This window comes from Xylanibacter brevis ATCC 19188 (assembly GCF_000621725.1).
GTDB lineage: Bacteria > Bacteroidota > Bacteroidia > Bacteroidales > Bacteroidaceae > Prevotella > Prevotella brevis.
In genome coordinates, this window is sequence record NZ_KK211334.1 from 81,884 (window position 1) to 127,261 (window position 45,378).

Genomic DNA, 45,378 nt, shown 5'->3' on the forward strand with positions numbered 1-45,378 from the left:
GCAAGACACACTAGGGGCGGTTGCGGGTGTTTGTGGTGCTTTGGTTTCTTCTTGCGGGGAAATGGCAAGACATGCTAGGGGGCGTATTGGTTGTTTTTTATGGGGTATCTGCATTTTTTTTGATGATGATGGGCGGTGGTTTGCAGGAAAACAGGTAACTTTGCGGCTCTAAACTAAACTTGATAATATATAAAAAGGTGTATGGAAAAGGGGCATAATATGAAACGGCGATGTGAGTTTCATGACTATAGACGGACGGGCATCTACCATATTACTCTTGTACTAAACGATAGAAGAACGCAGGTTTTGGGACGTATCGTGGGTGATCTGAATAGGGATGATGATGATCCGAATGGTCCTCATGTGGCTTTGTCGGCTATTGGCTTGATGGTGCAACGAGAATTGCTGAATAGTATCTCTAAGTACTACTCGATGGTTGAGATTCAGGATTATGTGATTATGCCAGATCATGTGCATTTTATTGCTGTGGTACATAGGGATGTGGTTAGCAGAAATGGTCATGTGACGCATCTGGGACATGTGATTGCTGGTTTTAAGAAGGGGTGTAATAGGCTCTTTTGGGAAATGACTGGGATGGAAAGGCTGACGGATGGCTATGTGGAAGGTGAAAAGGTGCCATCGAAGGCGTGTAGTGACAGACCTCCTCTTTTTGACTCGGGCTATGTGGACGTGATGCCTCTGCAAAGCGAACAGTTGGAGCAGCAGCGGCAATATATCAGGAAGAACCCAAGAATGCGCTTGATTCGTATGTCAAGCAGTGGGGGACTGAGGATTCAGAAGGGTGGTGTTGATACTGCGTTGACATTTCCTGCTCTGCATGGCTATCTGGAACGGGAGTGCGATGCCTCGCAAATGGATAACGGGACTTGGCTGATGCTGAAGGAACGGTTGCTGGATGAAGGTGGAAAGGTGGGTTGTAACACTTATGGTCACAGGAGCTTGTTGCAGAAACGGCTGTTGCCAGTGGTGTGTCATCGTAAGGACAAGTCCCTCTTTGAACGACAGAAGCAGCGGTGTCTGCAGGCGGCCAGGGATGGGGCTGTGTTGGTGTCTGCCCGCATAGCCAAAGGCGAGCAGGATATTATGGCGGCAGTGATGGCGCAAGGCTCTGCTGTGATTATTGTGCTAGATAATGGTTTTGCGGAGATGTATCATCCTTCGGAAGAGAAGATGCAGGCCTGCCTTGAGGGTCGGCTACTGTTTGCGACGCCTTGGCATTATCGCTACCATCGCAGGGATGAGAAGATATCAGTGGCAGAGTGCAAATCGATGAACTGTATAGTGCAGGCATTATGCCGCCGACGTGACGACTGGTGGCAATATGATGAATAGTGTAATGCCGTGGTTCCCCCACGGTATTTTTTTTCTACCATTATCTCTACCATACAAGGACTTGATTTGGCTGGCGAAATGTTGTACCTTTGCAACGTCGAAAGGAATAAGAGACATCCCGACAAGGATTGACCAACCTTTAATACCTTAATAATTATAATAGAAAAAACCATGAGAACACAAACACAACTGACGGAGCATTTCACGCTCCAAGAAATGATGGCCTCGGGTACGGCCATCCGACTGGGACTGAAAAACGAACCTGGCGAGAAAGAGGTGGAAGCGCTGAGGCATCTGTGCGAGGAGGTGCTGGAGCCACTGAGACAACGATTCGGACGCATCATCATAGCGAGCGGTTATCGCTGTGAGGCGCTGAACAAAGCGGTGGGCGGCGTCAAGAACTCACAACACATGCGGGGCGAGGCGGCCGACATTCACTGCGGCTCGCAACAGACAGCACAGCGCTACTACCTCTTTATCAGCAAACACCTGGTGTTCGACCAGCTGCTGCTGGAACGACGACTGAGCAATGGCTGTTGCTGGATACACGTGAGCTACATCTTCCAGCCGGGGCGGAGGGCCAACCGACAGATGGTCAAGGAGCTGAATGTATAAAAAAAAGAAAAGACCGTGTGCAGAGGCACACAACATTGATAACACAACAAATTTTTTATTAACCATTTAAAACACACAAAAAATTATGAAGCTGTTTTTTAAGAAGTATGTTAACGAAGTGAAGAATTCTAAGATGTTCGGTAAGTGGTATGCCCGCGTGGCCATCACCGAGACCGTGGGTATCGAGGAGATTGCCTTGAAGATGCAGGATAACTGTACGGTGAAGCGTGCCGACATCCTGGCGGTGCTGAGCGAGCTGGGTCCCACCGTGCGTGACCTGCTGCAGGACTCTAAGCGCGTGAAGCTGCCCTATCTGGGTGCGTTTAAGTTGTCTATCAGTACCACCGGTGCAGACAGCGCCGAGGAGTTTACTGCCAACAACGTGAAGAGCGTGAGGGTGACTTTCCAGCCCGAGACCCGCATCTCGTCTGACAAGCACCGCGTGAAGGAGCTGACCAGCGGTTGTCGACTGATGGAGATGCCCATGTATGGCTTCTCGAAGAAGGAGGAGACCGAGAACGAGGATTGATCAGCGAGTATGAACGAAACAATGTATAGATGATGAAGAAGATAGACATTTGGAAGTTTGTGCTTCAGACCGCCATTGCCGTGCTGACGGCTATTGCCACCTCGCTGGGCGTGATATCGTGTGTGGCTGCATAGCGGCGCGCCACCAACCTGCCAACCTGGATCATGATGATGGTCCAGGTTTTTTGTGCTTTGGGGCGTCCCGGAGGTGTTTTGGGTGCATGATAGGTGGCTTGGAAATTTGACATAAATCAATAATAATTCAAGTTTAATGGCCGATAATTCTAAAAATTTACTTACCTTTGTGCCCGATTATATATTTATTGCGAGCTGTCCTTAGTTTCATTACAGTCATTATCATGCTTGATGGTAATCTATAGACACATAGCTCAATTCAATTCAAACCTAATTAACAAAAAAAATGAGATCAATCAACATCCTTGGAACAACTTTCAAGAAAAGAGTAATTTTTATGGCTATGATGACTCTTATGGGGGCTTTTGCTGTGAAAGCCAGCACACCACGAGCAGAGTATCCGCGTCCGCAATTTGAGCGCAGTCAGTGGTTGAACCTGAACGGCACATGGACCTATACCTTCGACTTCGGAAAGTCGGGCGACGCACGCGACTTCCGCAACAGTAAGGGTTTCGACGACAAGATCCTGGTTCCCTTCTGTCCTGAGAGTAAGCTCAGCGGCGTAGAGCACACGGACTTCATCAACTGCATGTGGTATCAGCGCACCATCAGCGTGCCTGCAGCATGGGCTGGCAAGAAGATTCTGCTGCACTTTGGTGCCGTGGACTATGAGGCCACGATATATATTAATGGTAAAGAGGTGATGCAGCACTTCGGCACAGGAAGCAGTTTCGAGATGGACATCACGAAATATGTGCCTGCCGGCCAGAGCGCTAACTTGGTTGTGCGCGTTGTGGACAACCTGCGCAGCGGTATGCAGCCTGGCGGCAAACAGTGCTGGAACTACTACTCTGGCGGTTGCGACTACACCCGCACAACGGGTATCTGGCAGACCGTATGGTTGGAGCCCGTGAGTGCGCAGGGACTGAAGAATGTGTTTGCCATTCCCGATATCGACCAGCAGCAGCTGGTGGTACGTCCGGAGTTCTATGGCGAGGCTAACGGCAACACGCTGACCGTACAGGTGCTGGACGGCAAGAAGGTGGTTGCCACCAAGACAGCCAATGCCGTGAACGGCAGCAACCTGGTGCTGAGCATTAAGAAGCCCAAGCTGTGGAGCCCTGAGAGTCCTTTCCTCTACGACGTGAAGTACATCGTGAAGGATGCTGCCGGCAAGGTGATTGATGAGGTCAGCTCGTATGCCGGTATGCGTAAGATCCACTGTGCCGATGGCTACTTCTATCTGAACAACAAGCCTTACTTCCAGCGTCTGGTGCTGGATCAGGGCTACTATCCCGACGGCATCTGGACAGCTCCTACTGATGAGGCTCTCAAGCACGACATCGAGATGAGTAAGGCCGTTGGCTTCAACGGTGCCCGTCTGCACCAGAAAGCCTTCGAGGAGCGCTACTACTACTGGGCCGACAAGCTGGGTTACATCTGCTGGGGTGAACAGGCTTCGTGGGGCACCAACGTCAACAACCAGGAGGCAACAGGAAACTTCCTGCGTGAGTGGACCGACCTCGTGGTGCGCGACCGCAACCATCCATGTATCGTGACCTGGACACCCCTTAACGAGACCTGGGGAGCACAGGCCGGCACCTATGTTCGTTTTGTGCAGGACCTGTATAACCAGACAAAGGCCATCGACCCCACACGCCCTGTGAATGACGCCAGTGGCGACGGTCATGTGAAGACCGACATCTGGAGCGTTCATGACTACACACGCGAATACGACAAGCTGGTGGAGAACCACACCTTCAGAAATGGCGCTCCCCACTATCGCAACATGGCTGGCAAGGACTATTTGGCAGAATGGGAAGGTCAGCCTTATATGATCGACGAGTTTGGCGGACTGGGCTGGATTCCCAAGGCTGAGCGCAGCAACTCATGGGGCTACGGCGCTCAGATTGAGACCGAGGACGAGTTCTTCGAGATTCTGGAGAAGGAGATTGATGCCATCAAGGCTTGTAAGAACGTGGTTGGATTCTGCTATACGCAAATCACCGACGTGGAGCAGGAGAAGAACGGTGTTTACTACTACGACCGTCGTCCTAAGTTTGATGCAGCCAAGTGGAAGGCTATCTTCGAGAAGATTCCCAGCATCATAGAGAAGTAATAAGACAGATTTCTGGTAAAAACAAAAAGCTTTCCGCCGTACTTGTGGGCGGGAAGCTTTTTGTTTTTACAGATGAATGACGAACGGTCCCGTTGAATGTTAAAAATCAATAAGAATACGGGACGATAGTAGGGGTTGTCTGTGGTTTAAGCTACTTTTGTATGAAAAGTAAGTGATAACTATATATTGCTGATGAGACTGAAAATCATTCGCCTATTATATCTGTTGCTGTGCCTGCTTGGTGGCGTGGCAACTGCTGCAGAATATCAGTTCAGACATTACGACACCAACAACGGGCTGTCGCAGAACTCGGTGATGTCTATTGTTCAGGACAACATGGGTTTTATGTGGTTTGGCACCAACGACGGCATGAACCGTTTTGATGGGCGTTCGTTTAAGGTTTATCATAAAGGCAACGGTGCCAACCAGTTGGGCAGCGACCGTATCTGTGTGATGTACGAGGCACCTAACCACGAGTTGTGGGTGGGTACGGATCATGGGGTTTATATCTATTCGCCAACGACCGACTCTTTCCGTCGCTTCTCGACCAAGACGGCGGCGGGCGAAAGCATAGAGCGCCAGGTCAACGTGATCACGGGCGATGCACAACGGGTGCTGATAGGGTGTAACAACGAAGGTATTTATATCTACGACCTGCAGAAAGGCAAGTTGCAACACCATAAGCTTGAGGGCTATCCGGCGGTGTCGAGTCTGTATATGGACAGTGACCATACCATCTGGATAGGTTTCTACGAGAGCGGCCTGTCGTTCACACGAAACCTGTTTAAGACGATTGTCAGCTTCACGGGTGTTAACGGCAGGAACATCCTGGAGCACCAGACCATCATGGGGATGACATCGACGGAGCAAGGACGCTTCTTTATCTGCTCGTCGGCATCGGGACTGTCGGAACTGAACATACCCGAGAAGCGGCTGATACCCCTGATCTCTTCTGTTGACGGCAAGGAGCTCTATGCTAGAGACCTAATCAAAAACGATGACCAGCTGCTCATGGCTACGGAGAGCGGACTGTTTGCCTACAACATGAGCAGCAACAGCTATACACACTATAAGTATGAAGCCACCAACCCCTTCTCGCTGTCGGACAACTCGCTGCAGAAGGTGTTCCGCGACAAGGATGGCGGCATCTGGGTGGGCTCTTATTTCGGTGGCGTGTGCTATGCACCCCGCATGGCCTATGCCTTCAACAACTATATGCCGCGCGTGGATGTGGAAGGCTCGTTGCATGGAAGGCGTGTGGGAAAGCTGGTGGAGTCGCCCGATGGCAGCATCTGGGTGGCCACGGAGGATGGTGGACTGAACCGACTGGACCCCGCGACAGGACGCTTTGAACACCTGGCAGCCAGTGTGGCCTTCCCCAATGTGCAGAGCCTGTGTCTGGTGGGCAACGAGGTGTGGGCAGGCACACTGAACAACGGTTTGAAGGTGATGGACGTCAACACCGGGCGCTTGTTGCGCAGCTATGAGTCGAGCAGTGAAGACGGACAGTTGCACGACAACTTCATCCTGACGCTAGAAAAAGCCAGGCAGAGCAACAATGTCTATGTGGGAACGCTGGGCGGCGTGTATTGCTACGACCCGGCACAGGACAGATTCAACCACCTCAAGGAGTTGCCGCAGCAGATTGTGAAAGACATTATGGAAGACAGACGTCACAACCTGTGGGTGGCTATCTATGACTGTGGCGTGTTTCTGCGCAAAGCAGGCAGCAAGCAGTGGCAACATTTCCGTGAGGCAGATGGCACGCTGGCCAGCAATAATGTGGTGGGCCTCTGCGAGACATCGCATGGCGATATATGGGTTTATACCGACTGTAACGGTGCCAGCCTGTATGACAAGAAGAAACGCCGCTTTGAGCACGTGCCCATACCCAGCTTCTGTTCGCAGCGCATGGTGCAGAGCATGGTGGAAGACAGGATGGGACAGCTATGGCTGACCACCAACGAAGGACTGATGTGCTACAACCCCGACGACCGTTCTACGCGTATTTATTCCACAGTCAACGGACTGCTGGACAACAACTTCAGCGGCAACTCGTCGCTGTGCAGCTCGAAGGGACAAATCTATCTGGGCTGTCAGTCGGGACTGGTGGCCTTCTCGCCCGAGAGTTTCCTGGGTGTATCCTCAGCCCCGGTGATTATTGCCACCGAGCTGATGCTACAAGGCAGCGTGGTGGACAACTTCACACCCGAGTCGCCCCTCACCGAGAGCATCACGGTGACGCGCGAGCTGACCCTGAACCACGATCAGAATGCGTTCTCGCTGAAGATATCGGTGCTGTCGTACCGCGATGCGCAGATGCGACAGATAGCCTATTACCTGGAGGGCTTCGACCATGAATGGCAAAACCTGTATAGCGACAACTATATCAGATATACCAACCTGCCGCCAGGCAATTATGTGCTGCACGTGCAAGACATGTCGAACATCGGTAAGACGGCCGAGCCCTATACGTTGCGCATCACCGTGTTGCGCCCCTGGTATCAGCGCTGGTGGGCATGGCTGCTCTACCTGTTGCTGATGACGGGTGTAGGACTGCTGGTCTATCGCTATATGAAAGAGCGCTCGCGCATGAACAGGCAATTGGCTATGGAGAAGTTCGAGCACGAGAAGCAGCAGGAGCTGTACCAAAGCAAGATCAGCTTCTTTACCAACGTGGCTCACGAGATACGCACGCCGCTGACACTGATAAAGGGTCCGCTGACGGACATCCTGCAGAAGGACATCGATGATGATGATGAACGCGAGAACCTGCACATCATGGACCAGAACGTGACACGACTGCTGGACCTGACAAACCAGTTGCTGGACTTCAGAAAGATAGAACGCGACGGACTGCGACTGAACTTCCAGCACTGTAACATCGGACAGGTGGTGAAGGATGTCTATAAGCGCTTCAGACCACTGATGCAGCAGCGTGGCATAGCCGACAATATCATACTGCCGGAAACACCGCTGATGGCTTGGGTGGACCGCGAGGCACTGACAAAGATTGTGAGCAACCTGTTGACCAACGCCACGAAGTACTGCGAACAGCAGGTCTGCGTGGAGGTGACGGCCCGCGAAGAACAGGTGGAGATTACCACCCGCAACGACGGACGACTGATCGATGCACAGATGCGACAGCAGATTTTCAAGCCTTTCTTCCGCGCCGACAATGCCGAGGCGAAGACGGGCACCGGCATCGGTCTGGCACTGGCGCGTTCGCTGGCAGAGCTGCACGGCGGCAAGCTGGAGATCATAGACGATGACACACTCAACGTGTTCCGACTGACGCTGCCCATCGAACAGCAAGACTATGTGATGAGGCTGGACGAAGAGACCGTCATCGCCGACACGACAACAGCAGAGGCCGACGAACAGACAGGTCAGGAGCAGTTGCCAACGGTGCTGATAGTAGAGGATAACGCTGCCCTGCTGGCTCATGAGAAGAACCACCTGCAGCGACATTACCGTGTGCTGACGGCCACCGATGGCGAACAGGCCCTGAAGGTGCTGACCGACCATGATGTGGACATCATCGTATCTGACGTGATGATGGAGCCGATGGACGGTTTTGAGTTGTGTCAGCACGTGAAGGGCGACGTGAACTTCAGTCATGTGCCCGTGATACTGCTGACGGCCCTGACGCTGGACTCGGCCAAGATACAAGGCATGGAGAGCGGTGCCGACAGCTACATCGAAAAGCCGTTCTCGATGGACTACCTGCTCAGCGTGATTCAGAATCTGCTGCGTTCGCGACAGAGCATCAAGCAGGCGTATGCCACCTCGCCATTCCTGCAACAGGACACGGTGTCGATTTCGAAGGCCGACGAGGCATTTATGCAGCGACTGGAAAAGGTGATGACCGACCATGTCAAGGACAGTGACTTCGACATCAATGCGCTGGCCAGCGAGATGTGTATGAGCAGAACGAACCTGAACAGAAAGATGCGTGGTTTGTTTAACCTTACACCGAATAATTATATTAAGGTGGAACGACTGAAACGGGCGGCACAGTTGCTGAAGCAGGGCGAGACAAAGATCAACGAGGTGTGCTACATGGTGGGATTCAATTCGCCCAGCTACTTCACACAGTGCTTCCAAAAACAGTTTGGAATGTTGCCTAAGGAGTTCGTCAATCAGAAAAATGTGTAGGAATAGTGCTTTTGGTTCGTTTTTAATGCTTTTGTGTTCTTTTTTGATAGCCCAAAATAGGAATAGTAAGTACTTTTGCAACGTGTTTTTACCAAAATTATTAATTAACTCAAAACTTAAAACATTATGCAAAAGATTTACTTTTCAAAGGTACGCAGAATGGTGGCTGCAATGGCTCTCTGCGTGGTGGCAATTAGTGCACAGGCTACTCCCTACAAAAACATTCATGTGCAATTGGTGGCCAACGAGACCGGACGTGGTGTTGTCTATATGAAGACTGAAGACCCGTCTAACCAGCAAACTCGTAAGGGTGAGACAGCTACTTTGAAAGCAACAATTGGTGAGAATGGTAACGACCTGACTCGTGAGGAAGGTGATCCGCTGCGCGGCTTTTACATGGTGGGCCTTTTCGGTGAGGCTGAAGAGGGCTATGAACTGGCTGGCTTCAGTCTGGTGAAGAAAGCCGACAACGAGTACACCAAGGCCGACCTGCTGGTGGCCCCAACAACCGACAGCAACGGATGGACCGACCCTTATGTTGCAGACGGCGGACTGGTGTTCAATGCTAACTGCTCTCGTGATGTTGATGCCCAAACAGATGAAAATAAAGGATATACTTCTGACATGGCGCGTGAGGATGCCCGTGCCAAGAACAACTGGAACGAGGAGCCCGACCATCTGATCTATGCTGTGTTTGTACCCGAGGGTACTGTATTGCCTGATGGCGAAGAAACTGACGGCATTGCAAGTGTACAGCGTCAGACTTCTAAGGCGCAGGTCTTCACACTCAGCGGACAGAAGGTGACCTCTATGCGCAAGGGTATCTATATTATAAATGGTAAGAAAGTCATCAAGTAAATGATATTAAGGAAGGTTTTTATTCGGCTCATCGTCGTGGCAACAGTCTTGTGGCTGTTGCCGGCGATGAGCTTTTCACAAACCGACGACGACGGGCTGGCCACAGATATCAAGGTGTCGCTGCTCAGCGTGGCACCGGGCTATACCATCTATACGGCACATGGTCATTGTGCGTTGCGACTGCAATGTCCGTCGGCAGGATTAGACCTTTCTTTCACTTATGGACTTGACGACACGGCAGCCAACCGCCTGGCTTTCTTTACTGGCGAGGCCAGGGGAGAGTATGCCGTTGCGCACAGCCGTGATTATCTGCAGGACTATATCGACGAAGGACGACAGGTGGTGGAGTATGAGCTGAACCTCAGTCTGCAACAGAAAAGACGGCTGTGGGAACTGCTCGACAATGAACTGGCACGCGGGGCCTACCGTCGATATAACTACCTGACAACCAACTGCGCCAGCATGTGTGCCAGTGCTGTGAACAGCGCACTGCAGGACGATACAAAGCTGGTGTATGATTCTATATCGCCCATTCTGAATGGCACCTACCGCCACTTTGTACACCACATCTCGAAGGACCGTCCGTGGGTGGACTTCTTCTGGAACACACTATTGGGTGCCGAGGGCGACGAGGTGGGGCAGAAGGGACTGAAATACTCGCCATCGCTGTTGGTGGAGACATGGCAGCATGCGTCTGTGATGGACACGATAGGCAGCCGACGCCCGTTGCTGTTGGAGAAAAACGGCCATGTGCTGATAGCCGGCGATGACGGTAGCGGCACTTCGTGGCTGACCCCAACGGTCTGTTTTGCCATCGTGCTGCTGCTGGTGGTGGTGCTCACCGCCGTAGAACAACGAGGCAGGCTGCGCCGGTTGGCTGCCGGCGTCGATGCGTTGCTGCTACTGACGCAGACCGTGATAGCGCTGGCACTGTGCTACACCACGTTCTGTTCTTCGCTGGAAGGCACATCGGGCAACTGGTATGTGGTGGTGTTCAACCCGCTGCCACTGCTGCTATGGCTGTGGCTGCGCCGGTGGAAGGGCTACCGCCGACTGGTATTTTGCTATTTCTTATTATTGATTGTATTCATACTGCTCACTCCTTTTGTGTCGCAGATTGACATCGCTCACAGTCTGGTCGTGGCGATACTGGCCGTAAGATGTCTGCGGAATGCGAAGGGACTGAAGGCAGCAAATGGATGAAGACCGATGATGACACGACGACTGAGACTCTTTTTATGCGCGATGCTGGTGGTGACCGCCCAGGCACAAACCAGCAACTTCTTCGTAGATGGCTTCCATGGAGGACTCTACGGACATTATCCGCTGGACACCTACACACAGTTTATGGTGGATCAGCTGGAACGCTATCCCGACTGGCGCATAGGTCTGGAGATAGAACCCGAGACATGGGACACGGTGGCGGTGCGCACCCCTGAGGCCTACCGCCTGTTTAAGCAGAAAATGATGAGTTCGCAGGTGGAGGTGACCAACCCTACCTATGCGCAACCTTATTTATATAATATTAATGGCGAGAGCATCATCCGCCAGTTTCAGTATGGCATGCAGAAGCTGCGCAGCCATTTCCCTGGCATCAGCTTTAATACCTACAGCAGCGAGGAACCGTGTTATACGAGCCAGTTGCCACAGTTGCTGAGGCTGCTGGGCTTTAAGTATGTGGCACTGAAGTGTCCTGACACCTGTTGGGGCGGTTATACCGAGGCGCACGGCGGACAGCTGGTGAACCTGGTGGGACCTGACGGCAGCAAGATGATTGCGGTGCCACGCTATGCCTGCGAGAAACTGCAGGAGGGGTCGGTGTGGCAGACCATTGGCTGGACCAACTCTGAGGAATATATCAGGGCTTGTGAGAAGGCTGGCATCGAGAACCCTGTGGGCATGTGCTATCAGGATGCTGGTTGGACCTACGGTCCCTGGTTGCGTGACCGTAAGGGACAGACGCAGTATGTGAGATGGACGGACTATATAGACCGCTATACGCAAAAGAAGAACGTGGAGGAATGGCGCTGGTCGCAGGAGGACATACACCCAGGACTGATGTGGGGCTCGCAGGTGATGCAGCGCATTGGCCGACAGGTGCGACAGGCCGAGAACCTGTTGGTGCAGGCCGAGAAACTCGGTGTGCTGACGGGGCATCGTATGGACCAGTGGCAGATGGACGAGGCATGGCGCACGCTGATGTTGGCGCAGCATCACGACTCGTGGATTGTGCCTTACAACAACTTGAAGGACTACGGCACGTGGGCAGATGCTATCCGCATGTGGACCGACAGCAGTGTGGCGACGGCACGCAAGATGATGAGCGACGCCATTGCCGTCGGGAAGCAAGGTGGCCCGTATGTGACGTTCTATAACACCACGGCGCACCGCCGACAGGAGGTGGCCACGACGGCCGACGGCCGACTGCTGTGGGTCGATGTGCCGGCCTTCGGACAAACAACGTGTCGCGTGGATACTGCTGTGGCAGCGCAGGCTCGTGAGGACAGATGGCAGGGCGAGACAACGGCAGTCCTGGAAAACGACCAGTATCGGTTGACGTTCGATTTGAAACGAGGCGGCATCGTCAGTAGCTGGATAGACAAACAGCAGGGTGGCAGGGAACTGGTTGACCAACGGAGCACATCGCATTTTGGCGAGTTGAAAGGCTATTTCAATCAGCACGGCGGTATGCGCTCATCAACAGAGAGTGTAGCCACGGCCACCTGTTTGGCAGACCATCCGCTGAAACAGCAGATACGCATAGACGGCCATGTGGCAGGGGTGCCTTTCTCGCATACCATCACACTGACACAGGGACAGCGGCGCGTGGACTGTCAGTTGACTATAAACTGGACGGAAGATACCTCTGTGGGTGATCCCTTCCGCTATCGCAGTAATGCCAACCGCACGCCTTACTATGACACGCGCTACATGTTACGAATGCTCTTCCCTGTGGCGCTGCAACAGCCTCGGTTGAGCAAGGATGCACCTTTCGACGTCTGCGAGAGTCGGCTTGATGACACGTTCTACAACCGTTGGGACAGTATCAAGCACAACGTGGTGCTGAACTGGGTGGACCTCAGTGAAGGACGGAAAGGACAGGGTTTTGCATTGTTGTCGGACCATACCACCAGCTACTCTTATGGTGCCGACGAACCGCTGGCACTGACTGTGCAGTATGCAGGCGACGGACTATGGTGGCGCCGCTATCCAATCAATGGTGCTACGGAGATGAACTATGCCTTGGTTCCGCATCAGGGACGATGGGACCAGGCACAGCTGCAGGATATGGTGGACGATTGGCACAACCCGCTGGTGGCCTCGGGCTGTCATGCACAGCAGTACCCCACACGCCAGTTGCTCGCAGCCACCTGTCAGCTGAGCGCTGCCATGATGCAAGACGATGGTGCCATGATACTGCGACTTTTCAATGCCGACGGCAAGGGTGGACGTGAACAGCTGAGGCTGGGTTTCCCCGTGAAGGATGTTGTGGAGGTGGACCTAAACGGAGAGCCATTAGCACACCATCGACCAGATGCGAAGGGCACCATCAGCATGAAGATGCCTCGTTTTGCCATTAAGACACTGAAAATATATCCGGAAAGATAATCCATATAAAAATAGTTATGTACACACGAAAATACTTATCACATTGGACTCTGATGTCTATTGTGGGAAGCTTGCTATGCTTGACTGACATCAACGCTCAAACCCCTGCGGATGCAGTGAACCCCTTTATCGGCGCATCGACGAATGTGGATGCTGCAGGTGCCTATCATGGACTGGGAAAGACTTTTCCTGGTGCAACGACACCCTACGGACTGGTACAGGTGAGTCCGCAGACCATCACGGGGGGCGACAACGGCTCGGGCTATAGTTATGAACACGAGACGATAGAGGGGTTTGCCATGACGCAGATGAGCGGAATAGGCTGGAACGGTGATTTGGGCAACTTCCTCGTGATGCCTACGACGGGACCGATGAAGACGATTGCCGGTATTGAGGGAAAACGACAGGGCTGGCGCTCGCGTCAGGATAAGTCGGCCGAGGTGGCCGGCGCCGGTTATTATGCGGCCTTGCTGACCGACTATGACATTCGTGTGGAGACCTCTGCCACACCTCATGGTGGTGTTCTGAGGATGACATTCCCAAAGAACGACCAGTCGCGCATTCAGATAGACTTGGCACGAAGAGTGGGTGGCACGGCCGAAGAGGAGTATGTGCAGGTGATAGACGATCGCACCATAGAAGGGTGGATGCGTTGCACGCCCGATGGTGGCGGCTGGGGTGACGGTCAGGGAAAAGGTCGCTATACCGTGTTCTTCCATGCAGAGCTGTCACGACCCATGAAAGACTACGGTTTCTGGTCTGCTAGGATTCCCGATGGGATGAGTCGTCATAACGATGATGTGGTAAGCGATAAGTATCTGGACATCGTGGAGAAGGCCGACATCATCCGTGGCCGACAGTCGTTGCAGGGTCGTCATATCGGTTTCTTCACGGAGTTTGCCACAGAACATAGCGAGCAGGTGGAACTCAAAGTGGGACTGTCTTTTGTGGACATAGACGGTGCGCGCAAGAACTTCGACGCAGAACTGAAAGGCCGACATTTCGAGTATGTACGCCATGCCGCCAAGGCACTGTGGAACAAAGAGCTGAGTCGGATAGAGGTGGAAGGCGGTACGGATGATGAGAGAACGGTTTTCTACACGGCCCTCTATCACACGATGATAGACCCACGCGTCTATACCGACGTGGATGGCCGCTATGTGGGTGGTGACTACCAGATACATCAGAGCGACGGCACCTTTACCAAACGTACGATTTTCAGCGGATGGGACGTATTCCGTTCGCAGATGCCCCTGCAGACCATCATCAATCCTACGTTGGTCAACGACATGCTGGGCTCGCTGATTTCTCTGGCAGAACAAAGCGGAAAAGAATATTATGAACGCTGGGAGTTTCTGAACAGCTACTCGGGATGTATGTTGGGCAACCCTGCCATCTCTGTATTAGCCGATGCCTATGCCAAGGGTATCCGTGGTTATGACATTGAGCAGGCTTACCGGTATGCTAAGAACTCCTCTGCAAAGTTTGGCAATGACAAGCTGGGCTTCACACCAGGTACGCTTGGCCTGTCGCATACGTTAGAATACGCCTATACAGACTGGTGTGTGGCTCAACTTGCAAAGGCCCTGGGAAAGAAGGCCGATGAAAAGGAATACCTGAAGAAGAGCCAGGCCTACCGACTGATGTTTGACAAAGAGAAAGGATGGTTCCGCCCGAGGAATGAAGACGGCTCGTGGGTGGAATGGCCCCAGCAGGGACGCCTGCAGGAATGGTATGGCGCCATGGAGAGCAACGCCCTGCAGCAGGGATGGTTCGTACCTCATGATGTGAAAGGCATGGTCAGCCTGATGGGTGGCAGAAAGGCGGTGTTGAAGGATTTGCAATGGATGTTTGAGCAGACACCGCAGGATATGTTCTGGAACGTGTATTACAACCATGCCAACGAGCCCGTGCATTTCGTGCCGTATCTCTTTAACCAATTGGGTGCTCCTTGGCTCACGCAGTATTGGACGCGCTACATCTGTGCGCATGCCTATAAGAACAAGGTTGAGGGACTGTGTGGCAACGAGGATGTGGGACAGATGTCGGCATGGTATGTGTTGACAGCTGCCGGTATTCATCAGGCTTGTCCGGGCGATACGCGTTTCGAGATAACATCGCCTGTGTTCTCGAAGATCACCTTCCATCTGCCCAGCAGCAAGACGTTCACCATCATTGCCAATGACAATGCTCCTGAGAATGTGTATATCGGGAAGATGACCCTCAACGGGAAACCTTACAATCACTATCATATTGACTTCAAGGACATAGAAAAAGGTGGTGTTCTGGAGATGGAGATGAGTAACAAAGCTAATAAGAAATAGAAAGGATGAGAAAGAAAGATTTACTGGCTTTCGTGTGTGCGATAGGGATGACTCTTCCTGCAGTAGCACAAGTGCGCATGATGTCGCTGAATTCTGCCGACAAGCAGGTGGTGTGGACCGTCACTCCGCAGGACGAGGTAGGTGCCAAGGGACAAGACGTGTCGCAGGCTGGCTTTACGTTCAGTGATGGTGTGGTAGCCACGGTGCCAGGTGTCGTCTTTGCGGACTATGTGAATGCAGGTCGCGAGGAGAACCCTGACATTGCCGATAATATCTACCGTGTGGATGAGACGAAATACAGTAAGCCCTATTGGTATCGTACGGAGTTCAACGCGCTCTCTTTGCAGGAAGGGCAGCGTGTGTGGCTCTGTTTCGACAACACCAACCGTTATGCCGACTTCTATTTTAATGGACATAAAATCTCGGGCACCGAGGAATCGACCAAGGACGTCAGCGGACACATGCTTCGTTCGCGTTTTGACGTGACTCCTTATTATAATAATAGGGGAAAGAATGCCGTGGCTGTGCTGATTTATGATGCCGACCAGAAAAAGACACGCAAGGCAGAAGGACCTTATGGCGTGGCTTGCAGTCCGAGTTATCTGGCAGGTGCCGGATGGGACTGGATGCCTTATGTGCCGGGACGATTGGCTGGTATCACGGGTAATGCACGTATAGAGATTACGGGCGATGTGGTGATGGACGATCCTTGGGTGCGCTCTTTCCTTCCTTCGTGGGATGAGGCGGAAATAACCGTTTCCAGCGAACTGCGCAATGTCTCTTCAGAGAAGAAGACGGTTGTGATGGAAGGTGTTATTCAGCCAGGCAATATCCGTTTCCAGAAGCGCATTGAGATGGGTGGTGGTGAGATGCGTACACTCCACATAGACCGCAACGATGTGGAAGCTCTTCTTGTCAAGAAGCCTAAGTTGTGGTGGCCCAACGGATATGGTGAGCCCAACCTCTATACCTGTCATCTGACTACCGTTGTTGACGGCAAGCAGACCGATCAGCGTACCATCCGTTTTGGCATTAAGAAATATGAATATCGCATAGAGAAGAATGCGGTCAATATGCCTGTGCTGACCTTCTATGTCAATGGACAGCGCGTCTTTGTGAAAGGCGGAAACTGGGGCATGAGCGAGTATCTGCTGCGCATGCACGGACAACAATATGAAACGCCTATCCGATTGCATAAGGAGATGAACTACAACATGATTCGCCTGTGGACAGGCTGCGTCACGGATGATGAGTTCTATGACTATTGCGACGAGTATGGTATCATGGTGTGGAACGACTTCTGGCTTTATGTGGCATGGAATGATGTGGCTGAGCATGATGCCTTTAAGACGAATGCACGTGACAAGGTGCGCCGACTGCGCAACCATCCCAGCATTGCCCTCTGGTGTGGAGCCAACGAGACACATCCTGTAGCTGATATTGACGAGGCACTGCGCATGATAGTGATGGAAGAGGATGCAAATGATCGCCTTTATACCAGCTGCTCAAACCAGGATGCGAAGTCGGGCAGTGGCTGGTGGAAAGACATGCCGCCACGTCATCATTTCGAGACATCGGCATCCAATCTGGCGTTCAACACGCCCAGCTATCCCTACGGCAACAATTATGGATATGGCTGTCGCTCGGAGATTGGTATGGCTACATTCCCTACTTTTGAGTCGGTGCGTGAATTTATTCCGAAGAAGGAATGGTGGCCGTTGCCTACTGACGAGCAGTTGGAAAAGGACGACGAAACGGTGTGGAACAAACATTTCTTTGGTAAGGAGGCTTGGAACGGCGGACCAATTGACTATAAGAAGTCGGTGAACGAACGCTATGGCGCATCTGAATCGCTCGAGGCTTTCTGCGAGAAGGCGCAGTTGATAAACCTGGAAGACATGAAGGGTATGTATGAGGCTTGGAACGATAAAATGTGGAATGATGCCTCGGCTCTTCTTATCTGGATGAGCCATCCCGCTTATCCGTCGTTCGTGTGGCAGACCTACGATTACTATTATGACCCTACGGGCTGCTACTGGGGGGCAAAGCAGGCATGCGAACCTCTTCATGTGCAGTGGAACTGTCTGACGAACAGCGTGAAGGTGATAAATGCTTCGAGTCAGCCATTGCGGGATGTGGTGGTCACGGCACGTATCTATGATATCAACGGACGTGAAGTGACGGCATTGACTACCACCAGGAGTGTGCCTCTTGTTGAGGCTTCTAACATCAAGGAGGCTTTTGTGCTGGACTTCGCTGATAAAGGGCTCTCGCCTCTGCACTTCATTCAATTGGAGATGACCAGTCAGGGGCAGGTGTTATCACGTAACTTCTATTGGCGTAATGGGGAGAAGGAGCTTGACTATCGTGCTCTTCTCACACTGCCTGAGGCAAAGCTGAAGGTCGTTGCGGATCAGCCCGTGGTGACGGAGAGGTCGGGATATGCCGCATTCAACATCACACTTACCAACACTGGTAGGTCGGTGGCTTTTGCTAACCGGTTACGCGTGGTGAACAGCAAGACCGGCAAGCGTGTGCTGCCTGCCATTATGAGCGACGGCTATGTGACGTTGATGCCTGGGGAGCAGCGCACACTGCGTGTAGAGGTACCCAACGAGAAGATGACCGACGGACTGAATATTCTACTGAAACAATTTAATCAAAAGGAGCGCGTGTGCGCTAAGGTGAAATACAAAAACAAACAATGAAAAACTATCTATTATTATTTGCAGTCTTTATGACACAGGTTGCTGCTGCCGACGTCATAGAACTGCGCTGCGAAGGATTGAAAGATCCTCTCGGTATCGACACTACAACGCCGCACTTCAGTTGGCAAAACACACTGACACACCGAGGACAGCGACAGACTGCCTACGAAATAGAGGTGGCAAAGGATAGCTTTGCTCTGAGTAAAGGGCAACTTCTCTTGTGGAAAAGTGGTCGTATGGAATCGGCCAACCAGGTGATGGTGGCCTATGGGGGACCAGTCTTACAGCCGCGACAGCTCTGCTACTGGCGTGTACGCACATGGGATGAGAAAGGGCGTTGCTCTTCTTGGAGCCGTATAGCGCGTTTTGCTGTTGGTGCTCTTGATGGCATGAAAGGACAATATGTCACAGCTGCGTCGGGTCAACAGATAGCGCCTACGTGTAAGGTAAGAAGCGCTTTTGTCGTTAACGATGTGGAAAGACCTGTTTTTGCCTATGTCAACTCTTTAGGTTACCATGAGCTTTATGTGAACGGTCAGCGGGTAGGTCGTCAGGTTCTTCAGCCGGCCATGTCGCAATTGGACAGGCACTCGCTGGTGGTGACCTACGATATCACGCCTTATCTGCATAAAGGCAACAACGAGATGATGCTGTGGATGGGACAAGGGTGGAACAGAGCTATCACTTTCCATACGTCATTCGAAGGTCCGCTGGTGAAGGCAGAGGTGTCGCAGCTAATGAATGACCACTGGCAGACGCTGCTGCAGACCAATGGCTCTTGGCAGGCAACGGCATCGCCCTATAGCTATACTGGCAGTTGGTTTCCTCTGCAGTTTGGCGGGGAGCGTTATGATGCTAATGTTGTTGACACATGGAGCCAAGCAACGGTATTCAATGTGGGAAACATGCGCACCACACCACAGCTTTTCGAGGGTAATGAGATAACTGACAGACTGCTGCCTAAGACTATCAGTCGTCTGGCTGACGGCTCTCTTCTGATAGACTTTGGACGTGTGATAACGGGATGGCTCACGGTGGATTTTGAACATCTGAAGCACAAGGAAGAGGTGCAGATAGACTATACCGACTACATCCCCCGAGGCGCTTCCTTCACCAAGCAGGCGAATAGTGATAATGGCGATGTGTATGTTGCATCGGGCAGCATGCAGACAGAGCATTTCGAGAATAAGTTTCATCTTCATGCCTTCCGCTATGTGAGGGTTAGTACGCAGCAGGTGAAGCGCATAGAGGCACTGCAGATTAGTGCTTTACCGAAAGAGGGCAGCGAGGTGTCGGCGTTTGCTTGTTCTGACCAGCGCCTTAATGCCGTTCACAACATGATTCACTACACGATGCAGTGCCTCACCATGTCGGGCTATATGGTGGACTGTCCGCATTTGGAGCGCATGGGCTATGGTGGCGACGGCAATTCCTCGACCATGACGTTGCAGACGATGTATAATGTGGCGCCAACCTACATGAACTGGCTCTCGGCATGGGAAGACGTGATGGACGAGGACGGTTCTTTGCCGCATGTGGCACCAGCTGGCGGCGGTGGCGGCGGTCCCTACTGGTGCGGCTTCATGGTGAAAGCTCCTTGGCGCTCTTATCTGAACTATGGCGACATACGATTTGTAGAACGCTACTACCCCTTGATGAAGCGATGGATGTCGTATGTCGAGAAGTATATGGTTGACGGACTGTTGCAGCCCTGGCCAGACACCCAGAACCGTGTGTGGTTTCTTGGTGACTGGTTGGCACCAGATGGTGTTGATGTGGGTGGAGAATCTGTGATTCATGCCAACAATTGCTTTATCAGTGACTGTCTTGGTAATATGGCAGAGATGGCACGATGGCTGAATAAGCCTGACGAAGCCCGTCTTTTTGCTGCTAAGCGTGAGCGTCTGAACAAGCGTATCCACGACTCTTTCTACCATGCAGAAACACATACCTATGCCAACGGCACTCCTCTCGACATGTGCTATGCTATGTTGGCTGGCATTGTTCCTGACTCACTCTATGACAAGGTGAAAAGTCAGCTTATAGCAGACTCTTATCAGAAATACAACGCACATATTGCTGCTGGTCTTTTCGGTGTACCTGTTTTCACCGAGTGGGCTGTTCGCAACCAGCAGTCAGACCTCATGGCCACCATTCTCAGGCAACCGGATTATCCAGGTTATCTGCATATGATTAACAACGGTGCCACCACTACCTGGGAATATTGGAATGGTGAACGAAGCAGGGTGCATAACTGCTATAACGGTATAGGCACTTGGTTCTATCAGGCCTTGGCAGGCATCACCATAGACACGCAGCAGCCAGGCTATCGCCACATCACCATTCGACCGCAGCAGACAGAAGGTGTCAGTTGGGTTCAGGCAAGAGTGCCCACACCATATGGTGATGTCTCGGTTAGATGGAAAAAGAAAGCACTGCGCGTGGAGTTGCCCGTCGGCGTTACGGCCGATGTGATATGGGGAGACAAGAAGCATACTATTGGCAGCGGAGTATGGCGTTTTAACAAGTATTAACGTGGTGACCTAGTGGTTGGCGGCAACTTAATCGTGATGTTAATGTAATCTCTTTGATTCGTAAAACCAATTAACTAAGAAAACTATAAATGTAAGTAATGAAAGCAAAAGGAAATCTTTTTGTACTATTGCTGGGGATACTTGGCATAGTCTCGTGCAACGACAGTTTCCTGGATCAGACGGCTACAACTGATTTGGACGAAGAGAGTGTCTTTGCCGACAGTGCTTATGCGACTGGATTCCTTACGGAGATCTATGCCGACATAGGCTTTGATACCGATTTGGATCGTTTCGGTAATGGTGGACTACAAGTTGCAACCGACGAGTCGGAGGCACGTGCGTCTTCAACAATCTCGTCGGGTGTGGCCTTCGCTACAGGCACCGTCAACCCAATCATTGTGACCAATGATGTATGGGGTAAGTGTTATGCCAACATCCGTCGCTGCAACAAGTTCTTGCAACTTGCCGACCGTGCTCCTATCGCTGCTGCAACACTTTTGCAGTATAAGGCCGAGGCACGTTTCCTGCGTGCATGGTATTACTATATCTTGTTGCGCCACTATGGCGGTGTGCCCATCGTTTATGACAAGATATATGGTGCCAACGAGAAGATTGACGCCACGCGACAGAGCTACGAGACTTGCGTAGAGTATATCATCAGTGAGTGTAACGCCATCGTCAATGACAATGTGTTGCGTCCACGTAACGCAGGTCGTAGTAATGGTCGCATCAGCCAAGCTGCCTGTCTGGCTCTCATCATGCGTGTGACGCTCGATGCTGCCAGTCCCCTGCATAATGGTAGTGGCTTCGGCACCGACAAGACGAAGTTGTTGTTAGGCTATGCTGACAAAGACCCTCAGCGTTGGGGTCGTGCCTACGAGGCTGCCAAGCGTTGTATGCAGATGCAGGGCGATTATCGCTTGTTCGAGTGTCATACCCGTCATAAGTTCCCAGACGATGGTCCAGAACCCGGCTGGGGCTTCTATGCCGTACAGTCGCCTGCCGAGTTTGTCAATGTCACTTCTGACAATACATCCCGCGGCACATTCACCTATCCCTATGCTTCTTACCAGGAGATCATCCTGATGAAGAAGATGCCTCTCAAGATCACAACCTGTCAGTTGCTGGACCCACCATCATGTGGCGGCAACGGTGGTGCTGGCTATGCTTACTATGACCTTGCCAAGTGTTTCCCCATGATAGACGGTAAGCCCATTGGTGAGAGTGCCTATACCTACAATCCTTTGCAGCCGGCTCAGAATCGCGATCCGCGTTTTGACATCTCTATCATATATAATGGTAGTCGTATCTGCAACCAGCAGGATTACAAATATCCCGTTTATACATACCAGGGCGAGAATTCTACGTCAGACGCTGTCCACTCGGGAACACCTACCGGTTTGTACACGCGTAAGATGTTGCCACGTGCCGCATCGGGCAACTGGTGGATTGAGCCACCTCAGTCACGTCCGCTGATTCGTTTTGCAGAGGTGATGCTCGACTATGCCGAGGCTGCCAACGAGTGGAAAGGTCCTGACTTCCAGGAGACATTGGCCGATGGCAATACTTATGGACCACTGGAAGTGTTGAAGCTCATTCGTCGTCGTGCAGGTATTGACGCTGGAGCCGATGGCATGTACGGACTGAAAGTTGGCATGACGCAACAGGAGATGCGCGAGGCCATCCAGCTGGAGCGCCGCATTGAGCTGGCATTCGAGGGCTTCCGCTTCTTTGACGTACGTCGTTGGATGATTGCCGAGCAGACCGAGAATCAGCTGATGCATGGTATAGAGATTACACGTGTCGTTGACGAGGAAACGGGCAAGGTTTCCTATGAGCCCCGTGAGTTTGATGTGCGTCCACACATCTTCCGTCGTGCCATGTATTTCTGGCCTATTCCCTATGCCGAGACTGTAAAGTCGCCAGAACTCATTCAGAACCCTTACTATGATGAGATGGTTTCAGAATAATTAGTCAATTAACAGAATACGATTCCGTATGAAAAATATAATTAAGAAAACAGGTAGTGTCCTACTGATGGCTTTGGCGCTGACGGGCTGTTCGCAGTTCAGTGACGACTCAAACCCTTATGATGTCGCTGAGGCGGTAAAGAGTTTCGGTGGGGTGTGGAAACTGAAGTCTGTGACCCGCAATAATATCGACATCACTGCCGACATGGACTTTAGCAAGTTTGAACTGCATATGGGTGACGATGGTCGTTACCATATTGAAAACTACTTGCCATTCGTTGTTGAGAAGGATGGCACGTGGCATACCGACGACCCTCTCTATCCCTTCCAGTTGTCATTCCTCGAGGATGGAGCTGCCAGCAGTGTCGATGTTAACTTCAACTTCCCTGTTGTTAATGGTCAGCGCTCGTTGCTCATCACCCTCTCGCCTGGATGTGCCAGCAATGTTTATACTTACACCCTTGAACGAACAGATAATTGACAATAGACTATGAAAAAGAAGATGTTCTTCAAACATATCACATATGTGTTTATCCTAGCTACCGCTGTGGCTCTGTCTGCTGCTGACTGTGTCTTCATCGACAGGTACGACATCATGCAGACCGACGAGGAAGGTCGTCAGCTCAATTCTGTCAAGGCGGGCAGTCCTATGACTTTCTCTGTCGTGGGACACTTGGAACCTCGTACTACCGATAATAATGGCGTCACTTCGAAGCTTGTTTTTGCCATGTTGGCTCCCAAAGACTGGGATGTGGCGCATCAGGCAAAGGTGACCTATAAGACAGGCTATCATGATGACCCTGAAGAGGAATTGTCCATGTCGGTTATTCCTGAGTCGCAGTTGCCAAAAAATGGTGAGGGCCGCACCTGGGCACAGTGCTTGACCAGCGACTATGGCGTTGGGCCTAACGTGCTTGACGATATGGAGTGGATAGTCTTTCAGACAGACAAGACATGGGTTGTGCGCAACAACGAAGACAAACCTTTTTATATCTTCGTACGTACCCGTGCAGGACAGCGTAATCTGAAGTGTAAGCTTGGTTTCTTCATCAACCATACCGACGATGGTTTCAGTGGTGGTACTGATCATAGAAAAGTGGTTTTCGCTAACGACTGTTTCGAGGTGACGGGCGGAAAAGGTATGACGATCGACTTCTGTAACCGTCATTTCAACCGTTTATCACCATTGACGGCTCTGCAGAATGATTATGTGACCATCAGCTATCAGGCTGATGTCGATCCTTCTGTGTCTTCCAATCCTTTGGCTGCTACCGACGAGATCTACCTGCAGGGCAAGGCAGTGACCGTCAGTGGAAAGACATATGATGCCCCTGCCATCGGTGCGCAGACCTTGATGCGCAGACAGTCAAACCTGGGACGCTCGTTTAGTCTGACCATCTGGCCCGCAGGTTTCTTTAACGTGCCTACTGACGAAATCATCGACCACATCGACTACTATTTCAGCAATGCCGATGGTTCTGCCATCGTCAATCAGTCAACTGACGATAAAGTTCAGCTTGGCGCATCTGATGGTGACGACACCCCCTTCAACCTAAAGCTTGAATGTGAATAACAACCAATACCAATAACACAATGAAAGCAATATCCCGAACAACACTCATGCTTATCGCTCTGGCTGCTATTTGCTCTAAAGCCTATGGCCAGTCGGCTGCTCAGCGAGGCGACTCGACAACCGTCGATTTTGTTTCGGCTTCGGCTCCTTCGGTAAGCGGAAAAGATATGGAGAAGTATCTCTCCACAGATATATTGACCTCGTTACAGGGACGCATCGCTGGTTTGAACATCAGCCAATACCGTGGTAGCGACCTGCCCCGCATCTCGGTGAACACTTCCGCTGACCTCATCGGCTATCGTCCTGCCTCTTACGGTCAGCTTCCCTATGGCGACAACACCCGTTTCTTGATATCCAGTCGTGGGTTGGCACCTGTCATCATCGTTGATGGTATTGAGCGCGACATGGTGTCGCTCGATCCTGAAGCTATCGAGAGTGTCACCATCAAGCGCGATGCCCTGTCATCCATGTTCCTTGGCATGAAGAGCTCACGTGGCGCACTGGTCATCACCACTAAGATGCCTACGCACGACCGTTTGCATTTCGGTTTCACGGCCAAGTGGGGAATCCATAGCAACGTCAAGGACCAGAAGCCTCTTTCTGCCAGTCAGTATGCTTATCTGCTGAACGAGGCTCTGCAGAACGATGGTCGTTCGCCCATCTATAACGCGCAAGACCGTGATGCCTATAGGCACCAGACTTCACCATTCACTCATCCCGATGTCAACTGGTATGATGAGTTGATGAAGAAGAATGCCCTCTCACAGTCTTACAACCTGAATGTGACTGGTGGCGGCAAGGTGGCTCAGTTCTTCGTGTCGTTAGGCTATACCGGCGAGGAAGGCCTGTTTAAGACCAACAGTGACAATGGCTATAATACCAACTTCGATGTGAACAGATATATGATCTCGTCGAAGATCAATGTTAACATCACTGAGGACTTCACTGCCACGATGACTGCCATAGGCCGTGTCATCGAAGGTAATCAGCCTGGTGGTTCTGGTTCTGGCTATAGTGACTTGTTGCTGAACATATGGCGTACGCCAAACAATGCTTATCCTGTGCATAACCCTGACGGAAGCTGGGGCGGCACCATCGCCTTTACCAACAACCTGGCATCACAGGCATGGGAGTCTGGCTATATCAATGATAACATGCGTGACATCATGGCTACGCTTTCGTTGAAGTACGACTTCGATAAGCTTGTACGCGGACTCTCTGCTACCTTTACAGGAAGTGTGGCACACCAGACACGTACGGCCATCGTGCGTACCAAGCAGAACCCTGTTTACAGCTATTCTCTTGTTGACGGTGTTCCCACCTATCTTCGCTATGGTAACTCGGTATCACAGGGCAACAGCTTCACCGCTGTGTCAACCTATCAGAACCTCTACGGACGTTTGTCACTCGACTATACCCGCCAGTTCGGTCTGCATCATCTGACGCTGGGCGCCATGGGTGATACCCGCCATGAGGTGGTACAGTATGACCTACCTATGATTCCATCAGACATCATGGAGAGTATCCGCTACGACTATGATAAGCGTTACTTCTTGGAGGCAGCTGCCACGCAGAGCTATTTCAACCGCTATGCACCCGACAATCGCTGGGGCAGCTTCTTCGCTGTGGGTGGTGCATGGAATATCACTCGCGAGAACTTCATGCAGTCCACCTCCACTTGGCTTCAGGAACTGAAGTTGCGTGCCACCTATGGACATACCGGCAACGGCATCGACAACTCTGGTTACTACCAGTATCGTCAGCGCTTCTCACAGAATGCCACGGCGGCTTATCCTCAGGGAACATCCATGGGTACCAACGGCGGTATCTTTACCAGTGAGACCATGCCCATGGCCAATCCTTTCATCACCTACGAGAAGGCACACAAACTGAACATTGGTGTGGACGGTGTCTTGTTCGATGGAAAACTGTCGGCCACAGCAGAGTTCTACTATGACAAGTACCTCGACCTGTTGCAGACACGTGGTAAGAGCATCGAACTGATTGGCGCAAACTATCCTACCGAGAATATCGGCCGCTCACGCCGTTCAGGCTTTGATGTTAGCCTGAGTTGGAATGACCATATTGGTCCGGTCTCTTATTATGTGGCACCCAACTGGAGTATCGAATATACCAAGTTGCTGTTCATGGACGAACAGGAGCAGCCTTTCAACTATCTGCGCCAGACTGGCCGCCCCCTCGGTGTGGTCTATGGCTTGCAGGCTTTAGGTTTCCTGACGGCTGCCGATATTGCCGATGGCTATCCTGTCATGCAGGGTGTTGAGGTACAGCCCGGTGATGTGAAGTATGCTGATTTGAATGGTGATAATATCATTGATGAGTACGACCGTACCGTCATTGGAGGCGACAAACCTCTGCAGTATTTCGGTCTCGACATGGGACTGAAATACCGTGGCTTCGAGTTCTCTATGCTTTGGCAGGGCGTTTACAACCGTGACCTCTATGTGGACGACCGCACCCTCGTTGAGGGATTCCAGAGCATTGGTAACACCTACGGACAGGCTTACCAAAACATCCTTGGACGTTGGACACCAGAGACAGCCGAAACAGCTACTTACCCACGTCTCTCGGCTGGTGGCAACACCTATAACTACGGTGGTTATTATGGATCATCACTCTGGATGCATAATGGCAACTTCATCCGTCTTAAGAATGTGCAGTTAGCTTATAATCTGCCCGAAAATCTCTGTCGTAAGCATCTGGGAGGGGTGGGCGTCAAGGTGTTCGTCAACGCACAGAACGCGCTCACTTTCTCTGCCTGCGATTTGGTTGACCCCGAGGTGTCTTTCACTTCTTCACCCTTGCAGCGCTGCTTCTTTACAGGTATCAATCTCAACTTCTAAACTCAGACAGTTCAATGAAAGCAATTAAATATTATATCTTAATATTTGCAGGGTCTATCATGACGCTCACGTCCTGTATGGATGGCTATGAGCCGCTTCCTGCTGATGAGTTCACCTACGATTATCTGTTTTCTACCACCGACTCGTTGGGTAAGCAGGCACGTCAGTACCTGAACACCATCTATGATATCATGGAGAATGGCCACAACCGTGTGGGCGGCGACTATCTGGATGCTGCCTCTGACGATGCCATCAGCATTGATATGGATGGCGAGCCCGATGTGCTGCGCCTCGCCACTGGTCGTTACACGGCCAGTAACGGTGTGGGCGGCGACATGCGCTGGGGACAGTATTACACCGGTATCCGTAAAGTGAACATATTACTCTCGGGCATCGACAAGGTGCCTTATCGTGCCACTTATACGAATGCGCTCGGGCAGGTTCGTCCGTTGGGCGTTACCTTCAAGGCCGAGGCCCGTTTCCTGCGTGCCTGGTTCTACTTCCAGCTGTTGCGCCGCTATGGTGGTGTGCCTATCATTGGCGATCGTGTGTTTACGCTCAATGATGATGTGGAACTGCCTCGTAACACTTTTGCCGAGTGTGTTGACTATATCGTCACCGAACTCGACGATATTCAGGACTCTCTCCGTTCTGTAGGTACCATGAGCAATGTGGCTGAGTTTGGCCATGCACCCACCAAGCAGGCTTGTCAGGCTTTGAAATCGCGCGTGCTGCTCTATGCGGCCTCTCCGTTGTTCAATGGAAACACACTGGAGAGTGGCAACGAACTGGTGGGCTACGCATCCTATGACCCTGCACGCTGGAAGCGTGCTGCCGATGCAGCCCGTGACCTGATCGAGGGCGAGGGACATAAGGGTAAGGACAGCCTCACACTGACTGAGGATATGCGTGATGTCTTCCTGAAGTTCTACGACTATGGTGGAAATCCAGAACTGATCTTCTTCCGCCAGGGTGGAAACAACACCAGTGTTGAGGTATATAATGGTCCACTCGGATTCAGTGGCAGTCGTATGGGTAACGGCCGTACGTGTCCTACCCAGAACCTGGTCGATGCGTTCCCCATGGCCGATGGTCGTATGCCTGGTGACAGTCCTGCCTATGCTTATTCTGATGCTGATCCCTATTCCAATCGTGATCCACGCTTGGACATGACTGTTCTTCACAACGGCTCACAGTGGTTAGGCACTCAGTTGGCCACATGGCAGGGTGGTACGCATAACCCTGCGAATGGCAGTGACTATTCGCTCACCAGCTATTACATGTGCAAGTTCATGGGTAAGTTCCAGACGGCCAGCGAGTATTCTTCTGTCATCCATGTATGGGTCATGTTCCGCTATGCGGAGATCCTGCTAAACTTTGCTGAGGCTGAGAATGAGTCGGTAGGACCTACTTCCGAGGTTTATAATGCACTCTATCTCCTGCGCAAGCGTGCTGGTATCAAGAAAGGATCTGAGGCCGGCTACAGCTATGGTCTGAAGAACGGCATGACGCAGGATGAGATGCGCCAGGTGATTCGTAACGAGCGCCGTATCGAGATGGCTTTCGAGGAGCAGCGCTACTATGACATCCGTCGCTGGCGAATCGCAGAGCAGGTCTTTGCCAAGCCTTTGCAGGGTATGCAGATTGTTCAGAGCTCGGGTACTACCACCTACAGCCGTGTGGATGTGTTGAATGTCAACTTCACCACGCGCAACTATCTCTATCCCATCCCCTTCAGTGAAGTCAACAAGAATAGGAACATGGTTCAGAACCCCAATTGGAAATAAGTTATGAAACGACTCATATTTATCTTTGCGTGTCTGTTTACATGCATGCTCATCTCAGCCCAGTCGATCACGGTGAGCGGTGTTGTTACCTCAGAAGATGATGGTGAACCGATGATTGGCGTCACTGTCAAGGCTGGTACTTCGGGCAAAGGTACTGCCACCGATATTGACGGTGCTTATACGCTCACGGTCAACAAAGGCGAAAAACTCACATTCACCTATGTGGGCTTCCGCCAGTACTCGGCCGTGGTAAAGGGGCCCAGACTCGATGTCGTGATGCAGGCCGACAATAGTCTGCTCAACGAAGTGGTGGTTGTGGGCTATGGCCAGGCGAAGCGTATCACACTGACCGGTGCTGTCAGCGCTATCAATGGTAAGGAACTTCAGAAGGTGCCTGTCAGCAGCGTGCAGAACGCGCTTGCCGGTAAGCTGCCTGGTTTCTTCTCACAACAGCGAAGCGGTCAGCCTGGTAAGGATGCCAGTGACTTCTTCATCCGTGGTGTCAGCTCGCTCAACAGCGATGGCAACAAGCCTCTTATCATTGTCGATGATGTGGAATATACATACGACCAGTTGTCGCAAATCAACGTAAACGAGATTGAGAGCATCTCTATCCTGAAGGATGCTTCTACGACAGCTGTCTATGGTATCAAGGGTGCCAATGGCGTACTTGTGGTTAGAACCCGTCGTGGTGAGAGCGGTGTGCCCAAGATCAATGTGCGTATGGAGACGGGTGTTCAGATGCCGGTACGTACGCCCAACTTCCTGGGTAGCTACGAGACTGCTCAGCTCGTCAACGAGGCTCGTGCCAATGATGGCTTGACTCCTCGTTTCACAGATGCCGATATCGAGCACTTCCGCACGGGCGATGACCCCTACGGTCATCCCGATGTCAACTGGTATGATGAGATTTTCAAGAAGTCTGCCCAGCAGTCTAACGTCAATGTCGATGTGTCTGGTGGTTCCGAGCGCCTGAAGTATTTCGTGTCTGTTGGCTATTTCGGACAGAATGGTCTGGTGCGCGACTTCGACTCTGGCGATGATCTGAACAGTAACTATCGCTATCGTCGTTTCAACTTCCGTTCTAACCTCGACTTCCAGGTCAGCAAGAATCTCACCATGCGCCTGGACATCACCTCTCGTTTCATGAACATCAACGAGCCACGAGGCATCAATGCCACGGGCGAGATCTACAACTTCTCGGCCATGCATCCCTATTCGGCTCCCGTCATGAACCCCAACGGTACTTATACCTACCTCTATGACACCGACTCACGTCGCCCCACACTGAATGCCCGCCTGGCTAACGAGGGTTATGTGCGTTCACGTCGTAATGACAACAACCTGCTCTATCAGGCAACTTGGAACATGGACTTCCTGACCAAGGGACTGTCGTCTAATGTGCGTCTGGCCTATTCTACCATCGACGAAAATGCCCGTTCTGCATGGCGTGGCGAGTACCCCACATGGCACTACAACTCAGCCAATGGCACCTACACCATTAACCCCGACAATGTGTTCACCAAGGGCGTGCCTGCCATCACCGTTGAGCCTCGTACTGCCATTAAGGATATGAACCTCATGGCCTCGCTCAACTACCACCGTGTGTTCAACGAGGCTCACGATGTGGAGGGTATGCTGTTCTACAACCGCGAGAGCACTACCACCGAACTGAATACTCCCGCTTTCGTCGGACAGCCTAAGGTGCCCGAGAAGTTCATGGGTTCTACGCTCAAGCTGAGCTATAAGTACAAGAACCGCTATCTGTTCGATTTCAACGTGGCATACAATGGTTCTGATCGTTTCCAGGAAGACCATCGTTTCGGCTGGTTCCCCGCTGTCGGTGCCGGTTGGGCCATCTCTGAGGAGCCTTGGTTCCGCGACCATGTGAAAGGTGTCGAACTGCTGAAGATCCGTACCAGCTATGGTCTCGTAGGTTCCGACGTGGCCATGGGCAACCGTTACCTCTATAACCAGGTTTATGAAAAGGGCAACAGCTACCAGTTTGCCGAGTACGAGGAAGAGTGGTTCCAGGGCTATCGCGAAGGTGCTCTTGGCAATGACCGCGTGACATGGGAAAAGGCCAAGAAATTCGACCTCGGTCTTGACATCAACCTGTGGAACAGTGTGTCTATCACGCTCGACTACTTCTACGACAAGCGTTACGACCAGCTCGTTTACCGCAATGATATCCCCCTGATGCTGGGTATTGGTACCTCGCCCATCAATGTGGCTCGTACCACCAATCAGGGCTTCGACGGTCAGATTGGCTATCGCAACCACTGGGGCGACTTCAGCTTCAACACCAACCTGGTGTTCTCTTATGCTAAGAACAAGATTGAATACATGGCTGAGGCTCAGCAAAGATATGCCTGGTTGGCACAGACGGGCCACAGCATCGGACAGCAGTTCGGTTATACGTGGATTGGCTACTACACCCCCGAGGATATCGCGCTCATACAGGCCGGAGCTGAGGGTGCTCCTGCCGTGCCCAACACCGACATCCCTGTGCAGGCAGGCGACCTGAAGTATAAGGATCTGAATGAAGATGGCGTCATCAACGACTATGACAAGAGTGCCATCGGACTGCCCAACCTGCCTAACACCACATTGGGTTATACCATCGGCGGCTCGTGGAAGGGTCTGACCCTGAGTGTGCTGTTCCAAGGCTCATTCAACTACAGTTTCAGTGTTGTAGGTACTGGTATCGAACCTTTCAAGAGTCAGTTCCAGCCCTTGCACCAGAAGCGTTGGACATTGGAGCGCTACCTGAATGGCGAGAGCATCGAGTTCCCACGTCTGACCAGCAACCCCGCAACCATCAACAGTGCTTCGGCTTATATGTCTGACTTCTGGTTGATCGATGCTTGGTATGTCCGTCTGAAGACCATCGACCTGAGCTATGATATGCCACGTAAGTGGACCCCCAACTTCCTCAGTTCGCTGCGTCTGTATATGAATGCCTATAACCTCTTCACCTGGACCAGCTACGACAAGTATCAGCAGGATCCCGAGATTCAGACCAACTCTGCTGGTGATGCTTACATGAACCAGCGCGTGCTGAACTTCGGTGTGTCTATGTCGTTCTGATTCCATTAGATAATATTAAAAGAAAAAGATATCGTCATGAGTACGAAACGAATACTATGCTTGTCGCTCTTTGCAATGGTCCTGTTCTCTGGCGTGCATGCCCGGAGGGTCGATCTGACCCGCTTTGTGGATACCCGCCAAGGTACAGCGTCTGATTTCGGATTGAGCCACGGCAATACTTTCCCGGCCACAGGCATGCCTTTTGGCATGCACCTGTGGTCACCACAGACTGGAGCTAATGGCGATGGATGGAAGTACCAGTGGCAGGCTAAGACCCTGCGTGGACTTTGTCAGTCGCATCAGTGCAGTCCATGGGTGGGCGACTATGCTGTCTATTCGTTGATGCCCGTTGCCGGACAGTTGCGTACCGATGGCGATGCGCGTGCCACGGCTTTCTCTCATGACGACGAGACGGCGCTTCCTCATTATTATCGGGTGCGCCTAAGCGATGGCACCACCGCCGAGGTGGCGCCCACCACGCGTGGTGCCCATTTCCGTTTCAGCTATCCCAAAGGTCAGCAGTCATGGCTGGTGCTCGATGGCTATACCGGTCAGTTTGAGTTCAAGGTCGATGCCCCCCATCGTCAGATCGTGGGCTGGGTCAACAACCAGCGTTTTGTCAATCATGCAGAGACCTTCCGTTGTCATTTCGTCTTGCAGTTCGACAAGCCCTTCACCTCGCATGGCCAATGGAGTGGGGGCATCTATGTTGGCTTCGCACCAGGCACCAAGGTGCAGGTGAAAGCGGCCTCGTCGTATATCAGCGAGGAGCAGGCCCGTTTAAACCTGCAGACCGAACTGGGCAACGACCATCGGCTGGAACAAACCCGTGAGCGCGGCCGTCAGACGTGGAATGCCCTGTTGGGTCGTGTCTTGATGGAGGGTGGCACAGACGAGCAGTTGCGCACCTTCTACTCCTGTCTGTTCCGTGCCAACCTCTTCTCGCGTAAGTTCTATGAGCGCCGTGCCGACGGTTCCCCTTATTATTATAGTCCCTACGATGGCCGTGTGCACGATGGCTATATGTTCACCGACAACGGCTTCTGGGACACCTTCCGCTCGCAGTTTCCGCTTATCTGTCTTCTTCACCCTACCCAGCAGGGCCGCTATATGGAAGCACTCCTTCAGGCCCAGCACGAGTGTGGCTGGCTGCCATCCTGGTCTTTCCCTGGCGAGACCGGCGGCATGGTGGGCAATCACGCCATCTCTCTTTTGGCCGATGCTTGGGCCAAAGGCATCAGAACGGTTTCTGCCGATAGCATTCTGAAAGCCTATGCCCACGAGGCGATGAACAAGGGTCCCTGGGGTGGTGCTAATGGTCGTGCAGGATGGAAGGAGTACTTCACCATGGGCTATGTGCCTTTTCCCGAGTCGCATGGCAGTGTCACCCAGACCTTAGAATATGCCTACGACGATTTCTGTGCGTGGCAGTTGGCACGTTCTGCGGGCCTGAAACATTGGGAACGTGTGTTCGGGCGTCAGATGATGAACTATCGCAACCTGTGGGATCCCGCCACGGGTTTCATGCGCGGTCGTGGTGCCGATGGCACCTTTGTCGAACCGTTCGATCCGCTGGAGTGGGGTGGCCCTTATACCGAGGGCAATGCCTGGCATTACATCTGGTCTGTCTTCCACGATGTGCAAGGTCTTATCAACCTTTTTGGCAGCGATCGCTCCTTTGTGGAAAAGATAGATAGTGTTTTCACGATGGAGAACACCGTGAAGCCCGGATGGTATGGCAGTGTCATCCACGAAATGAAAGAAATGCAGTTGGCCGATATGGGACAATATGCCCATGGCAATCAGCCCATCCAGCACTTGCCCTATCTCTATAGCTATGCCGGCGCGCCCTGGAAGACTCAGTATTGGGTTCGCCAGATCATGAACCGTCTCTACAACAGTGGTCCACAAGGTTTCCCAGGCGATGAGGACCAAGGTGGCATGTCTGCATGGTATGTGCTCAGCGCCATGGGTCTCTATGCAGTCACTCCAGGCACCGATCAGTATGTGATAGGAAGTCCCCTTTTTGGTCGTATGACATTGACCACCGAGGATGGTCATCAGTTTGTGGTCGAGGCGCTGAAAAACAGTCCAGAGAATGTCTATATCGATTCTGCCACATTGAATGGACAGCCTTTCGAACGCAACTACCTGACCTACGATGAAATCAGTCGGGGCGGCCACCTTGTCCTTCACATGTCGTCAGTCCCCAATTGTCAGCGAGCCATTTCCAAACAGGCGGCACCGTTCTCGCTTTCCAAGGCCAGGACAAGAAGATCACGCTGAGTTGATTCAAAGATTAATTATAAAAAGATTGTATGCATAAAAAACTATTTGTTGTTTTCCTCTTAGCTGCCCTCGGACAGACCTTATGGGCGGGCTCTCGTGCACGTCTTGTCAACCCGTTTATCGGCACGCAGGGCGCAGGCCTTACCTCTGGCTATCTCTTTCCCGGAGCCACCTATCCTGGTGGTATGGTGCAGTTCACCCCCACCTATTTTGCCAAGAACGCCGGATTCGTTGTCAATCAGAATAGTGGTGGCGGATGCGAGCATATGGGCAACTTTCCCACATTCCCTGTGAAAGGTGCTCTCAAATCCTCTCCCGACAAGATACGTAATGCCCGTTTTCAGGTGACGGGCGAGAGTGGTCATGCTGGCTATTACGAGGCCCATGTCAATGGCGATGTGAAGGCAGCGCTCACCGTCACCGAGCGCACGGGCATGGCAGAATATGTATTCCCCGACTCTTCCCGTCAGAATACCATCATCATCGGCGCCGGTATTGCTGCCACACGCATCACCGAGGCTGCACTTGTCGTCACGTCGCCCCACAGTGTAGAGGGCTATGCCGATGGTGGCTATTTTTGTGGCATCCGCACACCCTATAAAGTCTATATGGCGGCAGAGTTTGATGCCGATGCTGTTGTCACCGGTACGTGGAAGGGCGACCGCCTTCATCCTGGCGATACCTTTGCCGAGGGCGAGTTCTCGGGCGTCTATTTCACGTTCGACACCCGTAGCAAGTCTGTTGTCCACTATAAGGTGGGCATCAGCTATGTCTCTGTAGAGAATGCCAAGGAGAACCTGCGCCAGGAGAACCCCGGCTGGTGCTTTGATGCTGTCTGTCAGCAGACGGAGGATGCCTGGGAAAAGATGCTCTCGCTCATCGACGTAGAGGGAGGCAACAGCAGTCGCACCGCGCAGTTCTATACCCACTTGTATCGTTCCTTCATTCATCCCAGTGTGGCCAGCGATGTCAATGGCGAGTATATGGGAGCCGATTTCAAGGTGCACCAGACCAATGCCAAGTACTATTCCCAGTTCAGCAACTGGGACACCTATCGCACCCAGATTCAGTTGTTGGCCCTGCTACAACCCGATTGGGCCAGTGATATCGTGGTCTCTCACCAGTTGTTTGCCGAACAGTCGGGTGGTTCCTTTCCTCGTTGGGTGCTGGCCAATATCGAGACCGGCATCATGCAAGGCGATCCCTCGGCCATCCTGGTCAGCAATGCCTGGGCATTTGGTGCCCGTCGCTACGACCCCAAACCTTTGTTCGACATCATGCGTCGTGGTGCCGAGGTGCCAGGCGCCAAGTCACAACAGGAGGAGACACGCCCCCACCTGAAGCAGTATCTGGAGAAAGGCTATTGTCCTGCATCCATCCAGCTGGAGTACACCTCTGCCGACTTCGCTATTGGCCAGTATGCGCTTCATGCTGCTGGCGATGAGTTTGCCTCGTGGCGCTATTTCCACATGGCGCGTTCATGGAAGAACCTGTACAATCCCGAGACGGGATGGCTGCAATCCCGCAATGAGGATGGCTCCTGGAAGCCCCTCAGCGAGGATTTCCGCGAGGCCACCTATCAGGACTATTTCTGGATGGTGCCTTACAACCTGAAGGGGCTCATCGACATCATTGGCGGACCTGCCAAGGCCGAACAGCGTCTCGACACCTATTTCAGGCGCTTGGATGCTGGCTATGGCGACACCTGGTTCGCCTCAGGCAATGAACCCAGTTTCCAGGTGCCTTGGGTCTATAACTGGGTGGGCTGCCCTTGGAAGACGTCGCAGGTGGTACGCCGCACCCTCAACGAGCAGTACACCGACCGTCCCGATGGTCTGCCTGGCAACGACGACCTGGGCTCCATGGGTGCCTGGTATGTGTGGGCGTGTCTTGGCATGTATCCCATGATCCCCGGCGTGGGCGGTTTTGCGCTGAGCACCCCCGTCTTCCCCCATGCCACCATCCACCTGCCTCATGGCGATGTCATCATCAAGGGTGGTTCCGAAAAGAAGATATACACGACTGGTCTTACCGTCAATGGTCGGGAGCACCTGTCCACCTGGTTAGACCTGAAGACCATCATCGATGGCGCCACACTCCAATATCAAACCGCTGCCAGTCCTCATCGCAAGTGGGGCACGCAGATAGCACCTCCTTCTTATGAATAAGTCACTTCTCTTTACTGTAGCAGCCATGCTGACCTTGATGGGCTGCAAATCCTCGTCCGAACAGTCCAAGTCATGGGCGCTCGGTCCTTTCAAGCGTCCGGTCAATGTGGGGGCCGTCATCTCGCCCGACACCAACTCCGTCTTCTTCTGTCCCATGCGTGGCGAGGCGGTGAAGTGGGAGGGCAGCGACACCTTTAATCCTGCGGCTACCGTTCTCAACGGCCGCGTGGTGTTGCTCTATAGGGCCGAGGATAACTCAGCCATCGGCATTGGTCAGCGCACCTCGCGCATCGGCTATGCCTCGTCGCCCGACGGACTGTTCTTCCAGCGGCATGGAGCACCTGTGCTCTATCCCTCTCAGACTGACGACCAGGCCGACCTCGAGTGCCCCGGCGGTTGCGAGGATCCCCGTGTAGTCATGACCGAAGATGGCCTCTATGTGATGATGTACACCCAGTGGAACCGCAAGCAGGCACGACTGGCCGTTGCCACTTCTCGCGACCTGGTCACCTGGCAGAAGCACGGTCCTGCCTTTGCACAGGCCTATGGCGGTCGTTTCAAGGACGACTTCTCCAAGTCGGCGTCTATTGTCACCTGTCTTAAGGACGGCCGTCAGGTGGTGGCACGTATCGGCGATAAGTACTGGATGTACTGGGGCGAACAGTTTGTCAACGTAGCCACGTCGGATAACCTGATCGACTGGACCCCGTTGCTCGACGAGCATGGTGAACTTCTGCGTGTCATGGAGCCGCGCAAGGGCGCTTTCGACAGTCAGCTCACCGAATGCGGACCGCCCGCCGTGCTTACCCAGCAGGGCATCGTGCTGATCTATAATGGCAAGAACCTGGATGGCCCTGATGGCGATGACCGCTATGTGGCTAACACCTATTGCGCCGGACAGGCCCTTTTCAGTGCCGAAGACCCCACGCAACTGCTCGACCGACTTGACGAACCCTTCTTTGTTCCCGAGGCCGATTACGAGCGTAGCGGGCAGTATCCGGCTGGCACGGTTTTTGCAGAAGGGTTAGTGTATCATAAGGGGCGTTGGCTTCTTTATTATGGTTGTGCCGACTCGCGTGTCGGTGTCGCTGTGTGTAACACTAAGTATTAATAATAGTAAGTAAAAACCAGAATGAAAAGATTAATTCTCTCGCTGTTGACGGCACTGTCGCTCACGGCTTCAGCCCAGGTGTCCACGATGGTAGGCGACCGTGTGGCTGTCTTCTATCCCAAGAACTACGATGCTGCCAACCACCAGCCATCACCTATCTTTGTTCATGAACTGACGCCTACAGCCACCCAACTGGCTGCCAACTGGCAATTGAAACCTGTGTTCACTCAGGAGAACGGTCATAGCATTGCCACCATCAATGTGGGCGATGCCGACCTCTACGGCACTGGCGAGGTCTATGGCGACCTGCGTCGTAATGGCGAGACCATCGGCATGTGGAACAAAGACAACGGTCTTTATATGACCGAAGGCGGTAAGCGTCTCTACCAGACCCATCCCTGGGTGCTTGGTGTCAGAAAGGATGGCACCGCCTTTGGTATCATTGCTGATAATACATGGAAGTCAAAGCTGACCACGGGTCGCGAGGTGCGCTTCGACAGTGAGGGCCCTGCCTTCCGCGTGATCATCATCGAGCGCCAGACCCCTGCCGAGGTGCTGCAGGAGCTGGGCCAGTTGAGCGGCACCATGGAGATGCCCCCGCTCTGGTCTCTGGGCTTCCACCAGTGTCGTCACAGCTATGTGCCCGATACCTGGGCTATGGAGATTGCCGATACCTTCCGTGAGAAACAGATTCCTTGCGACGTCATCTGGATGGACATCATCTATATGGATGGCTTCCGCATCTTCACGTTCTCGCCCGAGCAGATGCCCGATCCCAAGAAGTTCAATGACTATCTGCATAAGAAGCACTTCAAGTCCGTGTTCATGATTGACCCCGGCGTGAAGGTCGATTCCACCTATTTCGTCGATCAGCAAGGTATGGCCGGCGACTACTATGTGAAGAAGGCTAATGGCGAGAACTTCGTTGGCAAGGTATGGCCCGGCGATTGCCATTTCCCCGACTTCACCCGTCAGGATGTTCGCTCTTGGTGGAGCACACTCTATAAGGATTTCATGGCCACCGGTATCGATGGTGTATGGAACGACATGAACGAGCCTGCCGTCTTCGATGGTCCCGACAGTTCGATGCCTGAGGACAACCAGCATGGCATTGCCTCGCCCGCAGGCGCTGTCGAGGTGGCCGGTTCTCACTTGCGCTATCACAATGTCTATGGCTACAACATGGTGCGTGCCACACGTCAGGGCATCCTGACAGCCAATCCTCAGAAGCGTCCCTTCGTGCTGTCGCGTTCCAACTTCCTGGGTGGTCAGCGCTATGCTGCCACGTGGACAGGCGATAATGCCTCTACCTGGGAGCACATGAAGGCCAGCATCCCCATGACCTTGAACATGGGACTCACCGGTCAGGCGTTCAATGGTCCTGATATTGGTGGCTTTGCCCGCGATTGTAATGGCGAGCTGCTGGCTCACTGGACGGCCATCGGTGTCTATTTCCCCTTCGTGCGCAACCATTGCAGTCTGGAGGAGGTGCAGCAGGAACCATGGGCCTTTGGCGAGAAGGTAGAGAAGGTGTGCCGCACGGCCATCAACCGCCGTTATCGCTTGCTGCCCTATGTTTACACCCTCTTCCGCGAGTCTTCAGAGACCGGTCTGCCCGTCATGCGTCCTGTCTTCATGAGCGATACCGAGGACCAGCGTCTGCGCAGCGAGCAGCAGGCCTTCATGTTGGGTGCCGACCTGCTCATCGTGCCACGTTGGGCCGAGAACCCCGCACTGCCAAAGGGCAACTGGAAGACCTTCACCCTGGAGCAGGGTGACGATGGCTATCAGGCTCGCCTCTCATTGCGCGAGGGTGCCGTGCTGCCTTTGGCCAATCTGAGTCAGAACACCGAGGAGTATAGCACCGACTCGCTGACCGTCCTGGTCAACCTCGATGCCAATGGCAAGGCCTGCGGTCGCCTGTATGAGGATGCTGGCGAAGGTTTCGGTTATCGAAATGGCGACTATGCCGATTATGAGGTGCAGGCCAAGGCCGAAGGAAAGCTGCTCACCGTCTCTCTCGAGCAGAAGGCTGGTCGCCGCGAGCACCCCGTACGCTGGTTGCGCATCGGTCAGTTGGTAGGTGGCAAGGTCATCTATTCACCCTGGCAGAAAGGCACCTCGGCCACTGCCAAGCTGAAGAAATAAAAATATAGCAATCTAAGCGAAAATCGAACCAAAAGGCCTTTTGACAGGCAGTTTGGTTCGATTTTTGCTTTTTTGTGTTCGATTTTTATGTATCGTCATCGGCTTATTGGCTACCTTTGCCAGCGAAAACCAATAAGCTAAAAACTGCATTGATGGATTATGATCAGCTCTACACGGAACTCTTCCCTCGACTGGTGCAAATGGCATCGGCCTGGATAGCGCGTGAGGATGCCGAAGATCTGGTTCAGGATGTGCTGGTGAAGCTTTGGGAGCGCCGCGAAGGGTTGTCGTTCGTCGCCAACATCCGCACCTATGCCAATGCTGCCGTGCGCCATAAGTGTCAGGACTACCTTAAGCATCTGGCTTATGTGCGCGAACATCGTCGCAGCCAGTGGGCCAACCTGTGTTTGGCATGCGAGTTGGAGAGCCCTATGCGCTATGTGGAGTATCGTGAGTTGTCAGCTCGGGTGGAGCAGGCCGTCAGTCACCTGCCGCGCCAGAGCAGGACCGTCTTTCAGCTAAGCCGCTACGAGGATAAAAGCAATGCTGAGATTGCCCAGCAGCTTGGCATCTCGGTCAACACGGTGGAGTGCCACATGACCAAGGCGCTGCGTCGTCTTCATTTCTATCTGAATGTATCTTAAAAAAATATCAATATCAATATGAAAAAGAATATCTTAATCTCTCTGCTGCTGTTGGCTAGCATGCCTCTGGCTATGAAGGCCCAGCAGGTAGCCCCCTTCAAGAAGGGAGACCGCGTTTGTTTCGTTGGCAACAGTATCACCGATGGCGGTCATTACCACTCTTACATCTGGCTTTACTACATGACGCATTTCCCCTTCGAAGAGATGTGGATGGCCAACTGTGGCGTGGGTGGCGACACCAGTCTTGAGATTCTGAACCGTTTGGATGGCGACGTATTTGCCAAGCGGCCTAATGTCATCACCCTGACATTCGGTATGAACGACAGCGGTTATTTCGAATACAACGGTCCCGAGCCCGAGAAGTTTGCAGCCGAGAAACTGGCCACCTCAAAGAAATACTTCTATCAGATTGAGAAGCGACTGCAGAACCGTCCCGACACACGTATGGTGATGATTGGCACTTCGCCCTACGACCAGACATCCACCTTCAACGATAACATCTTCCGCAACAAGAACAACACCATTGGCCGTATTGTGGCTTTCCAGGACTCGGCAGCCAAGGCCAACCACTGGGAGTTCGTGGACTTCTGGGCACCTATGACCAAAATCAACGAGGAGCAACAGAAGCTCAATCCTAAGTTCACTATCTGTGGCAACGACCGCATCCACCCCGACAACGACGGTCATCTGGTCATGGCCTATCTGTTCCTGAAGGCGCAGGGCATGGCTGGCAAGAAGGTGGCCGACGTCGAGGTCAACGCCAAGAGCAAGAAGGTGCTGAAGAGCGACAACTGCACCATCACCAATGTCGAAAACCGTAGCGGTGTGGTCAGCTTCGACTATCTGGCCAACTCGCTGCCTTTCCCCATCGACACCATCGCTCGTGGATGGGAGTATAAGCGCCAGCAGGCCGACGCCCTGAAGGTCATTCCTCAGTTCATGGCTGAGATGGACGATGAGGCTTTCGCTGTGACGGGCCTGAAGGGCAACTACCAGTTGCTCATCGATGGTCAGCTCATCGACACATTCTCGGCAGCACAGTTGGCTCAGGGCATCAACCTGGCCACCTATCGCCACACACCTCAGTACCAGCAGGCCAAGACCATCATGGAACTCAACGAGACCCGTTGGGAGATTGAGCGCCAGTTCCGCGACTACGCCTGGTTGCAGTACAACTTCTTCATGAAGCATGGCATGCTGGACCAGAACGACGAACAGGCTGCCCGCACCTTCCGTGCCGGACAGGACGATGGTTGGGTGGCTGCCAAGCGTGGCCTCTACGACAAGATGATCCATAAAGAGGTGCGCGACATGCTTCAGCGCCAGATGGACCTCATCGTGGAGCGCATCTATCAGATCAACAAGCCCCAGGTGCGCAAGGTGGTGCTGACGCCAGTCAAGCGATAATCAAAAGTTTTAAAGTTAGTATATCTACAAGTTTTTTTCAGAAGTTATTAGTTTATAGTTATTATTAATGATGGTAAAGAGGTTGTTATCTTTTGTGTCCTGCCTGGCTGTCGTGATGGTAGTCAGTGCGGGGCGCATTGATTCTAAGAAGGTGTTCAGCAAGGCCATGAACCGCGATGTAGAGGTGACCGTGGTGATTCCCACCAAGGGCGAAGGCCCTTGTCCTGTGATATACCTGTTGCACGGTGCCTACGGTCACGAACGGTCGTGGCTCGAGATTCGTCCCGACCTGGCCGATGTGGCCGACCGTGAGCACGTCATCTTCGTGACGCCACGTGCCTATAACACGTGGTATTTCGACAGTCCCCAGCATCCCGAGGTGCGCTATGAGACCTTCCTCTCCTCCGAACTTATCAGCTACGTCGATAGCCACTACCGCACCATCGCCAGTCGCGAGGGACGTGCCATCACCGGACTCAGCATGGGCGGTCATGGTGCGCTCCACACAGCCCTGCGCCATCCCGACATGTTTGGTGCTGTGGGCAGCACCAGCGGTGGCGTGGACTTCCGCCCGTTTCCTCAGAACTGGAACATCCAAGACGAGTTGGGCGAGATGGCTGCCAACAAGCAGCTATGGGACGAGCATGTCGCCGTGAACCTCATCGACCGCATCCAGAACCATCAGCTGGCCATCATCTTCGACTGTGGCGAAAGCGACTTCTTCCTCGAGGTCAACAAGAACCTGCACCAGCGTCTGCTGGGCCGTGGCATCGACCACGACTTCATTCAGCGTCCCGGTGGTCACAACAGTGAATATTGGGCCAATGCTATCGATTATCAGATCTTGTTTTTCCAAAAGTTTTTTCATCATAACAAACGCTAACTTATGAATCGCAAACGTTTCCTGTTTATCAATGTTGCCTTGTTGGCTGTGGCTGCCTGTCTGTGCTGGTCGTGCTATAAGATCACGCTCGTTGTTCAAGCTCACAGCATTGTCAAGGGCAATGTGTTCAATGGCAAGATGGTTATCAAGGACACCAACAACACGGCCGGTGGCGTGGAGCATGTCTATGGCCTTTTTGGTATTCGTGTGCCCGAAGGATGGGAGGTCGATGGGCAAATCGTGATGACTCAGGTGGCCAAGGCCACGACCGATACGGGCGACCCTGACTATAACCAAACCATCACGCGTAGCCTGCAGTCGAGCCAGGCCTATACCGACCTACTGAACCGCTGCTATCCGCGCGCGGGTTACACATGGTTGGGATTCGTCACCTCCAGCGACTTCAAAACCCTGCTCAGTGGCAATGATGCGACAAAACGTGTGGATAGCATCTACGTGAACTACACCATTGCTACTTCAAGCGACAAGACCGGTGTCTATTATCTGGACTATGTGGCTGGTCATATAGCCCACGATAAGGTCAACCAGATAGGTGCCGTGGACCGTGATTGGGCCACCCGTGTGGCTACCTTCCAGGCCGACAGCATCACCAACTTCTACCTCACCGACACCAGCATCCGTGTCACCAATGCGGATGGCAGCATGGACGGACCTGGCGATATGGAGTGGGCCACACCTGTTGAGTGGGACTTGGAGGCTATGCCCAATGCCACCTATGCCGGAACGGCACGGGCCTATAAGGACTTGAAGTATAACGGGCTGTTCACACGCACGCTCGGATGGAATGGTGGTGATGGCGTGCTCACCGTGGGCCTGCCCAATGGCGATGTGCTGTGGACCTTCAACGACAGCTTCTATGGCGTTGTCAACGAACGTCTGCGTGCGCGTGGCAATTGCAGTTTCCCGCGCAACAGCATCATGGTGCAGAAGTGTCGCGACGGTGTGCTGGGCGAGACGCCTCAAGACCTGGTATGGCTGGCCGACTATGTCAACTGGACCGATGCCAGCGCTGACCGCTATTTCCATGCCCGTACACACCTGCGCCACCCACAAGGCGAGAAGACCGCTGCCGAGATCGCTGCTGGCGACATCGACCAGACGAAGGTCTATTGGTCGGGCGATGGCACGGTCTATAACGGAAAACTGCAGATGATATGGGTGGGCGTGGAGTCGGCCGAACTGCTCAACCTCGACGGTTCGCTGGCCACCTACAGCCTGGATGGCAACGAGCCCGAGGGTTACTATCTGCCCACCATTCCCGACTACCTGCCTCACGAGGGCGACTACCTCTATCGCGAGAGTCACACACCCAACAAGTTTGTGGGTCCTTGTGCCTATGGCTCCACCCTGTGGGAGGACGAAGATGGTCACTGCTATCTCTATGCCGTAGAAAATATGGGCACGGTGGTGGCACGTTCGCAGACCCGCGACCTCTATAGTCCTTGGCAATACTATATCAAGGATGCCAACGGACAGTGGAACTGGCAGGACACCTATCCTACTGAGGAGGAGCGCCGTCGGTCCAACATCATGGCATCCAGCAGCTATGCCATCATGTTGCCATGGGTGTTCAAGCAGGGCGACTGGTATTTCATGACCTCGCAGGCACCCATCTTCTCTACCGATGTCTATATCTATCGTTCCAGAACGCCTTACGGTCCTTTCGACGAGCGCAAGCTGCTGTTCCGCTTACCCGACCATCTTGACAAGCTTGGGTCGCAAGCCTATCACTGGCTCTATATGGTGAACCTCCATCCAGCCCTCTCGCGCCAAGGCGAGCTGGTGTTCTCGACCAATAGCGACCCCGACGACTTCTGGATGAACTTCAACGCCAGAGGTTCGGCCGACTACTATCGTCCGTTCTTCTATCGCGTGTTCGACTGGCAGAAAGTCTATAGCGACTTGCCCACGTCAACAGCCGGTGTGGCACCAAGTATTCCCGAACGACTTCAGGATAACTCCTATTATAATCTCCAGGGTCAGCGCATCGATCATCCCCGTCGCGGACTCTATATTAAAAACGGTAAAAAGGTCTTCATCAAGTGAAGACCTTTTTTTGTGTCATTTTGGTTAATTAATCGTAATAATTTTACAAATTCTTGCATTTCTCTTACAACCAATCACATTGTTTTATATATTTGCAGCAAACTTTTCGAATAGACGAAAGCAGACATGAATAATAACAATACTGACCCCACCCCCTGCCCCTCCCCTACAAGGGAGGGGAGAACCGCAGAGGAAGCCGCCTCTCTCCCCTCCCTTGTAGGGGAGGGGCAGGGGGTGGGGTCAGTAACCTCAGTTATATAGAAGCATTAATACAATAATTAAATAACATAAACCTAAAAATAAGTAATAATGAAAGCCAGAATTCTATTAACCATGACCTGCCTGTTTGGTATGGTTTCTATTGCGAATGCCCAATTGTCGATAGATAGTCTTCCATCAGTTTCCGACTGAATTAAGAACCCCAGATTCTTCATGA

The 45,378-nt window shown here is 52.7% G+C and carries 26 protein-coding genes; all 26 read left to right on the top strand.

Translation table 11 applies throughout. The features are described from left to right. The first annotated feature begins 219 nt into the window (after positions 1 to 219). Entirely contained in the window at positions 220 to 1,353 is a 1,134-nt protein-coding gene (locus tag T433_RS0114020; RefSeq protein WP_155808530.1) for a transposase, read from the top strand. A 171-nt stretch (positions 1,354 to 1,524) separates the two neighbouring features. Continuing rightward, positions 1,525 to 1,968 (top strand): D-Ala-D-Ala carboxypeptidase family metallohydrolase, encoded by a 444-nt coding sequence (locus T433_RS15650; RefSeq protein WP_155808531.1) that lies wholly within the window; start codon positions 1,525 to 1,527, stop codon positions 1,966 to 1,968. Between the two features lie 85 nt (positions 1,969 to 2,053). Then, positions 2,054 to 2,497, top strand: a complete 444-nt coding sequence (locus T433_RS0114030) for an HU family DNA-binding protein (RefSeq protein ID WP_027450834.1) — start codon at positions 2,054 to 2,056, stop codon at positions 2,495 to 2,497. Between the two features lie 29 nt (positions 2,498 to 2,526). Beyond that, positions 2,527 to 2,631, top strand: a complete 105-nt coding sequence (locus T433_RS16615) for a smalltalk protein (protein WP_231478044.1) — start codon at positions 2,527 to 2,529, stop codon at positions 2,629 to 2,631. 286 nt (positions 2,632 to 2,917) lie between these two features. After that, on the top strand, positions 2,918 to 4,750 hold the full coding sequence (locus tag T433_RS0114040) for a glycoside hydrolase family 2 protein (RefSeq protein WP_282706232.1): 1,833 nt from the start codon (positions 2,918 to 2,920) through the stop codon (positions 4,748 to 4,750). A 192-nt stretch (positions 4,751 to 4,942) separates the two neighbouring features. Continuing rightward, positions 4,943 to 8,908: a hybrid sensor histidine kinase/response regulator transcription factor gene (locus T433_RS0114045; protein ID WP_027456220.1), complete on the top strand. Its 3,966-nt coding sequence runs from the start codon at positions 4,943 to 4,945 to the stop codon at positions 8,906 to 8,908. Between the two features lie 126 nt (positions 8,909 to 9,034). Beyond that, entirely contained in the window at positions 9,035 to 9,766 is a 732-nt protein-coding gene (locus tag T433_RS0114050; RefSeq protein WP_155808532.1) for a hypothetical protein, read from the top strand. Next, a complete protein-coding gene (locus tag T433_RS16080; RefSeq protein ID WP_081778520.1) occupies positions 9,767 to 10,969 on the top strand; it encodes a lipoprotein N-acyltransferase Lnb domain-containing protein in 1,203 nt (400 codons plus the stop codon). It abuts the gene before it with no gap. 6 nt (positions 10,970 to 10,975) lie between these two features. Beyond that, entirely contained in the window at positions 10,976 to 13,375 is a 2,400-nt protein-coding gene (locus T433_RS0114065) for a glycoside hydrolase family 38 C-terminal domain-containing protein (protein WP_155808533.1), read from the top strand. Positions 13,376 to 13,392: 17 nt separating this feature from the next. Next, positions 13,393 to 15,699: a GH92 family glycosyl hydrolase gene (locus tag T433_RS0114070; protein WP_027456224.1), complete on the top strand. Its 2,307-nt coding sequence runs from the start codon at positions 13,393 to 13,395 to the stop codon at positions 15,697 to 15,699. 5 nt (positions 15,700 to 15,704) lie between these two features. Beyond that, positions 15,705 to 18,407, top strand: a complete 2,703-nt coding sequence (locus tag T433_RS15660) for a glycoside hydrolase family 2 protein (RefSeq protein WP_044110129.1) — start codon at positions 15,705 to 15,707, stop codon at positions 18,405 to 18,407. Next, the gene (locus T433_RS15665; protein ID WP_044110132.1) at positions 18,404 to 20,941 is read left to right on the top strand and encodes a family 78 glycoside hydrolase catalytic domain; all 2,538 of its coding nucleotides are present in this window, start codon (positions 18,404 to 18,406) and stop codon (positions 20,939 to 20,941) included. Before T433_RS15660 ends, T433_RS15665 begins: the two co-directional genes overlap by 4 nt. A gap of 98 nt (positions 20,942 to 21,039) precedes the next feature. After that, positions 21,040 to 22,911 carry a RagB/SusD family nutrient uptake outer membrane protein gene (locus tag T433_RS0114085; RefSeq protein ID WP_027450826.1) on the top strand — a complete coding sequence of 624 codons (1,872 nt, stop codon included), beginning with the start codon at positions 21,040 to 21,042 and terminating at the stop codon, positions 22,909 to 22,911. A 28-nt stretch (positions 22,912 to 22,939) separates the two neighbouring features. Then, positions 22,940 to 23,392 (top strand): DUF5004 domain-containing protein, encoded by a 453-nt coding sequence (locus tag T433_RS0114090; RefSeq protein WP_027456225.1) that lies wholly within the window; start codon positions 22,940 to 22,942, stop codon positions 23,390 to 23,392. A gap of 9 nt (positions 23,393 to 23,401) precedes the next feature. Next, positions 23,402 to 24,484, top strand: coding sequence for a DUF4961 domain-containing protein (locus tag T433_RS15670; RefSeq protein ID WP_044110134.1), 1,083 nt, complete (start codon positions 23,402 to 23,404; stop codon positions 24,482 to 24,484). 20 nt (positions 24,485 to 24,504) lie between these two features. Continuing rightward, complete coding sequence (locus T433_RS0114100) at positions 24,505 to 27,348, top strand: SusC/RagA family TonB-linked outer membrane protein (RefSeq protein ID WP_027456226.1); 2,844 nt, start codon at positions 24,505 to 24,507, stop codon at positions 27,346 to 27,348. A gap of 14 nt (positions 27,349 to 27,362) precedes the next feature. Beyond that, positions 27,363 to 29,135: a RagB/SusD family nutrient uptake outer membrane protein gene (locus T433_RS0114105; protein WP_044110136.1), complete on the top strand. Its 1,773-nt coding sequence runs from the start codon at positions 27,363 to 27,365 to the stop codon at positions 29,133 to 29,135. 3 nt (positions 29,136 to 29,138) lie between these two features. Next, the gene (locus T433_RS0114110) at positions 29,139 to 32,225 is read left to right on the top strand and encodes a SusC/RagA family TonB-linked outer membrane protein (protein ID WP_027450822.1); all 3,087 of its coding nucleotides are present in this window, start codon (positions 29,139 to 29,141) and stop codon (positions 32,223 to 32,225) included. A gap of 30 nt (positions 32,226 to 32,255) precedes the next feature. Continuing rightward, entirely contained in the window at positions 32,256 to 34,511 is a 2,256-nt protein-coding gene (locus T433_RS0114115; RefSeq protein ID WP_027456228.1) for a GH92 family glycosyl hydrolase, read from the top strand. A 32-nt stretch (positions 34,512 to 34,543) separates the two neighbouring features. After that, complete coding sequence (locus T433_RS0114120; protein ID WP_027456229.1) at positions 34,544 to 36,682, top strand: GH92 family glycosyl hydrolase; 2,139 nt, start codon at positions 34,544 to 34,546, stop codon at positions 36,680 to 36,682. After that, positions 36,675 to 37,793 (top strand): glycoside hydrolase family 130 protein, encoded by a 1,119-nt coding sequence (locus T433_RS0114125; protein WP_027456230.1) that lies wholly within the window; start codon positions 36,675 to 36,677, stop codon positions 37,791 to 37,793. Before T433_RS0114120 ends, T433_RS0114125 begins: the two co-directional genes overlap by 8 nt. Positions 37,794 to 37,814: 21 nt before the next feature. Beyond that, positions 37,815 to 39,941 (top strand): TIM-barrel domain-containing protein, encoded by a 2,127-nt coding sequence (locus tag T433_RS15675; protein ID WP_044110140.1) that lies wholly within the window; start codon positions 37,815 to 37,817, stop codon positions 39,939 to 39,941. Between the two features lie 152 nt (positions 39,942 to 40,093). Continuing rightward, the gene (locus T433_RS0114135; protein ID WP_044110142.1) at positions 40,094 to 40,585 is read left to right on the top strand and encodes an RNA polymerase sigma-70 factor; all 492 of its coding nucleotides are present in this window, start codon (positions 40,094 to 40,096) and stop codon (positions 40,583 to 40,585) included. Positions 40,586 to 40,603: 18 nt separating this feature from the next. Continuing rightward, entirely contained in the window at positions 40,604 to 41,992 is a 1,389-nt protein-coding gene (locus T433_RS0114140; RefSeq protein ID WP_027456231.1) for an SGNH/GDSL hydrolase family protein, read from the top strand. Positions 41,993 to 42,062: 70 nt separating this feature from the next. Next, positions 42,063 to 42,875 carry an alpha/beta hydrolase gene (locus tag T433_RS0114145; protein ID WP_027456232.1) on the top strand — a complete coding sequence of 271 codons (813 nt, stop codon included), beginning with the start codon at positions 42,063 to 42,065 and terminating at the stop codon, positions 42,873 to 42,875. A gap of 3 nt (positions 42,876 to 42,878) precedes the next feature. Continuing rightward, a complete protein-coding gene (locus tag T433_RS16085; RefSeq protein WP_052357178.1) occupies positions 42,879 to 44,942 on the top strand; it encodes a DUF5005 domain-containing protein in 2,064 nt (687 codons plus the stop codon). Positions 44,943 to 45,378 lie beyond the last annotated feature (436 nt).

Coding starts and splice junctions, on each gene's coding strand:
- T433_RS0114020 (WP_155808530.1), top strand. CDS start 220: ATGAAACGGCGATGTGAGTTTCATGACTATAGACGGACGGGCATCTAC.
- T433_RS15650 (WP_155808531.1), top strand. CDS start 1,525: ATGAGAACACAAACACAACTGACGGAGCATTTCACGCTCCAAGAAATG.
- T433_RS0114030 (WP_027450834.1), top strand. CDS start 2,054: ATGAAGCTGTTTTTTAAGAAGTATGTTAACGAAGTGAAGAATTCTAAG.
- T433_RS16615 (WP_231478044.1), top strand. CDS start 2,527: ATGATGAAGAAGATAGACATTTGGAAGTTTGTGCTTCAGACCGCCATT.
- T433_RS0114040 (WP_282706232.1), top strand. CDS start 2,918: ATGAGATCAATCAACATCCTTGGAACAACTTTCAAGAAAAGAGTAATT.
- T433_RS0114045 (WP_027456220.1), top strand. CDS start 4,943: ATGAGACTGAAAATCATTCGCCTATTATATCTGTTGCTGTGCCTGCTT.
- T433_RS0114050 (WP_155808532.1), top strand. CDS start 9,035: ATGCAAAAGATTTACTTTTCAAAGGTACGCAGAATGGTGGCTGCAATG.
- T433_RS16080 (WP_081778520.1), top strand. CDS start 9,767: ATGATATTAAGGAAGGTTTTTATTCGGCTCATCGTCGTGGCAACAGTC.
- T433_RS0114065 (WP_155808533.1), top strand. CDS start 10,976: ATGATGACACGACGACTGAGACTCTTTTTATGCGCGATGCTGGTGGTG.
- T433_RS0114070 (WP_027456224.1), top strand. CDS start 13,393: ATGTACACACGAAAATACTTATCACATTGGACTCTGATGTCTATTGTG.
- T433_RS15660 (WP_044110129.1), top strand. CDS start 15,705: ATGAGAAAGAAAGATTTACTGGCTTTCGTGTGTGCGATAGGGATGACT.
- T433_RS15665 (WP_044110132.1), top strand. CDS start 18,404: ATGAAAAACTATCTATTATTATTTGCAGTCTTTATGACACAGGTTGCT.
- T433_RS0114085 (WP_027450826.1), top strand. CDS start 21,040: ATGAAAGCAAAAGGAAATCTTTTTGTACTATTGCTGGGGATACTTGGC.
- T433_RS0114090 (WP_027456225.1), top strand. CDS start 22,940: ATGAAAAATATAATTAAGAAAACAGGTAGTGTCCTACTGATGGCTTTG.
- T433_RS15670 (WP_044110134.1), top strand. CDS start 23,402: ATGAAAAAGAAGATGTTCTTCAAACATATCACATATGTGTTTATCCTA.
- T433_RS0114100 (WP_027456226.1), top strand. CDS start 24,505: ATGAAAGCAATATCCCGAACAACACTCATGCTTATCGCTCTGGCTGCT.
- T433_RS0114105 (WP_044110136.1), top strand. CDS start 27,363: ATGAAAGCAATTAAATATTATATCTTAATATTTGCAGGGTCTATCATG.
- T433_RS0114110 (WP_027450822.1), top strand. CDS start 29,139: ATGAAACGACTCATATTTATCTTTGCGTGTCTGTTTACATGCATGCTC.
- T433_RS0114120 (WP_027456229.1), top strand. CDS start 34,544: ATGCATAAAAAACTATTTGTTGTTTTCCTCTTAGCTGCCCTCGGACAG.
- T433_RS0114125 (WP_027456230.1), top strand. CDS start 36,675: ATGAATAAGTCACTTCTCTTTACTGTAGCAGCCATGCTGACCTTGATG.
- T433_RS15675 (WP_044110140.1), top strand. CDS start 37,815: ATGAAAAGATTAATTCTCTCGCTGTTGACGGCACTGTCGCTCACGGCT.
- T433_RS0114135 (WP_044110142.1), top strand. CDS start 40,094: ATGGATTATGATCAGCTCTACACGGAACTCTTCCCTCGACTGGTGCAA.
- T433_RS0114140 (WP_027456231.1), top strand. CDS start 40,604: ATGAAAAAGAATATCTTAATCTCTCTGCTGCTGTTGGCTAGCATGCCT.
- T433_RS0114145 (WP_027456232.1), top strand. CDS start 42,063: ATGGTAAAGAGGTTGTTATCTTTTGTGTCCTGCCTGGCTGTCGTGATG.
- T433_RS16085 (WP_052357178.1), top strand. CDS start 42,879: ATGAATCGCAAACGTTTCCTGTTTATCAATGTTGCCTTGTTGGCTGTG.